Origin of the sequence: Micrococcus luteus (assembly GCF_014138885.1) — a bacterium.
In the GTDB taxonomy this organism is placed as follows: Bacteria; Actinomycetota; Actinomycetes; order Actinomycetales; family Micrococcaceae; genus Micrococcus; species Micrococcus luteus.
Genome location: NZ_JACJIK010000001.1, coordinates 1988624 through 2045268 on the forward strand (window position 1 = coordinate 1988624; position 56645 = coordinate 2045268).

The 56645-nt window shown below is 74.4% G+C and carries 52 protein-coding genes (2 of these 52 running past the window's edge); 31 read left to right on the forward strand and 21 right to left on the reverse strand.

The window, feature by feature from the left end; all coding sequences use genetic code 11:
- The 4 genes in view from HDA34_RS09200 to HDA34_RS09215 are tightly spaced (at most 41 nt apart) and all read right to left on the reverse strand, a layout consistent with a single transcriptional unit that may run on beyond the window.
- Window positions 1-644, reverse strand: partial view of an ABC transporter ATP-binding protein gene (locus HDA34_RS09200; RefSeq protein ID WP_134377250.1) — the beginning only. 1222 nt of this gene lie to the left of the window's left edge; the window shows 644 of its 1866 coding nt (coding positions 1-644); it begins with the start codon at window positions 642-644; its stop codon lies off the left edge, out of view.
- Window positions 641-2479, reverse strand: a complete 1839-nt coding sequence (locus tag HDA34_RS09205) for an ABC transporter ATP-binding protein (RefSeq protein WP_036314269.1) — start codon at window positions 2477-2479, stop codon at window positions 641-643. Before HDA34_RS09205 ends, HDA34_RS09200 begins: the two co-directional genes overlap by 4 nt.
- A 41-nt stretch (window positions 2480-2520) precedes the next feature.
- Entirely contained in the window at window positions 2521-3489 is a 969-nt protein-coding gene (locus HDA34_RS09210; protein WP_044658869.1) for a metallophosphoesterase, read from the reverse strand.
- Window positions 3490-3494: 5 nt separating this feature from the next.
- Complete coding sequence (locus tag HDA34_RS09215) at window positions 3495-5678, reverse strand: transglycosylase domain-containing protein (protein WP_044658870.1); 2184 nt, start codon at window positions 5676-5678, stop codon at window positions 3495-3497.
- A 68-nt stretch (window positions 5679-5746) separates the two neighbouring features.
- Between HDA34_RS09215 and sp36 the strand changes: the two genes are divergently transcribed.
- From sp36 to HDA34_RS09230, 3 genes are read left to right on the forward strand one after another with little or no spacing between them, the layout of a single operon-like run.
- Window positions 5747-5914 (forward strand): Sp36 family protein, encoded by a 168-nt coding sequence (sp36, locus tag HDA34_RS09220; RefSeq protein WP_010080276.1) that lies wholly within the window; start codon window positions 5747-5749, stop codon window positions 5912-5914.
- Complete coding sequence (locus HDA34_RS09225) at window positions 5911-6411, forward strand: RidA family protein (protein ID WP_020628330.1); 501 nt, start codon at window positions 5911-5913, stop codon at window positions 6409-6411. The genes sp36 and HDA34_RS09225 overlap by 4 nt, the downstream gene beginning before the upstream one ends.
- The gene (locus HDA34_RS09230) at window positions 6401-7303 is read left to right on the forward strand and encodes an NUDIX hydrolase (RefSeq protein WP_044658871.1); all 903 of its coding nucleotides are present in this window, start codon (window positions 6401-6403) and stop codon (window positions 7301-7303) included. Before HDA34_RS09225 ends, HDA34_RS09230 begins: the two co-directional genes overlap by 11 nt.
- 35 nt (window positions 7304-7338) lie before the next feature.
- Here HDA34_RS09230 and HDA34_RS09235 read toward each other — a convergent pair whose 3' ends face one another.
- Window positions 7339-8016, reverse strand: a complete 678-nt coding sequence (locus HDA34_RS09235) for a Crp/Fnr family transcriptional regulator (protein ID WP_002854021.1) — start codon at window positions 8014-8016, stop codon at window positions 7339-7341.
- 174 nt (window positions 8017-8190) lie between these two features.
- On the opposite strand from HDA34_RS09235, the gene HDA34_RS09240 reads away from it, so the two are divergent.
- From HDA34_RS09240 to HDA34_RS09255, 4 genes are all read left to right on the forward strand, one after another.
- Entirely contained in the window at window positions 8191-9573 is a 1383-nt protein-coding gene (locus HDA34_RS09240; RefSeq protein ID WP_060973805.1) for a MarP family serine protease, read from the forward strand.
- A gap of 119 nt (window positions 9574-9692) precedes the next feature.
- Window positions 9693-11342 (forward strand): sodium-dependent transporter, encoded by a 1650-nt coding sequence (locus HDA34_RS09245; RefSeq protein WP_060973804.1) that lies wholly within the window; start codon window positions 9693-9695, stop codon window positions 11340-11342.
- Window positions 11343-11345: 3 nt separating this feature from the next.
- A complete protein-coding gene (locus tag HDA34_RS09250) occupies window positions 11346-11531 on the forward strand; it encodes a methionine/alanine import family NSS transporter small subunit (protein WP_002854027.1) in 186 nt (61 codons plus the stop codon).
- A complete protein-coding gene (locus tag HDA34_RS09255; protein ID WP_036334115.1) occupies window positions 11503-11985 on the forward strand; it encodes a GntR family transcriptional regulator in 483 nt (160 codons plus the stop codon). The genes HDA34_RS09250 and HDA34_RS09255 overlap by 29 nt, the downstream gene beginning before the upstream one ends.
- 75 nt (window positions 11986-12060) lie before the next feature.
- Here the strand turns inward: HDA34_RS09255 and acs are convergent, their stop codons facing one another.
- On the reverse strand, window positions 12061-14001 hold the full coding sequence (gene acs, locus HDA34_RS09260; RefSeq protein ID WP_134377251.1) for an acetate--CoA ligase: 1941 nt from the start codon (window positions 13999-14001) through the stop codon (window positions 12061-12063).
- A 234-nt stretch (window positions 14002-14235) separates the two neighbouring features.
- Between acs and nth the strand changes: the two genes are divergently transcribed.
- Window positions 14236-15042, forward strand: a complete 807-nt coding sequence (gene nth / locus HDA34_RS09265) for an endonuclease III (protein ID WP_041103994.1) — start codon at window positions 14236-14238, stop codon at window positions 15040-15042.
- Window positions 15043-15063: 21 nt separating this feature from the next.
- Here the strand turns inward: nth and HDA34_RS09270 are convergent, their stop codons facing one another.
- Window positions 15064-16269 (reverse strand): NAD(P)-binding domain-containing protein, encoded by a 1206-nt coding sequence (locus HDA34_RS09270; RefSeq protein ID WP_041103996.1) that lies wholly within the window; start codon window positions 16267-16269, stop codon window positions 15064-15066.
- A gap of 36 nt (window positions 16270-16305) precedes the next feature.
- On the opposite strand from HDA34_RS09270, the gene HDA34_RS09275 reads away from it, so the two are divergent.
- The 6 genes from HDA34_RS09275 (at window position 16306) to HDA34_RS09300 (ending at window position 21018) form a co-directional block, all read left to right on the forward strand.
- Entirely contained in the window at window positions 16306-17115 is an 810-nt protein-coding gene (locus HDA34_RS09275) for an NUDIX hydrolase (RefSeq protein WP_041103998.1), read from the forward strand.
- Between the two features lie 161 nt (window positions 17116-17276).
- The gene (locus HDA34_RS09280; RefSeq protein WP_134377252.1) at window positions 17277-18602 is read left to right on the forward strand and encodes a TadA family conjugal transfer-associated ATPase; all 1326 of its coding nucleotides are present in this window, start codon (window positions 17277-17279) and stop codon (window positions 18600-18602) included.
- Complete coding sequence (locus tag HDA34_RS09285) at window positions 18599-19726, forward strand: type II secretion system F family protein (protein WP_230956258.1); 1128 nt, start codon at window positions 18599-18601, stop codon at window positions 19724-19726. The genes HDA34_RS09280 and HDA34_RS09285 overlap by 4 nt, the downstream gene beginning before the upstream one ends.
- Before the next feature lie 176 nt (window positions 19727-19902).
- Window positions 19903-20136 (forward strand): DUF4244 domain-containing protein, encoded by a 234-nt coding sequence (locus tag HDA34_RS09290; protein WP_049161531.1) that lies wholly within the window; start codon window positions 19903-19905, stop codon window positions 20134-20136.
- Window positions 20129-20581, forward strand: coding sequence for a TadE family type IV pilus minor pilin (locus HDA34_RS09295; RefSeq protein ID WP_060973650.1), 453 nt, complete (start codon window positions 20129-20131; stop codon window positions 20579-20581). Before HDA34_RS09290 ends, HDA34_RS09295 begins: the two co-directional genes overlap by 8 nt.
- On the forward strand, window positions 20578-21018 hold the full coding sequence (locus HDA34_RS09300; protein ID WP_060973649.1) for an Rv3654c family TadE-like protein: 441 nt from the start codon (window positions 20578-20580) through the stop codon (window positions 21016-21018). Before HDA34_RS09295 ends, HDA34_RS09300 begins: the two co-directional genes overlap by 4 nt.
- Here HDA34_RS09300 and sftH read toward each other — a convergent pair.
- Window positions 20937-23534, reverse strand: coding sequence for a DNA 3'-5' helicase SftH (gene sftH, locus HDA34_RS09305; protein ID WP_060973648.1), 2598 nt, complete (start codon window positions 23532-23534; stop codon window positions 20937-20939). The two genes, HDA34_RS09300 and sftH, sit on opposite strands and share 82 nt — an antisense overlap.
- Entirely contained in the window at window positions 23531-24304 is a 774-nt protein-coding gene (locus HDA34_RS09310) for a GNAT family N-acetyltransferase (RefSeq protein WP_134377253.1), read from the reverse strand. The genes sftH and HDA34_RS09310 overlap by 4 nt, the downstream gene beginning before the upstream one ends.
- A gap of 93 nt (window positions 24305-24397) precedes the next feature.
- Here HDA34_RS09310 and trhO point away from each other — a divergent pair, with 93 nt between their 5' ends.
- The 6 genes from trhO to proC all read left to right on the forward strand — a co-directional run bounded on the left by trhO (window position 24398) and on the right by proC (window position 32717).
- Window positions 24398-25327: an oxygen-dependent tRNA uridine(34) hydroxylase TrhO gene (gene trhO / locus HDA34_RS09315; protein ID WP_061867166.1), complete on the forward strand. Its 930-nt coding sequence runs from the start codon at window positions 24398-24400 to the stop codon at window positions 25325-25327.
- Complete coding sequence (locus HDA34_RS09320) at window positions 25324-27000, forward strand: DUF7059 domain-containing protein (RefSeq protein ID WP_134377254.1); 1677 nt, start codon at window positions 25324-25326, stop codon at window positions 26998-27000. The genes trhO and HDA34_RS09320 overlap by 4 nt, the downstream gene beginning before the upstream one ends.
- A 140-nt stretch (window positions 27001-27140) precedes the next feature.
- Window positions 27141-29975: a type I DNA topoisomerase gene (gene topA, locus HDA34_RS09325; protein ID WP_061867164.1), complete on the forward strand. Its 2835-nt coding sequence runs from the start codon at window positions 27141-27143 to the stop codon at window positions 29973-29975.
- A 5-nt stretch (window positions 29976-29980) separates the two neighbouring features.
- The gene (locus HDA34_RS09330) at window positions 29981-31003 is read left to right on the forward strand and encodes a Ppx/GppA family phosphatase (protein WP_095694895.1); all 1023 of its coding nucleotides are present in this window, start codon (window positions 29981-29983) and stop codon (window positions 31001-31003) included.
- 2 nt (window positions 31004-31005) lie between these two features.
- Entirely contained in the window at window positions 31006-31890 is an 885-nt protein-coding gene (locus HDA34_RS09335) for a sugar phosphate isomerase/epimerase family protein (protein ID WP_134377255.1), read from the forward strand.
- Window positions 31887-32717: a pyrroline-5-carboxylate reductase gene (gene proC / locus HDA34_RS09340; protein ID WP_134377256.1), complete on the forward strand. Its 831-nt coding sequence runs from the start codon at window positions 31887-31889 to the stop codon at window positions 32715-32717. The genes HDA34_RS09335 and proC overlap by 4 nt, the downstream gene beginning before the upstream one ends.
- A 15-nt stretch (window positions 32718-32732) precedes the next feature.
- Here the strand turns inward: proC and HDA34_RS09345 are convergent, their stop codons facing one another.
- A complete protein-coding gene (locus tag HDA34_RS09345; RefSeq protein WP_178329098.1) occupies window positions 32733-33410 on the reverse strand; it encodes a potassium channel family protein in 678 nt (225 codons plus the stop codon).
- The gene (locus tag HDA34_RS09350; protein WP_073116733.1) at window positions 33403-34878 is read right to left on the reverse strand and encodes a TrkH family potassium uptake protein; all 1476 of its coding nucleotides are present in this window, start codon (window positions 34876-34878) and stop codon (window positions 33403-33405) included. The genes HDA34_RS09345 and HDA34_RS09350 overlap by 8 nt, the downstream gene beginning before the upstream one ends.
- A 137-nt stretch (window positions 34879-35015) precedes the next feature.
- On the opposite strand from HDA34_RS09350, the gene HDA34_RS09355 reads away from it, so the two are divergent.
- The 3 genes from HDA34_RS09355 to HDA34_RS09365 all read left to right on the forward strand — a co-directional run bounded on the left by HDA34_RS09355 (window position 35016) and on the right by HDA34_RS09365 (window position 36896).
- Window positions 35016-36269: an acetoin utilization protein AcuC gene (locus tag HDA34_RS09355; protein WP_073116734.1), complete on the forward strand. Its 1254-nt coding sequence runs from the start codon at window positions 35016-35018 to the stop codon at window positions 36267-36269.
- A gap of 163 nt (window positions 36270-36432) precedes the next feature.
- Window positions 36433-36531: a 30S ribosomal protein bS22 gene (locus HDA34_RS09360; RefSeq protein WP_005504750.1), complete on the forward strand. Its 99-nt coding sequence runs from the start codon at window positions 36433-36435 to the stop codon at window positions 36529-36531.
- Window positions 36532-36626: 95 nt separating this feature from the next.
- Window positions 36627-36896: a glutaredoxin family protein gene (locus HDA34_RS09365; protein WP_060775647.1), complete on the forward strand. Its 270-nt coding sequence runs from the start codon at window positions 36627-36629 to the stop codon at window positions 36894-36896.
- A gap of 6 nt (window positions 36897-36902) precedes the next feature.
- Here the strand turns inward: HDA34_RS09365 and HDA34_RS09370 are convergent, their stop codons facing one another.
- Window positions 36903-37643: a Bax inhibitor 1 family protein gene (locus tag HDA34_RS09370; RefSeq protein WP_134377257.1), complete on the reverse strand. Its 741-nt coding sequence runs from the start codon at window positions 37641-37643 to the stop codon at window positions 36903-36905.
- A 125-nt stretch (window positions 37644-37768) separates the two neighbouring features.
- Here HDA34_RS09370 and HDA34_RS09375 point away from each other — a divergent pair, with 125 nt between their 5' ends.
- The 5 genes from HDA34_RS09375 (at window position 37769) to ccsB (ending at window position 42777) form a co-directional block, all read left to right on the forward strand.
- On the forward strand, window positions 37769-38443 hold the full coding sequence (locus HDA34_RS09375) for a histidine phosphatase family protein (RefSeq protein ID WP_002856340.1): 675 nt from the start codon (window positions 37769-37771) through the stop codon (window positions 38441-38443).
- Window positions 38444-38596: 153 nt separating this feature from the next.
- Window positions 38597-39208 carry a TlpA family protein disulfide reductase gene (locus HDA34_RS09380; RefSeq protein WP_060973677.1) on the forward strand — a complete coding sequence of 204 codons (612 nt, stop codon included), beginning with the start codon at window positions 38597-38599 and terminating at the stop codon, window positions 39206-39208.
- Window positions 39209-39224: 16 nt separating this feature from the next.
- On the forward strand, window positions 39225-39980 hold the full coding sequence (locus HDA34_RS09385) for a cytochrome c biogenesis CcdA family protein (RefSeq protein WP_036334702.1): 756 nt from the start codon (window positions 39225-39227) through the stop codon (window positions 39978-39980).
- Window positions 39977-41674 (forward strand): cytochrome c biogenesis protein ResB, encoded by a 1698-nt coding sequence (resB, locus tag HDA34_RS09390; protein ID WP_134377258.1) that lies wholly within the window; start codon window positions 39977-39979, stop codon window positions 41672-41674. Before HDA34_RS09385 ends, resB begins: the two co-directional genes overlap by 4 nt.
- A gap of 2 nt (window positions 41675-41676) precedes the next feature.
- Window positions 41677-42777, forward strand: coding sequence for a c-type cytochrome biogenesis protein CcsB (ccsB, locus tag HDA34_RS09395; protein ID WP_060973988.1), 1101 nt, complete (start codon window positions 41677-41679; stop codon window positions 42775-42777).
- 15 nt (window positions 42778-42792) lie between these two features.
- Here the strand turns inward: ccsB and HDA34_RS09400 are convergent, their stop codons facing one another.
- Window positions 42793-43197: a PLDc N-terminal domain-containing protein gene (locus HDA34_RS09400; RefSeq protein WP_020627263.1), complete on the reverse strand. Its 405-nt coding sequence runs from the start codon at window positions 43195-43197 to the stop codon at window positions 42793-42795.
- A 65-nt stretch (window positions 43198-43262) separates the two neighbouring features.
- Between HDA34_RS09400 and HDA34_RS09405 the strand changes: the two genes are divergently transcribed.
- On the forward strand, window positions 43263-43538 hold the full coding sequence (locus HDA34_RS09405) for a DUF4229 domain-containing protein (RefSeq protein ID WP_010080315.1): 276 nt from the start codon (window positions 43263-43265) through the stop codon (window positions 43536-43538).
- Window positions 43539-43598: 60 nt separating this feature from the next.
- On the opposite strand, the gene HDA34_RS09410 is transcribed toward HDA34_RS09405, so the two are convergent.
- The 7 genes from HDA34_RS09410 to HDA34_RS09440 form a co-directional block, all read right to left on the reverse strand.
- Window positions 43599-44471 carry a 1,4-dihydroxy-2-naphthoate polyprenyltransferase gene (locus HDA34_RS09410; protein WP_020627262.1) on the reverse strand — a complete coding sequence of 291 codons (873 nt, stop codon included), beginning with the start codon at window positions 44469-44471 and terminating at the stop codon, window positions 43599-43601.
- 127 nt (window positions 44472-44598) lie between these two features.
- Window positions 44599-45780: an AMP-binding protein gene (locus tag HDA34_RS09415; RefSeq protein ID WP_020627261.1), complete on the reverse strand. Its 1182-nt coding sequence runs from the start codon at window positions 45778-45780 to the stop codon at window positions 44599-44601.
- 66 nt (window positions 45781-45846) lie between these two features.
- On the reverse strand, window positions 45847-47412 hold the full coding sequence (locus HDA34_RS09420; protein ID WP_060973683.1) for an aspartate:alanine exchanger family transporter: 1566 nt from the start codon (window positions 47410-47412) through the stop codon (window positions 45847-45849).
- A gap of 31 nt (window positions 47413-47443) precedes the next feature.
- Window positions 47444-48421: a 1,4-dihydroxy-2-naphthoyl-CoA synthase gene (locus HDA34_RS09425; protein WP_049159047.1), complete on the reverse strand. Its 978-nt coding sequence runs from the start codon at window positions 48419-48421 to the stop codon at window positions 47444-47446.
- A gap of 409 nt (window positions 48422-48830) precedes the next feature.
- Window positions 48831-49451 (reverse strand): hypothetical protein, encoded by a 621-nt coding sequence (locus tag HDA34_RS09430; protein ID WP_134377259.1) that lies wholly within the window; start codon window positions 49449-49451, stop codon window positions 48831-48833.
- A 255-nt stretch (window positions 49452-49706) separates the two neighbouring features.
- Complete coding sequence (locus HDA34_RS09435) at window positions 49707-51953, reverse strand: S9 family peptidase (RefSeq protein ID WP_101967442.1); 2247 nt, start codon at window positions 51951-51953, stop codon at window positions 49707-49709.
- Between the two features lie 102 nt (window positions 51954-52055).
- Window positions 52056-53546, reverse strand: coding sequence for an NCS2 family permease (locus HDA34_RS09440; RefSeq protein WP_134377260.1), 1491 nt, complete (start codon window positions 53544-53546; stop codon window positions 52056-52058).
- A 65-nt stretch (window positions 53547-53611) separates the two neighbouring features.
- Between HDA34_RS09440 and HDA34_RS09445 the strand changes: the two genes are divergently transcribed.
- Entirely contained in the window at window positions 53612-54910 is a 1299-nt protein-coding gene (locus HDA34_RS09445; RefSeq protein ID WP_052007026.1) for an MFS transporter, read from the forward strand.
- 21 nt (window positions 54911-54931) lie between these two features.
- Here the strand turns inward: HDA34_RS09445 and HDA34_RS09450 are convergent, their stop codons facing one another.
- Window positions 54932-55414, reverse strand: coding sequence for an Lrp/AsnC family transcriptional regulator (locus tag HDA34_RS09450; RefSeq protein WP_134377261.1), 483 nt, complete (start codon window positions 55412-55414; stop codon window positions 54932-54934).
- Between the two features lie 187 nt (window positions 55415-55601).
- On the opposite strand from HDA34_RS09450, the gene HDA34_RS09455 reads away from it, so the two are divergent.
- Window positions 55602-56645, forward strand: partial view of a thiamine pyrophosphate-dependent enzyme gene (locus HDA34_RS09455; protein ID WP_036382945.1) — the 5' portion only. The gene runs 159 nt beyond the window's last position; the window shows 1044 of its 1203 coding nt (coding positions 1-1044); its start codon is at window positions 55602-55604; the stop codon falls past the right edge of the window.

The following is a 56645-nucleotide window of genomic DNA, read 5'->3' on the forward strand; positions in this document are numbered from 1 at the left end:
TGGTACCAGCGCGTCACGATCGCCACCGGCACGGCCGCGCCCAGCAGCACGAGGAACGACGGCGGGTCCAGCAGCAGGATGGACGCCGCGGTGAACGACATGAACATCAGCCCGGACACGAGCGAGGACAGGCCCTGGTCCAGCAGCTCCCGCAGCGCCTCCAGGTCCGAGGTCTGCCGCGAGATCACCCGCCCGGACGTGTACCGCTCGTGGAAGCCGAGGCTCAGCCGCTGCGTGTGCCGGAACACGCGCAGCCGCAGGCTCAGCAGCATGGCCTGGCTCGCCCGCGCGGTGAGCCACGTGTACGCCCCCAGGAGGCCGCCGGAGACGAGGGCCGCCGCCACGTACGCCCCGCCCACGGGGACGAGGATGGGCCAGACGGACTCGCCGGCCCGCACGGCCTCGACGACGCGCGGCAGCTCCGCGTCGATCGCCCAGGCGATGATCAGCGGACCGGCCGCCCGCGCCGCGTTGGACACGAGGACGAAGACCACGGTGAGCAGCAGCGTCCCCCGGACCGGCCGCGCGAGCTCGCCGAGCAGGCGGAAGGATCGGCGCCGGATGTGGCGGCGCTCCGCGCGGGTGTAGTCGAGGTCCTCTTCGGCCCCCACGCCGCGCACGCGGCTCACGTCGGCGGCGCTCATGCCTGCTCCTCCGGTCGGCTCGAGATGATGTGCCGGTACACGGCGCTGCGGGCCAGCAGTTCGGGGTGCGTCCCCACGTCCTCGATCCGCCCGTCCGCCAGCACCGCGACCCGGTCCGCGAGGGCCACGGTGGAGGGACGGTGCGCCACGATCAGGGTGGTCGTCCCGTCGAGGACCTCGCGCAGGCGCGCGGTCACGGCCTCCTCGGTGCGCACGTCGAGGGCGGAGAGGGGGTCGTCCAGCACGAGCACGTCCGGGCGTGCCGCGATCGCGCGGGCGAGGGCGATCCGCTGGCGCTGTCCGCCGGAGAGGCTGAGGCCCTCCTCGCCGATCTCGGTCTCGACGCCGTCCGCCAGGTCCGCCACGAAGCCCGCCTGCGCGGTCTCGAGCGCGAGGTCGAGCAGGGCGTCCGCCGCGGGGGAGTGGAGGCCGTCCGCGAGCACGTCCGCCGGGGCGCCGAGCAGCACGTTCTGCCGGATGGTCGCGGAGAACAGTGTGGCGTCCTCGAACGCCACGGACACCCGCCGGCGCAGCTCCTCGAGCGGCATCCGGCGCACGTCCACCCCGTCCACGCAGACGGAGCCCGCCGTGACGTCGAGCAGCCGGGGGACCAGCTGCAGCAGCGTCGACTTGCCGGCGCCGGTCGCGCCGACCAGGGCCATCGTCTCGCCGGGCACCAGCTCGAGGTCGACGCCGTCGAGCAGGTCGCGCTCCCCGCGCCCCGGGTCCGCGTCCGGCCAGCGGAAGCGCACCCCGCGGAACGCGAGCGCGCCGGTGGCCGGGGGCACGACGGCGGCCTCCCCGGTGGGCGAGGCGATGTCCACGGGCGTGGCGAGGACGTCCACGTGGCGGTCGATCGCCGTGCGGGCCGAGAGCGTCATGCCCATCAGCTGGCCCACCGACTCGACCGGCCCGGCCAGCACGGCCGCGGTGGCGAAGTAGGCGGCGAGCGCGCCCACCGTCAGCTCCCCGGTCGCCACGAGCCACAGGCCCAGGGCGAGGCCCAGGCCCAGCACCGTCTCCGGCAGGGCCACGATGAGCGCGATGAACCGGGCCAGCACCGAGGCCTTGTGCACCTCGGTGCCCTGCAGTGTGCGGGCGCGCCCGCGGAAGCCGTCGAGGGCGTGCGCGCCGCGGCCGAACGCCTTGAGGACGCGGATGCCGTGCACCGACTCCTCGACGGACGTGGCGAGGTCCCCGGCCTGGTCCTGGGAGAGCCGGGACGCGGCGCGGAAGTCGTTGCGGAACCCGAACGACGCCCACATGATCGGCACGGCCGCGGCGAGGTAGAGCAGGGCCAGCTGCCAGGACAGCAGGAACAGCAGGACGAGGCCGACGGCGATGGTCACCACGTCCACCACGAGCATGACCGAGCCGAACGCGATCCACCGCCGCAGCAGCGAGAGGTCGCCCTGGGCCCGGGAGAGCAGCTGCCCCGAGGGCCACGCGTCGTGGAACGCCACCGGCAGGCGCTGGAGCCGTTCGAACAGGGCGATGCGCGCCCGGTTCTCCACCCCGGCGGCCGGCGGGAGGATGAAGTACCGGCGCAGGCCGATGAACGCGGCCTCGGCGAGGCCGAGCACGGTGAGCAGGCCGGCGGCCCGCCACACGTCCGCGCGGGAGTCGGGGGAGGAGGGCCCGGCGAGCACAGTCTGCGTGAACACGGTGTCCACGAGCAGGTGGATGACCTGCGGGATGGCCAGGGCCACGAGGCCCGCCGCCGTGGCCGAGGCGAGCCCGAGCACCCAGCGCGCCCGCACGCCCTCGAGGTACGGTGCGATCCCGCCCAGGGCGTCACGCAGGGACGAGGCGGCGGGAGAGGTGGCGCGGGTCACGGGGCTCCACTGTACCCGCGGCCCCGGACGGGACAGGCGGCTCAGCCCCGCGGGACCAGGTCCAGCACCACGGCCTCGGGCCGGCACGCGAACCGCACGGGCGCGGACGGCGCGGTCCCCAGGCCGGCCGACACCTCGAGGGGGACGGTCCGCCCCGCGGCCATCCACGTCGAGACCCCGGAGGCCTGTCGGCGGGGCAGGTCGCAGTTGGTGACGAGCGCGCCGAGGAACGGCACGCACACCTGCCCGCCGTGGGTGTGGCCCGCGAGCAGCAGGTCGGCGCCGTCGGCGGTCATGGCGTCCAGCACGCGGCGGTACGGGGCGTGGGTGACGCCCAGCCGGAACCGCCCGTCGTCGCCGGGCCGCCCGGCGCCGCCGTCGGGCGCGGAGCCGGGGAAGCCGGCCCAGGCGTCCAGACCGAGGTGCGGGTCGTCGGTGCCGGCGGCGAGGACCTCGAGCGTGGTCCCGGCGCGGGTCGGCACGGCCAGAGCGGCGCCCCGGTTCGTCAGGTCGGCCCAGCCGGCGGCGCGGAACGCGCCGAACAGGACGTCGGAGGGAAGCCGGGGCCGGTCCGCGTCCATGCGCGAGGGGCCCGCGAAGTACCGGAGGGGGTTGGCCGCCTTGGGCGCGTAGTAGTCGTTGGAGCCGGGCACGAACACGCCGGGCCGCGCCAGCAGCGGCCCGAGCGCGTCGAGCACGAGCGGCACCGACGCCGCGGCGGACACGTTGTCACCCGTGTTGACCACGAGGTCCGGCTCGAGTGCATCCAATCCGCGCAGCCACGCCCGCTTGGCCCGGTGCCGGGGCAGCAGGTGGATGTCCGAGAGGTGCAGCACCCGCAGCGGCGCCGACCCGGCCGGCAGCACGGCCAGTCGGTGCGTGCGCACCGTCCGGGCCTCGGCCTCGGCGAGGCCCCAGGCCAGGCCGAGGCCCGCCGTCGCGGCCAGCCCGGCGGCGGCAGGCGCTGCGGCGCAGAACATGCGCCGGGCGGGGGAGGCGGCGGGGCGCATCGCGGTCAGAAGCCCGGGACCGCCTGGGGCTGCGGCCCGCCCCGGTCCAGGTCGTCGATGGTGAACTGGCGTCCGTCCGGGTGCTCGCCGGCCTCGCCCGGGTCCTCCGACTGCGGGCCGTCCCACTCGGGCAGTTCACCCGGCGGGAACTTCTCCTTGGCCAACTGGTTGTACTCGAGCCAGGACGGGCCGTTGATGGAGGTCGAGTAGAACGGGTTGCGGACCTCGCCATTGACGGTCTCGCCCGTCATGGACTTCAGGTTGTTGTAGCGGCCGGTCCACACGGCGGTGGCCAGCTTGCTGGTGAATCCGACGAACCACGTGGAGGACACGTTGTCGTTCGTGCCCGTCTTGCCGCCGAACTCGTAGCCGGCGCCCTCCTCGGCGATGTTGAAGCCGCCGATGTGGCGCAGGACCGGCATCAGCTCCCGGACGTGGTCCGGGTCGATGACCTGGTCGCACTGCGGGTCGGCGACGTCGTACTGGTTGCCGGCGGTGTCCGTGACCTCCAGGATGGCGCGCGGCTCGCAGTACAGGCCGTTCGCGGCGATGGCGGCGTACGCGCCGGCCAGGGAGAGCGGGGCCACCGAGTCCTTGCCGAGCAGGAAGGACGGGTCGTCCGGCTGCAGCGGGGAGCTGTCCAGGGCACGGGTGATGCCCAGCTGGGTGGTGAGGCTCGTGATGTCGCACAGGTCCAGCTGGTACGCGGTGGCGACGGTCGGGGTGTTCACGGACCAGAAGAGGCCCTCGTCCACGCGCACCTGCCGCAGCATGTCGGGGATCACGTTCTTGAACTGCCAGGTGCCGCCGATCGTGGTGTAGCCGCCCGGGCGGCACGAGGCCGCGAAGCGCGTGCCCGTGGGGTAGACGTTCCGGGAGGCGTCCACGGAGTCGACCAGGCGGTTGCCGTTGCGCAGCCAGGTCAGGGCCACGAAGGGCTTGAGCGTGGAGCCGGCCTGGAAGCCCTGGCCGCCGCCCCACTGCTTGTCCACGTTGAAGTTCAGCGAGGTGTGGCCGAGCTCGTCCTGGATGGCGTACTCGGTGTTCTGGGCCATGGTGCGGATGTTGCCGGTGCCGGCCTCCACCGAGGTGAGCGCGTGGCCGGCGCCCAGCGACTCGTTGTTGGGCACGGAGGCGCGCAGGTTCTTCTCGGTCTCCTTCTGGAGCGTCGAGTCGATCGTCGTGCGGATGGTGAGTCCGCCGCGGTCCAGCAGGGCCTGCCGGGACTGGACGTCCGGGCCGAACGTGGGGTCGGCAAGGATCTGCCGCTCCACGTAGTCGCAGAAGTAGGCGCCGAACTTGGCGTAGAGGCAGCCCGAGGGGCGGGACTCCATCACCACCTCCATCGGCTGGGCGACGGCGTGGTCGTACTCCTCCTGGGAGAGGTAGCCGTTGTCCTTCATCGCGTTCAGCACGAGGTTGCGCCGCTCCGTGGCCTCCTCCGGATTGCGGGCCGGGTTGAACCGGGTGGGGGACTGGACCATGCCGGCCAGCGTGGCGGCCTCCCAGCTCTCCAGGTCGGCGGCGGACTTGCCGAACACGTACTGCGAGGCGGCCTCGACCCCGTAGGCGCGGCCGGAGAACAGCACGATGTTGAGGTAGCCCTCGAGGATCTCGTCCTTCGACATCTGCTCCTCGACGGCGACGGCGAGCTTGATCTCCTTGACCTTGTCCGCGATGTTCTTGGAGCCGGAGAGGGTGAGGCGGGAGTCGCCGCGGATCTGCTGCACGTTCACCAGCATGTTGTTCACGAACTGCTGGGTGAGGGTGGAGGCGCCCTGCGTGGAGTCGGAGGTGGCGTTGTTCACGGCAGCGCGGATGAGGCCGCGCGCGTCCACGCCGTCGTGATCGTAGAAGCGCTCGTCCTCGATGGCCACGATCGCGTGCTGCATGTGCTCCGAGATCTCGTCCAGCGGGACCGGGGTGCGGTTCTCCTCGTAGAAGACGGCGATCTCCTCACCGTCCTCCGAGAGGATGCGCGACGGCACGGAGACCGGCTCCGTGGGCAGCTCGTCCGGCAGCTCGTCCAGCATCTCCCGGCCCGACGCGGCGGCGACACCGGCCAGGCCCGCGACGGGCAGCAGGAGGGCCGCCACGAGCAGGCCGGCCACCGCCGAGAGGCCCACGAAGGCGAGGAGGCGGCCGAGGGCGCTCGAGGGCGCGGGGAAGCGGGTCGTGCGGGAGGCCATGGGCGCGAGTGTAGCGCGGGCACCTGGGACCTCTTCCGGGGTCCGCGCCGGTGGCTAGGGTGGGTCCCATGACTCAGCAGACGCAGTGGGAGTACGCCACGATCCCCCTCCTCATCCACGCGACCAAGCAGATCCTCGACCAGTGGGGCGAGGACGGCTGGGAGCTCGTCACGGTGATCCCGGGCCCCGAGGGGAACAACCCCGTGGCCTACCTCAAGCGTCCGAAGGCGGCGTGAACGTGACGGAGCAGTCCTCGGCCCCCACCTGGGGCGACGGCGCCGTCGCGGCCCGCCTCGCGGAGCTCGGCATCGACCGACCCGCCGTCGCGGCGCCGGTCGGCTCCTACGTCCCGGCGCTGCGGGACGGCGACCTCGTGCTGACCTCCGGCCAGCTCCCCTTCGTGGCCGGCGCCCTGCCCGCCACCGGCAAGGTGGGCGCGGAGGTCACCCCCGAACGCGCCCAGGAGCTCGCGCGGGCATGCGCCGTGAACGCGGTGGCCGCGGTGCACGAGCTGGTGGGCGACCTGGACCGGGTCGCCCAGGTCGTCAAGGTCGTCGGCTTCGTGGCCTCCGACCCCGCGTTCACCGGTCAGCCCGGCGTGGTGAACGGCGCCTCGGACGTGCTGGCCGAGATCTTCGGCGAGGCCGGCCGCCACGCGCGCTCCGCCGTCGGCGTGGCCGTGCTGCCCATGGACGCTCCCGTCGAGGTGGAGATCACCGTCCGTGTCCGCTGACCCGGCCGGCCTGCTGCTGCCGGTCCCGGGGCAGGAGGAGGACCTCACCCGCCAGTGGCTGGACCGGCGCTTCCGCCAGGTCCGCCCCGCCCGGCCCGGGTCGTCCGTCGTGCTCGTGCGGGACGGCGACGACGGCCCGGAGGTCTTCCTCCGTCACCGCGCGGGACGCACCCCGCTCGGCCGCGTGGGTCTGCCCGGCGGCGCGCTCATCGAGTCCGACGCCGACTCCTGCCCGTGGTACGGGCCCGAGCCCTCCCAGTGGGCCCGCACGTTCGGGACCACGGACCGGCGGCGTGCGCGGCAGCACGTGGTGGCCGCCGTCCGTGAGCTCCACGACGAGGCCGGAGTGCTCCTCGCCGGTCGCTCCGACACGGACGTCGTGTCCACGGCGCGCATCGAGACCTGGGGCGGGGGCCGCAGCTCCCTCGAGGAGGGCTCGGAGAGTCTGCCCCATCTGCTGGCCGCGCGTGGCCTCGGGGTGCGCGCCGACCTGCTGCGCCCCGTCATGCGCTGGCGATCCGCGCCCCACGTCCACCGACGCTTCGACACGGCCGTGTTCGCCACGATGACCCCACCGCTGCAGTCCGCGCCGGCATCCGAGGAACCCGGTCCCGAACTTCAGGCGTGGGTGCCCGCGCGTCGCGCGCTCGCCGGCCCGCTGCGGCTGCCCGGACCCGCCGGGGCGGAGGGCACGGCACCCTTCGACCAGGTGGCGACCCCGCTGACGCAGGTGATCGTGCGTCGGGTCGCGGCGCACCGGACGGCCGCCGCCTTCCTGCTCTCCGTCACGCCCTGTGTCCGGCGTGGTCCCGTGCCGGAATACCATCTGGTCACCGAGGCCGGCGACGACGGCACCCCCCGGATGCGCGTGGAGCGGGCCACCCGGGACTGACCGGGGTGGCCCGCTCCACGGCAGGGCGGGGGGCGTCAGCGCGAACGCTGACGCAGACGCTGCAGGTCCAGGATGACCACGGCGCGGTTCTCCAGGCGGATCCAGCCGCGCTGGACGAACTCGGCCAGGGCCTTGTTCACGGTCTCGCGGGACGCGCCCACCAGCTGGGCGAGCTCCTCCTGCGTGAGGTCGTGCGCCACCAGCAGGCCGTCCGCGGCCGGCCGGCCGAAGCGGTCCGCGAGGTCCAGGAGCGCCTTGGCCACGCGGCCCGGCACGTCCGAGAACACCAGGTCCGCCAGGGACTCGTTGGTCTTGGACAGGCGCTGGGCCAGGGCCTGGAGCAGCTGGACCGACACATCCGGCGACGAGGCGATGGCGCGGCGCAGGTTCTCATGGCGCAGACCGGCCAGGCGCGTGGCGGACACCGCGGTGGCGGTGGCGTTGCGCGGGGCGGGGTTGAACAGGGCCATCTCGCCGAAGATCTCGCCGGGGCCGAGCACGGCCACGAGGTTCTCGCGGCCGTCCGAAGCGGTGCGGCCGAGCTTGATCTTGCCGGACATGATCACGTACAGCTGATCGCCCTGGTCGCCCTCGTGGAACGCGGACGCGCCGCGGGAGAGCTCCACCTCGGTCAGCTCCGAGGTGAGGATGGCGAACACCTCGTCGTCCAGGTTGGTGAACAGCGGAGCCTTCCGCAGAACCTCGAGATCCATGTGTGCGTGTCCTCTCTGTGGGCAGTTCCTCACACCGCGGCGGAGGAGCCGCCCGGTTCACTGGCGTCCATTGTGCCCCATACCCCCGTGCGGGCCGATACCCTGGATCCTCCACCGGGCGCGCGGGCGGTCCCCGTGCGTGGCCGGTGCCGTCGCATCCGAAGGAGGTCGCCCATGCCGCTGGGTCTGACGTGGCTGGACGTCCTGCTCATCGTCGCGCTCGCGATGCTCCTGGTCCAGGGCCACCGTCGCGGCCTGTGGGTGGTGCTGGGCAACCTCGTCGGCCTGGTCGGCGGTGCCGCGATCGCGTTCTACGCCCTGCCGGAGGTGGCGGAGTTCGTCACCGCGCCGCAGTGGCGGTGGGCCGCGCTGATCGCCACCCTCGTCCTGCTCGTGGCGGCGGGCCAGTACGTGGGCGCCGCCATCGGCGAGGCGATCCGGCTGCGCGTGAACCTGCCGGCCCTGCGACTCGTCGACCGCCTGCTCGGCGCGCTCGCCGCCGGTCTCGCGGGCGCCCTCGTCCTCTGGCTCGTGGCGTTCTCCATCGCGGCCTCCGGCTCCACCGCGGTCACGCGTGAGGTGACCCGCTCGCAGGTGATCACGGCGCTGGACACCGTGATGCCCGACTCGCTCCTGGCCTGGGCCGCCCGCTCGCGCTCCGCCGTCGCCGACCTGGACGTGCTGCCGGAGCTCGAGCTGCCCGCCCCCGTCCCGGAGTCCGACGACGGCGTCCGCGCCGCCCCGGCCGCGACGCCGGGTCTGCCCTCGGCCGCCTCCTCCCCGTCCGACACCGCGACGTCCGCCCCGCCCGCGTCGTCCGCCTCGGCGACCCCCGAGGAGCCCGACGACGCCGCCGCGGCGTCGTCGTCCACGGCCGCCGCGCCGTCGGCCACGACGACCGCCCCCGCCTCGTCGACGTCGACGGCCGCCCCCTCGACTCCCGCCGCCTCCTCGGCGTCGGCCGCCGTCGTCCGGCTGACCGGGACGGCCGCGCAGTGCAGCCAGGTGCAGAGCGGCTCGGGCGTGGCCGTGGCCCCGGACCGCGTGCTCACGAACGCGCACGTGGTCCTCGGCGTGGACGCCCCCACCGTGACGGACCGCGCCCGCGGCGTGCACGCGGCGCGGATCGTCCACCTGGACACGGCGCACGATCTCGCCGTCCTGGCGGTCGACGGCGCGGACCTGCCCGTCATGCCGGTCGGGGCCGAGCTGACGGGCGGCGCGTCGGCCTCCGTCCTGGGGTACCCCGACGGCGGCCCGTTCGCCTCCACCCCCGCGGCCGTGCAGGCCGTCGGCGAGGTGCCGCTCGGCGACGTCCTGACCGGGGCCGCGAGCATGGTGGACGTCTACACCCTCGCGGCGGACATCCGCCACGGCTACTCGGGCGGCCCGGTGGTGGACGCCGCCGGGAACCTGGCCGGTCTGGTGTTCGCCCGGGCCCCGGGCTCGGACGCCGTCGGCTACGCCCTGACGGCGGACACCATCGCCCCTGTCGTCGCCGCGGCCCCGGGGATGACAGCCACGGTCCCCTCGGGGGACTGCGTCCCGGGCGGCTGAGCCGGCGCCGCGCCACGCGCCTGACGCCCGCATTCCGGACCGGACTGTCCGGCAACGGCCCGCGTCGACTATTGTGGCATCCGTCACACTCGAGTTTCCCCGACCCTCGGAGGTCCTGCATGTCCAGCACCGTCTCCGCGCCGGCGCCCGCGCCGGCGCCACAGCGCACCCGGGAGGAGTTCACCGGCCGGTGGGCCTTCATCCTGGCGGCCATCGGCTCCGCCGTGGGCCTCGGCAACATCTGGCGCTTCCCCTACGTCGCCTATGAGAACGGCGGCGGCGCGTTCGTCATCCCCTACCTGATCGCGCTGCTCACCGCGGGCATCCCGCTGCTGTTCTTCGACTACGCGATCGGCCACCGCTTCCGCGGCTCCGCGCCTCTGGCATTCCGACGCCTGTCCCGGTGGACCGAGACCGTCGGCTGGTGGCAGGTGCTCATCTGCGTCGTCATCGGGATCTACTACGCCGCGATCATCGGCTGGGCGATCATGTACACCTGGTTCTCCGTGGACCAGCGGTGGGGCGACGACCCGGAGACCTTCCTCATGGGCGACTACCTGCAGGTCGCCGACGACCCGTCCCCGTCCTTCGACTTCGTCTCGGGCGTCTTCTGGCCCATGCTCGCCGTCTGGGTGATCACGCTGCTCATCATGGGCTTCGGCGTGCGCCGGGGCGTGGCCCTGGCCTCGATGGTCGGCATCCCGCTGCTCGTCGTGATGTTCCTGATCCTCGTCGGCATCGCCCTCACCCTGCCGGGCGCCGCCCAGGGCCTGGACGCGCTGTTCACGCCGAACTGGTCCGCGCTCGCGGACCCGGGCGTCTGGATCGCCGCCTACGGTCAGATCTTCTTCTCGCTGTCCGTCGGCTTCGGCATCATGATCACCTACGCCTCCTACCTCAACCGCCGCACGAACCTCACCGGCTCCGGCCTGGTGGTCGGCTTCTCCAACTCGGGCTTCGAGATCCTGGCCGGCATCGGCGTGTTCTCCGCCCTGGGCTTCATGGCGCAGGCCTCCGGCGTGTCCGTGTCCGAGGTGGCCGGCAGCGGCATCGGCCTGGCGTTCATCGCCTTCCCCACCCTGATCTCGCAGGCCCCGCTCGGCGCCCTGATCGGCGTGCTGTTCTTCGGCTCGCTCGTGGTCGCCGGCTTCACCTCGCTGATCTCGATCCTCGAGGTCGTCATCTCCGCCGTGAAGGACAAGCTCGGCTGGGGCCGCTGGACGGCCACGATCGTGGTGATCGGCCTGTCCGGGGTGGTCTCCCTCGCCCTGTTCTCCACCACCACGGGCCTGCAGATGCTGGACACCATGGACGCGTTCGCCAACAACTTCGGCATCGTGGGCGCGGCGCTCCTGTCGGTGCTCCTGGTCACCGGCGCGCTGGGCTCGGCCCGTCGCATCACGGCGCACCTCAACGCCGTCTCCTCCTTCAAGGTCGGCCGCGGGTACGTGCTGCTGATCGGCGTGCTCATGCCGATCGTGCTCGCCTACATCTGGCTCTCCTGGATCATGAAGGTGATCGCGGAGGGCTATGAGGGCTACCCGGGCGACTTCCTCGGCGTCTTCGGCTGGGGCATCGCGCTCGGCTCCGTCGCCCTGGCCGTCCTGCTCTCCCTGATCCCGTGGTCCCGCAAGTCCAACCTCTACGCGGAGGACCTGGACAGCGAGATCCACGGCGACCTCATCCCGCACAACGCCGTGCCCCAGGGCACCGTCCCCACCGGCGCCCTGCCGGTGATGCCCGCGGCCACCACCCGGAAGGAGCTCTGACCGATGAGCACCGCAGCGATCGTCATGATGTCCCTGGCCATCCTCCTGGTGTGGGGCGGCCTCGCGGTCTCCGCCGTCCACCTGCTCCGCCACCCGGACGACTCCTCGGGCGATCTCGCCATCGGGGGCGAACTGGCCCCCGCCGTGTGGGAGCGCGAGGATGGCCGTCTCGACGCGCAGCACCGGTGAGACGATGAGGGCCCCCGGTCCGTCCGCGGCGACCCCGTCCGCGGCCCCGGTCGCCGGCGGAGCCGCGGGCGTGGTCTCCGCCTCCCTGCCGGTCGTGGCGGTGGACGGGAGCCTGCCGACCCCGCCCTACCGGCAGATCGTGGACGCGGTCCTGGCCGGCGTCGCCTCCGGATCCCTGGCCCGCGGTGACCGACTGCCGCCCGTGCGCGCGCTCGCCGCCGAGCTCGGCGTGGCACCGGGTACCGTGGCCCGGGCCTACAAGGAGCTCGAGGCGCACGGCACCATCCGCACCCGGGGCCGCGCGGGCACGTTCGTGGCCGCCTCGGCGGACGCCCGCGCGGACGCCGCGCACCAGGCCGTGCGCCGCTGTCTCGACACCCTGCTCGAGCGCCTCGGCTACACGCCCGACGAGGCCGTGGAGCTGGTCCGCCGGGACGCGGCCGCCCGCGCCTGAGCCGGGCCCGCCCACCGACGACGCCGCCCCGGACCGCACGCAGCGTGCGGACCGGGGCGGCGTCGTCGTGCCGGCTCAGGCCTTCGGCGCGAGCGTCTCCACGATGCGCTGCATGACCGTGGGGTCGGCCAGCGTGGTGGAGTCGCCCGGGTCGCGGCCCTCGGCCACGTCCTTGAGCAGGCGGCGCATGATCTTGCCGGAGCGCGTCTTGGGCAGCTCGGGGACCACGAGCACGAGCTTGGGCTTGGCGATGGGGCCGATGTCCTTGCCCACGTGCTGCCGCAGCTCCTCCTCGACCTCGGCGACGTCGCGGTCGGCCGCGGCGGCGACCTCGGTGAGCAGGACGAACGCGACGACCGCCTCGCCCGTGGTCTCGTCCTTCGCACCGACCACCGCGGACTCGGCCACGGACGGGTGCGCCACGAGGGAGGACTCGATCTCGGTGGTGGACAGGCGGTGGCCGGAGACGTTCATGACGTCGTCCACGCGGCCCAGCAGCCAGATGTCGCCGTCCTCGTCGTAGCGGGCGCCGTCGCCGGCGAAGTACATGCCGGGGAAGCGGGACCAGTAGGTCTCCTTGAAGCGCTCCCGGTCGCCCCAGATGCCGCGCAGCATGGACGGCCACGGCTCGCGCACCACGAGGAAGCCCGCGCTCGTGTCCGTCATGTGCTCACCGAGCTCGTCCACGACCTCCAGCACGACGCCGGGCACCGGCCTCTGGGCGGAACCGGGCTTGAGGGTGGTCACGCCGGGCAGCGGGGTGAGCATGTGGGCGCCCGTCTCGGTCTGCCACCAGGTGTCCACGATGGGGCAGCGGCCGGCGCCGATGACCTCGTGGTACCAGCGCCAGGCCTCCGGGTTGATGGCCTCGCCCACGGAGCCGAGCACGCGCAGGCTGGAGAGGTCGTACTCGTCCGGGATGTGCCGGCCCCACTTCATGAACGTGCGGATCGCCGTCGGCGCCGTGTAGAGGATGCTCACGCCGTACTTCTGCACGATCTCCCACCAGCGGCCCTGGTGCGGGGAGTCCGGGGTGCCCTCGTAGATCACCTGGGTGGCGCCGTTGACCAGCGGTGCGTAGGCGACGTAGGAGTGCCCGGTGACCCAGCCGACGTCGGCGGTGCACCAGAAGACGTCCGACTCCGGGTGCAGGTCGAAGGTGTCGTGGTGGGTGGCCGCGGCCTGCACGAGGTAGCCGCCGGTGGTGTGCAGGATGCCCTTCGGCTTCCCGGTGGTGCCGGAGGTGTACAGGATGTAGAGCGGGTGCTCGGCGTCGTGCCACACGAGCTCGTGCTCGTCGGACTGGCCGTCCACGACGTCGTGCCACCACAGGTCGCGGCCCTCGGTCATCTCGACCTCGGCCTCGTTGCGGCGGACCACGAGCACGTGCTCGGCGGTGTGGCCCGGCGCGGAGAGGGCCTGGTCCACGGCGGGCTTGAGCATGGAGGGCTTGCCGCGGCGGAAGGAGCCGTCCGCCGTGACGACGAGCTTGGCCTCGGCGTCGTCCACGCGTGAGCGCAGGGCGTCGGAGGAGAAGCCGCCGAACACCACGGAGTGGACCGCGCCGATGCGCGCGCACGCGAGCATCGTGATGACGGCCTCGGGGATCATCGGCAGGTAGACGGCCACGCGGTCGCCCTTGGTCACGCCGAGGGACTCGAACGCGTTGGCGGCGCGCCGGACCTCGGCGGCCAGGTCGGCGTAGGTGTAGGTCCGGGTGTCGCCGGGCTCGCCCTCGAAGTGGATGGCCACGCGGTCGCCGTGGCCGGCCTCGACGTGGCGGTCCAGGGCGTTGTACGCGGCGTTGGTGGTGCCGCCGACGAACCACTTCGCGAAGGGTGCGTCGGACCAGTCCAGGACGTCGGTGAAGTCCTGCTCCCAGTGCAGGACCTCGCGGGCGCGGCGGGCCCAGTAGGCCAGGCGGTCCTCGGCGGCCTCCTCGTACAGGTCGGCTCCGGCCACCGCCTGGGCGGGGAATTCGGCCGGGGGCGGGAACGTGGGGATCTGCTCGTCCATCGACGGGGTCCTTTCGAGGTGGTGCGGTCGGTGCGTGGCGCGGATGTGACGCGTCCCACACTAGTCTCCCGCCTCAGCATGCCGCGCGCGGCGTCGTCGCCACAAATCCTCGGGTCCTGTGTGTCGCATCGCGCCCGGAAGCGGGGGCCGGACGCGGTCCGGACGCCGGCACGCGTTCCGCTCCCTAGGATGGTCGGACCTGAGCGGATCGCACGAGGGCGGGAGGACGCGCGGATGGAGACGGAGTCGACGGGCACGCCGACCGGGGAGACCCGGCTGGCCCTGGTGCGCCGGGCGCGGCGGATCAACCGGATCCTGGCCGAGACGTACCCGTACGCCGTCGCCGAGCTGGACTTCGAGACGCCGTTCGAGCTGCTCGTGGCCACGGTGCTGTCCGCCCAGACCACCGACGTGCGGGTCAACGCGGCCACGCCGGCGCTGTTCGCCCGCTTCCCGGACGCCCATGCGATGGCCGCGGCCACCGAGCCGGAGCTGCAGGAGCTCGTGCGCTCCACGGGGTTCTACCGGAACAAGGCCTCCGCGATCCTGCGGTTGTCCCAGGAGCTCGTGGCCCGGCACGACGGCGAGGTCCCCGCCCGTCTCGAGGACCTCGTGGCGCTGCCCGGGGTGGGGCGCAAGACCGCGTTCGTGGTGCTCGGCAACGCCTTCGGCCAGCCCGGGATCACCGTGGACACGCACGTCGGCCGGCTCGCCCGGCGCCTGGGGTTCACGGACGAGACCGACCCGGTGAAGGTCGAGCACGCCGTGGGTGCCCTGTTCCCGCGCCGGGACTGGACGATGCTCTCCCACCGGCTGATCTTCCACGGCCGCCGCGTGTGCCACGCGCGCCGCCCGGCGTGCGGGGCGTGCCCGATCGCCCGCTGGTGCCCGTCCTACGGCGCGGGGGAGACCGACCCCGAGCGGGCGCGCGCCCTGCTCGCCTACGAGCTCAAGCCCGGCCGGGAGGAGCTGCTCGAGCTCCTGCGCGCGGGGCGGACGCGCCGGGAGCTGCGCGCCCTCGGCCACGGGCTGGAGGCCTGAGCGCTCAGCCTGCCCGCCCGCTCAGCCGGCGGTGAGGCCCGCGAGGATCGCGTCGACGGCCCGGCGCGCGTGCACCCCCACGCCCGCGAGCGTGGCCGAGGCGGCCCCGCACCAGTCGTCGTAGCCGAGCAGGTGCAGCCCCGGCACGTCCACCGAGGCGGTCGGCAGCGCACGCTCCGTCGCCGGCGCCCCGGAGGGGCGGCGGGTCAGCTCGAGGCCCCGCAGATGGCGCAGGTCCGCCCGGAAGCCCGTGCACCAGACGACGTCATCCACCGGGTGCTCGGCCCCGCGCACCCGGGCCGCGGCGCGGCTGGCGGCGGGCCAGCCGTGGCTTGCGCCGGCGTCGTGGCCCCAACGGACGCCCTCCGGCGTGAGCGCCGTGGGCGCGGGGACCGCGTGGAGCCCGGCCTCGTCGCGGGCGCGGATCACCGAGGGCACCATGACGATGTCCCCGAGGTCGCCCACGCGCGCCTCGGAGCGGCCCAGCACGCGCGCCGAGGCCCGGTCGAAGAGCACCCGCCCGTCCACGTCGTCCGGCATGAACCGGGGCGGACGCCGGGTGGCCCACGTGGTGGCGACACCCGCCAGCAGCAGGTCAGCCGCGATCTGGGCGCCCGAGTTGCCGCCGCCCACCACGAGGACGCGCCGCCCGGCGAACGCGTCGGGGGAGCGGTACGCGGCGGAGTGCCGCTGCGTGCCGCCGAAGCGGTCGGCGCCCGGGAGGGCCGGCACGAACGGGCGGGTGAACGAGCCGGTCGCGGAGACCACGGCCCGGGCGCTCAGGGCCGTGCCGTCCTCGAGCCGCAGGGTGAACGGCGGGGACGCGGCGGCGTCGTGCGTCACCTCCGCGACACGCACGCCCCGGCGCACCGGCAGCCCGTAGCGGTCCTCGTAGTCGGCCAGGTAGGCGACGACGTGCCCGGCGTCCGGGGTGCCGGGACCGGGCGACGGCGGCATGGGTCGGCCCGGCAGGGAGGAGTGCTCGGCGGGGGAGAACAGGCGCAGGGAGTCCCAGTGGTGCGGCCACGCGCCGCCGGGCTGGGCGGACGCGTCGAGCAGGACGAACGACGGCGGCGGGCCCGGCCGGCGCCCGCGGTCGACGTCCCGCGCGGCCCGGGCCAGGAAGTAGCCGACCGCCAGTCCGGCCTGTCCGGCGCCGATCACCGCGACGTCCACCGGATCCGGGGACGCGGCGTCCGCCGGGGGCGAGGTCAGGGGAGCCGTCATGCCCCGAGGCTACGACCGGCGGCTAGCGTGGGGGCCATGCCTGAGACCCCCGCGAGCCCCCGCCCGACCTCCCGCGACGCCGCCGGGACGTCCGAGGCGTCGCTGACGGGTGCGCGGGACCAGCTGGCGGACCTCGTGGCCCGGTGGGGCACGGCCCCTGCGGACGCGCCCGGTCACCACGACCCGGCCTCGCTCACCACCATCCCGCCCGAGGCCGTGCCGATGTGGGGCTTCGAGTGGCCCCGGTCCGGCGATCCGCGCCCCTCCGCCGTGCTGATCCTGTTCGGCGCCCTCGACGACGTCCCCGCCCGTCACGACGCCGAGCGCGTGCACCCGCACGTGGACGTGCTGCTGACCCAGCGCGCCGCCACCCTGCGCCAGCACGCCGGGCAGATCGCGTTCCCCGGCGGTCGCGTCGACCCCGAGGACGCCGACGTCGTGGCCACGGCCCTGCGCGAGGCGCAGGAGGAGACCGGCTTGGACCCGGCCGGCGTGGAGGTCCTGGGCGTGCTGCCGGCGGTGCCGGTGGTGGTCTCCGGGCACGTGGTGCACCCGGTGCTCGGGTGGTGGCGGGACCCCAGTCGCGTGGCGGTGGTCGACCAGGCCGAGGCCGCGGCCGTGTTCCGGATGCCGGTCGCGGACCTGGTGGACCCCGCGAACCGGTGCCGCGTGGCCCGGCCCGGCGGCCGCCGCGGCGAGACGCCGGGCTTCCTCGTGGGCGAGCGCCTGGTGTGGGGGTTCACGGCGGCGCTGCTGGACCGTGTGCTGGCGCTGCTGGGCTGGGACGTGCCGTGGGACGACTCCCGCGTGCGCGACGCGCGGACCCACGAGATCCTGCGCGGTTGACGGCTGCGCGGCGCCGTCCGCTCCTGCACAGGCGCCGGGGGGTGGGCACGTGTCCCCAGCCGGACGACCGGGGCAGGCGGGCGCGCGGGCGAGGCGGTGGACTGGACGGGCCGGCGGCCGCGGACCGCGGCGGCCGCCCCCCATCCCGCAGGAGGTCCGCCATGCGCCCGTTCGTCCCCGCCGCCCCGGCCCGCCCGCCCCGGGGCCGACGGTCCCGCCTCGCCCCGCCCGAGGTCGGCCGACGGTTCCCGTGGCCCCGCACTGACCCGGCCGAGCCGGAACGCACGCAGGTCGCCGCGCCGCCGCTGGCCACACCCGCAGCGGGCCCCGGCGGGCTGGACGCCGCCGTCGTGCGCCGGCGCGTGGCCGAGGCCCGTGCGTCGGCCGCCGACGGGGCGGAGCCGCCGCTGGCCCCGCTGATCGCCGAGGCCCTCGATGCGCCGATCGACGACCCGCGCGTGGCGGCGCTGGTCGATGAGCTCGACGGCTTCGGCCCGCTCGCACCCTGGGTGCGCACCCCGGGCGTGACCGACGTGCTCGTGGACGGCGCGGGCGCGGTGTGGACCGACGGGGACGAAGGCCTCGTCCGCCGCCCCGGTCGGCTCGACCCCGAGACCGCCCGGGAGCTCGCGGTGCGGCTGCTGCACCGGGCCGGCCGCCGCCTCGACGCGGCGGTGCCGCTGGCCGACGCCCGCGTGGGCGGCGTGCGCGTCCACGCGGTCCTGCCCCCGGTCAGTGGCGGCGGCACCCTGCTGAGCCTGCGGATCCCGGCCGCGACGACGCCGTCGCTGGCCGCGCTGGCCGACGGCTGGCCGGACGGCGCCCTCTGGGCCGACGCCCTCGAGGCGCTCGTGCGCGACCGTGCCACCGTCCTGGTCAGCGGCGCGACCGGGGCAGGCAAGACCACGCTGCTCTCCGCAGCCCTCGGCCGGGTGCCGGGGGACGAACGGATCGTCGTCGTGGAGGACACGGCCGAGGCCGCGCCCGATCACCCGCACGTGGTCGCACTGCAGTGCCGCGCCGCCAACGCGGAGGGCGCCGGCGAGGTCGGACTGGCCGAGCTCGTCCGCCACGCGCTGCGGATGCGGCCGGACCGGCTCGTGGTCGGCGAGTGCCGCGGCGCCGAGGTGGCCGACGTCCTCACCGCCCTGAACACGGGACACCAGGGCGCGTGGGGCACCCTGCACGCCAACGCCGCCGCCGAGGTGCCCGCCCGGCTGACGGCCATGGCCTCCCTGGCCGGCTGGCGGCCCGAGACGGTGGCCGCGCAGGCCCGCGCCGGCGTGGACGCCGTGCTGCACGTCGCCCGGGACGGCCACGGGCGGCACCCCGTCGAGCTCGCCGTCCCGGACCCGCGCGCCGACGGGTTCGCCCTGCTGCCCGCCCTCACGTGGCGGCCCGGGACGGAGGCGACGGGCGGGCGGACCGTCGAGGGACCCGGCGTGCCCGCGCTCGCGGCGCGGCTGGCGGGGCGGGGCGGCCGGTGAGCCCGACGACGGCCACCGGGCCGGCGCGGCGGTCCCGCGCCGGGCGTGCCGTGGCGCTGCTGCCCTGGCGGGCCGGGCGGGCGAGGCCGGAGGAGGAGACGGAGGTGCTCGTCGGCGTGCTGCGCCGCTGGGCCGCCCTCGTCGCGGCCGGTCTGACCGAGGAGCAGGCCTGGCGGGAGACCGCGTGCACCCTGCCCGCCTGCGGGTCGGGCCCGGGCGAGGCGGGTGCCGCATGCTGCGCCCATCACCACGCCCGACGCCGGGCCGAGGCGCTGGCCTGGGATGTGCCGGCGTCGCCTGCGCCGACCGGGGAGGCGGCGCGCCGCGGTGGGACCCCGCCCTGGCGGACCCCCGCACGGGACCCGGGCTGGGCGTTGGTCGATGCGGCGCTCGCGGCCGGGGCCCGGGCGGGTGCCGCTCCCGCAGCCGTGGCCCGGCGGCTGGCCCACAGCCTCGAGGCGGACGTGGACGCGGCCCGGGCCCGCCGCTCGGCCGCGGCGGGGCCGGGCGCGACGTCCCGACTGCTGCAGTGGCTGCCCCTGGGCGGCCTCGGCCTCGCGTGGCTGCTCGGCACCTCCCCGTGGGACCTGGTCCGCTCGCCCTTCGGTGCCGTGGTCGCCGCGGTGGGGCTGCTGTTCTGGCTGGCCGGGCGGTCCTGGACGCGCCTGCTGCTGCGTGCGGCCGCGCGCGAGCCGGCGGCGGTGGGCGCCGCCGTCGTGCTGGACGTGCTGGCGGCGCTGCTCAGCGCCGGCCGATCCCTGCCCGCCGCGCTGGACGACCTCGGCCGGACCCTGCCGGGCGCCCGCGGCCTGCGGGCCACGGCGGCGCTGCTGCTCTGGGGCCGGGACTGGGACGAGGCGTGGGTGGGCCTCGACACGGACCCGGTGTGGGCCGAGACCGCCGCCCGACTGCGTCCGCTGCACCGGTCCGGGATGGCCGGCGCCCGCACGCTGGCCGAGACCGCCGCCGCCGTCCGTCAGCAGACCCGGCGGACCGATGAACGGGCGGCCGAGGAGCTGGCCGTGCGCCTGGTGATGCCGCTGGGGCTGTGCCTGCTGCCCGCCTTCGTGTGCTGGGGCGTTGTGCCCGTCGTCATGGCCCTGCTCGGGGCGGGACCGGGCTGAGGCGGCGGCGACACCGGGGCGTCCGGTCCTGCACAGGGCCCCGTTCGCCCCGCCCCATCCCCGGATCCGCACCGCCCCCGGCGCGCGGGGCCCGCACCGGGCCAGCCTGGGACCAGCGGCCCGGCCGGGCCGTCACCACCGCCCCGCACCGCGGGGCCCACTCCAGGAGGACCACCATGACCCACCGCTCCCACTCCGCCCAGCCCGCCGTCACTCGCCCGAGCGAGCGCGACCGCCTCGCCCGCGTCGTCGACGCCGCGAGCGAGGAGACCGGCGCGATCACGGCCGAGTACGGCATCCTCACGCTCGCCGCCGTGGGCTTCGCGGGCGTGCTGGCCGTCGTGCTCACCAGCCCGGACGTGCAGTCGCTGCTCGTGGACCTCGTCTCCGGGGCGCTCCAGCGTGACTGAGCACCCGATCTCCGCCCCGCCGTCCGGGCGCCGCACGGGCGCCCGGACGGCGGGGTGGCCCCGGGCGCTCCGGGGCGGCGAGACCGGGGCCGTCACGGCCGAGTACGCGGTGCTGCTGCCCGTGATCGCGTTCGTGCTCGTGTCCGTCCTGCTGGCCGGCGCCGCCGCGGTGCAGCAGGTGCGGGGTCAGGACGCCGCGGCGTCGGCCGCCCGCATCCTCGCCCGGGGCGACGACGAGGCGGCGGCCCGGGACGCGGTGGCGCGCATGGCCGGCGACGACGCCTCGCTCTCGCACACCGTCGAGGGCGGGTGGGTGACCGTCGAGGTCGTCCAGCCCGGCCCCGGGCCGCTCGCCTGGGCCGAGGTGCTCACCCTCACCGCCCACGCCGCCGCCCCCGACCAGCGGCCCGGAACGCCCGCCGCCTCACCGGAGGACCGGTCATGACCCGCGGGAGGGCGCCCGCGCGGGGCGAACGCGGCTCGGGCACCGTGTCCGTCCTGGGCACGGCCGCCCTGGGGGCGGGTCTGCTGCTGGCGGTCGCGGCGCTCGGGCAGGCCTCGGTCACCGGCTCCCGGGCGGCCGGGGCCGCCGACCTGGCGGCGCTCGCCGCCTCCGACGCCCGGCGCGGGCTCTCCGACCACGAGCCGTGCGTGCTGGCCGGGCGGACCGCCGAACGCAACGGGGCCGTCGTCGTGGCGTGCGAGGTGCGCGAGGACGGGACCGTGCGCGTCGCGGTCGAGCTCGCCCGCGCCCCGCTGCCGGCGGCCACGGCCGACGCCGTCGCGGGTCCGCCGCGGTCTCAGGCCCCGGGCGCCGCGTCCGCGGCCCCGCCGGGGGCGCCGCCCGAGCCGTCGGCCGAGGCGTCCGCCGGGACGAGGTGATCGGCGTGGTCCATCAGGAACCGCAGGACGGTCAGCGCGCCGGCCTTGTCCAGGGGGCTGTTGCGGTTGCCGCACTTGGGGGACTGCACGCAGGACGGGCAGCCCTCCGCGCACTCGCAGGCCGCGATGGCCCCCGCCGTCGCCTCGACCCAGCGTCGCGCCTGCTCGAAGCCGCGTTCGGCGAAGCCCGCCCCGCCGGGCCGGCCGTCGTAGACGAACACGGCGGGGGAGCCCGTGTCCGGGTGCAGGACCATCGAGACGCCGCCGATGTCCCAGCGGTCGTTCGAGGCGACGAGCGGCATCATGCCGATCATCGCGTGTTCCGCCGCGTGGAGGGCGCCGGGCAGGCGATCCGTGGTCAGACCCGCGGCGATGAGCTCGTCCGAGGCCGCCTGGAACCACACCGCCGAGGTGAACAGGTCCCGCGCCGGCAGGTCGAGGGGCTCCTCGCCGAGCACCTCCCCGGAGGCCAGGGCCTTGCGCTGGAAGGACACCACCTGGGTGCGGACCTGCACCTCCCCGAGGCACCAGCGCAGGGTGCTCTCGCGCGCGTCCAGGCGACGGTGCACCGCGACGATCTCGATCTCCGTGACGTCCCGGGCCTGCGTGGTGAAGTCCGGCCAGGCCCGCGTGACCACCACGGCGTGCGCGTCCTCGTCCAGCTCCGCCACGAGGTACGTGCGGTCCTGGTGCACGTACACCGCGCCGGGATGCGCCTGGTAGTGGGTCTGGGGCGAGTCCATCGTGCCCAGCAGGGCACCGGACTCGGCGTCGATGATGTCCATGGGCCCGCCGCCGTCGTCCCGCAGGGAGACCATGCCGGCGGCGTGCTCGGGGTGCGTCCAGAACCAGCCGGCCGGCCGACGGCGCAGCAGCCCCTGCTCGACCAGCACGTCCAGCAGGGCGCGCACCCGCCCCGGTTCCCCGAACCAGCCGAACGCCTCGGGCGTGATCGGCAGTTCCGCGGCGGCCGCGCACAGCTGCGGGCCGAGCAGGTGCGGGTTCTCCGGGTCCACCACGGTGTCCTCCACGCCCAGGTCGAACACGGCCTCCGGGTGGTCCACCACGAACGTGTCCAGGGGGTCGTCCGAGGCCACGAAGAACGCGAGCGCATCCTGGCCACCGCGCCCGGCGCGGCCGATCTGCTGGAAGAACGACGCGCGGGTGCCCGGCCAGCCGGCCACCACCACCGCGTCCAGCCCCGCGACGTCGATGCCCATCTCCAGCGCCGGCGTCGAGGCCATGCCCAGCAGCCGACCCGAGCGCAGGTCCGCCTCCAGCTCCCGCCGCTCCTCGGGCAGGTAGCCCGAGCGGTAGGCCGCGATCCGCGTGCCGAGCCCCGGCTCGACCTCCTCGAGCTGCCGCTTGGCCGCGCTGGCGATGGCCTCGGCCCCGCGCCGCGAGCGGATGAACGCCAGCGTGCGCACCTGCTGCAGGGCCAGGTCCGTGACCAGGTCGGCGGCGGCGGCCATCGCCGAGCGGCGGACGGGCGCGCCGTTCTCGCCCCGACGGTCCGTCAGCTCCGGCTCCCAGAACGCCACCGTGACCGCCCCGTGCGGGGACGCGTCCTCGGTGACGGCCGTGGCCGGCGCCCCGATCAGTCGGGCGAAGTGCCCGGCCGGATCCGCCGACGTCGCGGACGCTCCGATGAACACGGTCTCCGGACGGTCCCCGCGGTAGTGGGCGGCGATGCGCCGCAGCCGGCGCAGCAGGATGCCCACCTGCGAGCCGAAGACGCCCCGGTACGTGTGCGACTCGTCCACCACCACGAACGCCAGGTTCCGGAAGAACGCGGCCCACCGCTCGTGGTGCGGCAGGATCCCCACGTGGAGCATGTCCGGGTTGGTCATGAGAACGGTGGCGTGCTCGCGAGCCCAGATCCGGTCCTGCGGTGCGGTGTCGCCGTCGTAGGGGGCCGCGCGCAGCCCCGGGGCGCCGTCCCGCTCGAGGGCGCGCCAAGAGGTCAGCTGGTCCGCCGCGAGGGCCTTGGTGGGGGCGAGGTAGAGCGCGGTGGCCCGGGGGTCGGCGGCCAGCCGGGTGCCGACCGCCAGCTGGTAGCCCAGCGACTTGCCCGACGCCGTGCCCGTGGCGAGCACGGTGTGCGTCCCCGCGCCGGCCAGGGCCGCGGCGCGCACCTGGTGCAGCCACGGCCGCTCGACGCCGCGTGCCGCGAACGCCCTGACCAGGCCCTCCGGCGCGTCCGCGGGCCAGTCCGTGTGCCGGGCCTGCCGGGCGGGCAGCTCGGTGACGTGGCGAATCTGCTCGGGCAGCCCGGTCCGGCCCAGCGCCGCACGGAGTCCGGCCCCCGCCGGCGTGTCCGGGCGCAGGTCGCCGGGTGCCGTGACGGACAGCCCGGCCACGACGTCGGCCACCACCTCACCGACGGGCTGCGGCTCCGGTCCGGAGCAGTCCGGGGCGGCGTCGTCCACGCCCGGCGCGGCGTCCGCCGTGCCGGGCGGCCCCCAGCCGCCCGCGGGATCCGCCCAGGGATCGTGCTCCGGGAGGTGGCCGGTCACGCCCCCATGGTGCCGGTGTGCTCGGCGGTGGGGTTGTCCTCGGCCAGGCCGCGACCCCAGATGGACACGGGGCCGAGGTCGGTCCAGGCCAGGTGGCGGTACAGCTTCTGCCCGTCCGGCGAGGCGACGAGCAGGCCGCGGCTGATCTCACCCTCGCTCATGACCTCGGAGGTGAGGTAGCGCATCACGAGGGAGCCGAGGCCGCGGCGACGGTGGTTCGGGGACGTCCAGATCCGGTCGTAGACGGCGGTGCCGTCCTCCTCGGTGACCCAGCCGAGGGCGGCGAGCTCTTCCTCGCCCTCCGGCGCGGTCGAGGCGCCGACGGCCAGGATGCGCAGGCGACGGCTGCCCTCCATCGGCTGGTCCACGCGGGCCTCATAGCCCTCGGGCAGCAGCGGGGGCTCCACGTCCTGCAGCTCGGGGTCCATGTCCATGGTCATGAAGCGCTCCGGCTCGGCCTGGGCCTTCAGACCCATGGCCTTCGGGTCCTCGCCGGCGTCGCCGAACACGGTGAGCAGAATCTGCTCCTGGTCCCGCAGCGCCTCGCGCAGGTCCTCCAGCTCCGCGCGGGAGGGGTTCACCACCACGTGCTCCCACGTGGCCGGCACGTCCACCGTGGCGCGACCGGAGCCGCCGGGGATCATGCGGGCGGGGCGAGGGGTGCGCAGGGCCGCGCGTCGCCCCGCCTCCTGGCTCGTGCGGTAGCCGCGCGATCGCGACCAGGCCGCGAACCAGATGTCGACCAGTGCCGGATCCAGATGCTCAGTCATGTCTGAAGGGTAAGGCGTGTGGCCGGTGCGGGCCAGGCCCCGCCCGTCCCGCACGGCCGTCACATCCGGGGCCGCGCACTAGCCTGGACCTCGATGAGCACCGCCGCCCTCTCCCGCATCGCGCTGTACTACCGGTTCACCCCGCTCGCCGACCCCGAGGCGGTGCGGCTGTGGCAGCGCGCGCTCGCGGCGTCCCTCGGCCTGACCGGCCGGATCATCGTGTCGCCGCAGGGGATCAACGGGACCGTCGGCGGACCGGTCGACGCGGTCAAGCGCTACGTGCGCGGCACGCGGGAGCATCCGGCGTTCCGGGACCTCGAGGTGAAGTGGTCGGGCGGCTCGGCGGCGGACTTCCCCCGCCTCTCCGTCAAGGTCAAGCCCGAGCTCGTCGCGTTCGGGGCCCCCGAGCGCATCACCGTGGACGCGGACGGCGTCGTCGGCACGGGGGAGCGGCTCACCCCCGCCCAGGTGGACGCGCTCGTCGCCGAGCGGGCCGGCACCGCGAACCCCGTGCGCTTCCTCGACGGCCGCAACACGGTGGAGGCGGCCATCGGCCGCTTCGACGGGGCCGTGGTCCCGGACGCGCACACCACCCGCGACCTGCTCGCCGCCGTCGACTCCGGGGCCCTGGACCACGTCAAGGACGCGCCGCTGATCACCTACTGCACGGGCGGCGTGCGCTGCGAGGTCCTCTCGGCCCTGCTCAAGGACCGCGGCTTCGCCGAGGTCTACCAGCTCGACGGCGGCATCGTCCGCTACGGCGAGGCCCGTGGCGACGCCGGACTGTGGCGGGGCGAGCTGGCCGTGTTCGACCGGCGCCTGTCCACCCGCTTCACCGCCGACGCCGAGACCATCGGCCGGTGCGTCGCGTGCGAGGCACCGACCTCGGCGCTGCGCAACTGCGCCGACCCGGCCTGCACCACGCTCGAGGTCCGCTGTGCGGCCTGCGCCGCCGACGACCCCGAGCACCGCTGTCCTGTCTGCGCCCACCGCCCCCACCCCGCTGAGAGGACCGAGGCATGAGTCCCGTCCCGACACCCCCGTCGCCCCCCGCCCCGCGGCTGACCCCGGCCACGGCCGTGGCCCTCGCCGCGGATCTGGCGGCCCTGCCGTTCACCACCGCCGCCGTCGAGGGGCTGCTCGGACCCGTGGCCACGCTCGCCCTGGACCGCGAGCACGCCGAGGCCGCCCGCCGCGTCGTCGCCGGTCACCTGGCGGGCCCCGGCCGGCCCGACGACGCAGCCGGCCCCGGCGACCGGTATGGCACGCGGGGCCTCGCCGCCGCCGTCGGGGCCTGGCTGCTCGGCGACCCCGTCCCCGCCGCCGACCTCGACGCCGCGCTGCCCCGCCTCGGCCTGGCCGGGGCCGTGGCGGCCGGGCTCGTCGTCGAGGGGCCGGACGGGCGCGTGCGCGGCGCGGTGGACCTCTCGCCGTACGAGGCGGACGAGCCGGGCCGGATGTGGATCGCCTCGGACCTGACGGCCCTGCAGCGGCGCGGCCCGCTGCCTCCCGAGCACGTGCTCGGCGTCGGCCGGGCCTCCCTCACGCTCGCCGGCGCCACGCAGCGCCGTCCCGTGGCCCGCGCCCTCGACGTGGGGGTGGGCTGCGGGATCCAGACCCTGCACCTGCTCGCCCACGCCGACCATGTCACCGCCACGGACCTGTCCGAGCGGGCCCTGGCATTCACCCGGTTCAACCTGCTGCTCAACGCGGACGTGCTCGGCCTCGACCGGGACCGGCTCGAGGACCGGGTCCGGCTGGCGGCCGGCGATCTGCTGGCGCCGGTGACGGGGGAGCGGTTCGACCTCGTGGTCTCGAACCCGCCGTTCGTGATCACCCCGCGCACGGACCCGGACGCGCCCATGCTGACCTACCGCGACGGCGGCCGCGAAGGCGACCGGATCGTCGCGGAGCTGATCGCGGCCCTGCCGGACGTGCTCGCCGAGGGCGGCACCGCGCAGCTGCTCGCCAACTGGGAGATCCCGGCGGGGGACACCGCCGACGCCGACACCGCACCGTGGGACGCGCGCCCGCGCTCGTGGGTGGCGCCGGGGATGCAGGCCTGGTTCCTCCAGCGCGACCGGCAGGACCCCGCGGGCTACGCGGAGACATGGCTGCAGGACTCCTCGCTCGAGCTCGACCCGCCCGCCTATGAGGCCGCCTACCGCGGCTACCTGGACGACTTCGCCGCGCGCGGGGTCGCGGGCGTGGGCTTCGGCCACGTGTGGCTGCGTCGGCCCGCCGCGGACGGCTCCCAGGGCCGGGGGTGGGTGGTCGCCGAGGAGCTGACCCAGCCCGTGGACGAGGCCCTCGGCGCCGCGTGGGCCGCCGCCGTCGCCCGCCGGGACCGGCTCGCCGCGGGCGCCGGGGCGGGGGACGCCGTCGGGGACCCGGCCCTGGCCGCGCTGCGCGGCCTGCACCTGCGCGTGGCCGCGGACGTCACGGAGGAGCGGCACCAGCGGTTCGGGGCGGAGCACCCCGAGGTGATCCTGGCCCGGCAGGGCTCCGGGTTCCGGCGCGTGGCGCGCCTGGACACCGCGACGGCGGGCGTGCTGTCCGCCTCCGACGGCGAGCTGTCCGTGGGGCAGCTGGTGGGCGCGGTCGCCGCGCTGCTGGAGCTGGACGACGTCGGCCGGGCCGGCCTGCTGGCCGCGCTGCGGGAGCTGTACGAGGACGGTTTCCTGGTGGAGGGCTGACGATCGGGTGGTGGCGGGCGCGGGGACGCCGGGCGTTATCGTGGTCAGCGCGCCCTACGATGTGGGGACGTCCGCCCGACGCCGGCGTGCACCGCGCACCGGCCCGGAACCACCGCCTTCCCCGTCCGAGGAGGACCCCCTTGTCCACGTCATCCGCTTCCGTGACCGCTCCCGTGCCCGAGGGCAAGAAGCTGGTCATCGTGGAGTCCCCGGCCAAGAGCAAGTCCATCGCGAAGTACCTCAACGCGGTGGGCTCCGGCTGGGTGGTGGACTCCTCCGTGGGGCACATCCGCGACCTGCCCAAGCCCTCGGACCTGCCGGCGGACATGAAGAAGGGCCCGTTCGGGAAGTTCGCCGTGGACACGGAGCACGGCTTCACCCCGTACTACGTGGTGCACCCGGACAAGAAGAAGAAGGTCGCGGAGCTCAAGCGCGAGCTCAAGGACGCCGAGGCCCTCTACCTCGCCACGGATGCGGACCGGGAGGGCGAGGCCATCGCCTGGCACCTGCTGGACACCCTCAAGCCCACGGTGCCGGTGTACCGGATGACCTTCGGGGAGATCACCCAGGAGGGCGTGCGCCGAGGCCTGGAGAACATCCGCGAGCTGGACACGGCCCTCGTGGACGCCCAGGAGACGCGCCGCATCCTCGACCGCCTGTTCGGCTACGAGCTCTCGCCGGTGCTGTGGCGCAAGGTCTCCCGCGGGCTCTCGGCGGGCCGCGTGCAGTCGGTGGCCACCCGCCTCGTCGTCGAGCGCGAGCGGGAGCGCATGGCCTTCGTCTCCGCCCACTACTGGGGCGTGGAGGGCACCTTCACGGTGGCCGAGGGCGCGCAGGCCGCGGACGCCGTGGGCAGCTCGTTCACGGCCCGCCTCAGCACGGTGGACGGCGAGCGCGTGGCCACGGGCCGCGACTTCGACGACGCCGGGCGGCTCAAGGCCTCCGCCGGCAAGAAGGTGACCCACCTGGACGAGGCCGGCGCCCGCTCGCTGGCCGAGGGTCTGCGCGGGGCGGACTTCACGGTCGACTCGGTGGAGGACAAGCCGTACACCCGCCGCCCGGCCGCCCCCTTCACCACCTCCACGCTGCAACAGGAGGCCGCCCGCAAGCTCCGCATGAGCTCCCGCGTCTCCATGCAGGTGGCCCAGCGCCTGTACGAGAACGGCTACATCACGTACATGCGCACGGACTCGGTGAACCTCTCGCAGGAAGCCGTGCAGGCCGCCCGGCGCCAGGCCACCGAGCTCTACGGGGCGGACGCCGTGCCGGCCCAGCCGCGCGTCTACGCCAAGCGCAACGAGACCGCGCAGGAGGCCCACGAGGCCATCCGGCCCGCGGGGGACTCCTTCCGGACCCCGGCCCAGGTCAAGGCCGAGCTGCGCCCGGACGAGTTCCGCCTGTACGAGCTGATCTGGAAGCGCACCGTGGCCTCGCAGATGGCCGATGCCAAGGGCTACACCGCCACGCTGCGGCTCTCGGCCACCGCGCAGGACGGCCGCCTCGCGCAGTTCAGCGCCTCGGGCACCGTCATCACGTTCAAGGGCTTCCTCGACGCGTACGAGGAGGGCCGGGACGCCGAGGTCGACGGCGAGAACGCGGAGGCCAAGGACCGCCGCCTGCCGCAGGTGGCCCAGGGCGAGCGCCTCACCGGTGACCCGATCGAGGCCACCGGGCACGAGACCTCCCCGCCGGCCCGCTACACCGAGGCGTCGATCGTCGCCGAGCTGGAGCGCCGCGAGATCGGGCGGCCCTCCACGTACGCCCCGACGATCTCCACGATCATGGACCGCGGTTACGTGTCCAAGCGCGGCACCGCGCTCGTCCCGTCGTGGACCGCGTTCGCGGTGATCGGACTGCTCGAGGACTACTTCGCGAAGTACGTGGACTACGACTTCACGGCCCGCATGGAGGACGACCTCGACCGGATCGCCGCGGGCGAGCTCGGCCGCGAGGCCTGGCTGCAGACCTTCTACTTCGGGGCCCCCGCCGCGGAGACGGAGAAGGGCGTCGAGGGCCTCAAGCACGTGGTGGACAACCTCGGCGAGATCGACGCGCGAGCCGTGAACTCGCTGCCGATCACCGAGGACATCACCCTGCGGGTGGGCCAGTACGGCCCGTACCTGGAGCGGTCGCTGCCGGCCGACGCGGAGGCGGGCGCCACCCCGCCGCGCGCCAACGTCCCCGAGGACCTGGCCCCGGACGAGCTCACCCCGGCCAAGGCCGAGGAGCTGTTCGCCACCGCCCAGCCCTCCGAGCGCGAGCTCGGCACGGACCCGGAGACGGGCCGGACCGTCGTCGCCAGGGACGGGCGCTACGGGCCCTACGTCACCGAGGTCATCCCGGAGATGACCGAGGAGGAGCTGCAGGCCTGGCTCGACGCCCAGCCCACCGAGTACTACAAGAACGGCAAGCCCAAGCCGAAGAAGAAGCCGGCCAAGGAGAAGCCCCGCACCGGCTCCCTCTTCACGAGCATGTCCGTGGACACCGTGACCCTCGAGCAGGCGCTGCAGCTGATGTCCCTGCCGCGCGTCGTGGGCGCGGACGCCGAGGGCGAGGTCATCACCGCCCAGAACGGCCGCTTCGGGCCCTACCTGAAGAAGGGCTCGGACTCGCGCTCGCTCGAGTCCGAGGACCAGATCTTCAGCATCACGCAGGAGCAGGCCCTCGAGATCTACGCCCAGCCGAAGCAGCGTGGCCGCGGGGCCGCCAAGCCGCCGCTGGCCGAGTTCGGCGAGGACCCGGTCTCCGGCAAGAAGGTCACCGTGAAGGAGGGCCGCTTCGGCCCGTACGTCACGGACGGGGTCACCAACATCACCGTCCCGCGCGGCCGTCAGCCCGAGGAGCTCACGGCGGAGGAGGCCTACCAGCTGCTCGCGGACAAGCGTGCCAAGGGCCCGGCCACCCGCGGCGGTGCCAAGAAGCCGGCGGCCCGCAAGGCCCCGGCCAAGAAGACCACCGCGCGGAAGAAGGCCTGAGCGCCATGCGCCTCGGCGTCCTGGACATCGGGTCCAACACCGTCCACCTGCTGCTCGTGGACGCCCACCCGGGGGCCCGCCCCGTCGCCTACGCGGAGCACAAGCGCTCCCTTCCGCTGATCCGCTACCAGGACGCCGACGGGGCGATCACGGAGGAGGGACAGCGGGAGCTCGTGGACTTCGTCCGTGAGGCCGCCGCGTTCGCGGAGGAGCATCGGGCGGAGGACATGATCTCGTTCTGCACCTCGGCGATCCGCGAGTCCGCGAACGGCGCCGCCGTGCTGGCCCGCGTGCAGGCCGAGACCGGTGTGCACCTCTCCGAGCTCACGGGGGACCAGGAGTCGGCCATGACGTACTTCGCCGTGCGCCGCTGGCAGGGCTGGGGCGCCGGCTCCATCCTGAACTTCGACATCGGCGGCGGCTCCTTCGAGATCGCCTACGGCCAGGACGAGCTGCCCTCGCACGCCCTGTCCCTGCCGCTGGGCGCCGGCCGCCTCACCCGCGACTGGGTGCTCGAGGACCCGCCCAGCCCCAAGGCGGTGAAGAAGCTCCGCAAGCACGTGGAGAAGCGACTCGAGGAGGCGTATACGGCCTTCCCGCGCATCGAGTCGCCCGTGGTGGTCACCGCCACCTCGAAGACGTTCCGCTCCCTCGCCCGGATCACCGGGGCGGCGCCGTCGGCGGCGGGCCCCTTCGTGAAGCGGCACCTGCGCGCGGACGACCTGCACCTGTGGGTGAACCGCCTCGCGGCGATGACCGTCGCGGAGCGGGCGGAGCTGCCCGGCGTCTCGGACGTGCGCGCGCACCAGGTGTTCGCGGGGGCGATCGTCGCGCTGACGGCCATGCGCACGTTCGGCATCGCCCAGCTCGAGATCTGCCCGTGGGCGCTGCGCGAGGGCCTGATCCTCAACCGCCTCGACGCGCTCATGCTCGAGGGCCACCTCACCCGGGACGGCCTGCCCGGTGTCGGCCACGTGAACCTCAACCCGGACACCCTCCTGCCGGGGCTGAGCCTGGGGGTGCGCTGACCATGGCGGACTCCACCGCGCACCTGGCCCCCGCGGCGCGCTTCGGCGCGGACATCCCCGTGACCCTGTCCTCCTCGTCCGTGTTCCCCCTGGGCACCCAGGACGTGTTCGCCACCGCCGAGGACCTCGGCTACGACGGCGTGGAGGTCATGGTCACGCACAACGCGTGGAGCCAGGACGCGCGGCGGCTGGCGCGGCTGTCCGAGCGGCACGGGATGCCCATCGACTCCATCCACGCGCCCACCCTGCTGTTCACGCAGCAGGTCTGGGGCTCCGCGTGGTCCAAGATCCGCCGCTCCGTGGAGCTGGCGCAGGCCGTGGGCGCGGCCACCGTGGTGGCCCATCCGCCGTTCCGCTGGCAGGGCACGTACGCGGTGCGCTTCGCCGAGGGCATCCACGAGCTCATGGCGGAGACCGGCGTCGTGATCGCCGTGGAGAACATGTACCCGTGGCGGGCCTACGGCCGCGAGGCCAAGATGTACCTGCCGCACTGGAACCCGCTGCCCGAGCCGTACGAGCACATCTGCTGGGACTTCTCCCACGCGGCCATCGCGCGGGCGGACTCCCTGGCGGCCGTCCGCGAGCTCGGCCCGCGGCTGCGGCACGTCCACCTCACCGACGGCAACGACTCCGGCAAGGACGACCACCTGGTCCCCGGCGAGGGCACGCAGCGCGTGGCCGAGACCCTGCGCCACCTGGCGACCGTGGGCCTGGCCGGTGCGGTGTGCGTGGAGGTGGGCACCCGCGGCGTGGAGTACGCGGGACAGCGGGAGGAGAAGCTCGCCGCCTCGCTCGCCTTCGCGCGCGAGCACCTGGCCGCCGGCGAGACCGACCACCACGACGACGGCGCCCTGCGCCCGACCACGAAGGAGACGGACCGACCATGAAGCTGACCATCCTGGGCCTGGGCACCATGACCGGCGCGATCCTCGCCGGAGCCCTCGACGCCGGCGCCGTGCGCGCCGAGGACGTCACCGCCACCACCCGCTCCGCCGCGTCCGCCGAGAAGGCCGCCGCGCAGCACGGCGTCACCGTGACCTCCCAGGAGCGGGACGGACGCGCCAACCATGCCGCGGTCGCCGAGGCGGACATCGTCCTGGTGGGCGTGAAGCCGAAGGACATGGTCGCCACCCTCACGGACCTGGCGCCGTCGCTGCGCCCCGAGACCGTGGTGGTGTCCGTGGCAGCCGGTGTCACCTCCGCCACCATGGCCGCCGTGCTGCCGGCGGGGCAGCCGATCGTGCGGACCATGCCGAACACGCCCCTGACGGTGGGCTCCGGCGTCGTCGGCATGGCCCCCGGGCCGGGCGTCACCGAGGAGCAGACCGCCGCCGTGCGCGCCCTCTTCGAGGGCTCCGGCCTGGTGGTGCCGGTGGCCGAGGAGCAGCTCTCCGCCGTGGTGGCCACCGCCGGCTCCGCCCCGGCCTACGTGTTCCTGCTGGCCGAGCTGATCGCCGCCCACGGCGCCGAGATGGGACTGGACGCCGCCTCCGCCGAGGCCATGGCCGCGGCCACCGTCAAGGGCGCCGGCATCATGCTCCAGCAGGAGGGGGCCAGGGCCGAGGCTCTGCGCAAGGCCGTGATGAGCCCGAACGGCACCACCGAGAAGGCCGTGGAGGCGTTCCTGGACGGCGGCATGGGCGACCTCGTGAACCGTGCCATGGACGCGGCCGCGCAGCGCGACACGGAGATGGCCGAGGAGTTCGGGGCCTGACGGTTCCGGCGTGCCTCAGGGCCGGGCCGCGAACCGGTCGATGAGGTCCGTGTGACCCGAGACGATGAGGGTGTCGCGCGGGCCCACCCGGGTGTCCGGCTGGGCGTAGGTGAAGTCCTCGCCCGGAGTCTTCACGCCCACCACGGTCACGCCGTACTTGGAGCGCACGTGGGACTCGCCGAGCGTGAAGCCCACGCACTCGGCCGGCGGGTACATCTTCACGATCGCGAAGTCGTCGTCGAACTCGATGAAGTCGAGCATGCGCCCGTTCACGAGGTGGGCGGCCCGCACGCCGGCGTCGTGCTCGGGGAAGATCACGTGGTTCGCCCCGATCCGCTTGAGGATCGTGCCGTGCGCCTCGCTGATCGCCTTCACCCAGATGTGGGGGATCTCCAGGTCCACGAGGTTCACGGTGATCAGCACCGATGCCTCGATGGAGGTGCCCACGCCGACCACCGCCGTCGAGAAGTCCTGCGCGCCGAGCTGGCGCAGGGCCTCGGGGTCGGTGGCGTCCGCCTCCACCACGTGGGTGAGCGAGGGGGCGAAGCGCTGCACGAGGACGGGGTCCCGCTCGACGGCGAGCACCTCGCGGCCCTGTGCGACGAGCTCCTCGGCCGTGGCGGCGCCGAAGCGGCCCAGCCCCACGACGAGCACGGGGGCGTTGGGATCGGTGCGCTGCGGGGTGTCAGCCAATGACCGGCCTCTCGACGGGGTAGCGGTAGAGCACGCGCCGCTGGCGCAGGGCCAGGGCGGCGGCGAACGTGATCGTACCAACGCGGCCCGCGAACATCATGGCCGTCAGGACGTACTTGCCGGCCGGTGGGCTCTCCGCGGAGACGCCCACGGAGAGCCCGCACGTGCCGAACGCGGAGATCACCTCGAACAGGGGCCGCTGGAGGGACTCGTCGGTGATGTGCACCAGCGCCAGAGTGGCCACGAGCACGAGGGTGGCCCCGAGTGCGAGCACCGCGATGGCCACGCGCAGGGACTCGGGGGCGATCGTGCGGCCGTGCGCCGTCACCTCGCGGTCGCCGCGCGCCTCCGCCACGATCGCGAGGAACATGATCGCCAGCGTGGTCACCTTGATGCCGCCCGCGGTGGAGGCGGACCCACCGCCCACGAACATCAGCGCGTCCATGAGCAGCAGGGACTCGGGCTGGTGCGCGTTCGTGTCGTCGATCGCGAAGCCTCCGGAGCGGGTCATCATGGAGCCGAACAGGGAGTGCCCGACCCGCTGCCAGAAGCCCATGCCGGCCTGGGTCGCCGGGTTGCCCGCCTCGAAGAAGAAGAGGGCGACGGCGCCGAGCACCAGCAGGGCCAGCGTCACCTCGACCGTGAGCTTGGTGTGCAGGTTCCACTCCCGGAATCGCCACCCCTTCTCCAGCAGCACCATGACCACGGGGAAGCCGAGCGCACCCAGGAACACGCCGACGCCGAGCACCGTGATGATCACCGGGTCGTGCATGATCTCCGGCAGGCCGTCCACGTGGAGGGTGAACCCGGCGTTGTTGAAGGCGCTGACCGAGTAGAAGACCCCGTGCCACAGGCCGGTGAGCCACGAGCCGGAGATGGCCGCGAACCGCGGCACGAGGAAGAACGCCAGCGCGGCCTCGGCGGTCAGCACCGTCACGACGACGACGCGCAGCAGCCGGCCGACCTCGCCGAGATTCCCGGAGGTCATGCCCGCCTGCTGCGTCGCCAGCTTCGACCTCAGACCCAGATGCCGGGAGACGGCCAGCGTGAGCAGCGAGGCCATCGAGAGGATGCCCAGGCCGCCGATCTGGATGGCCACGAGGATGATCACCTGGCCCGCGGGGGACCAGTGCACGGCCGTGTTGACGGTGGTCAGACCGGTCACGGAGAAGGCGGAGACCGCGGTGAACATGGCGTCGTGCAGGGGGGTGGCGTGGCCGTCCGCCGCGGCCCACGGCAGGGCGAGGAGCCCGGTGAACACCAGGGCCATGAGGGCGAAGGCGGAGAGGGCGGCGCGGGCCGGGGAGCCGCCCACCACCGAGCTGACGGCGCGGCCCGAGCGCCGCAGCACCGTGCGCAGGTCGGTCGAGGACTCCAGCGTGGAGGCCTGGCCGGGCCGGGGGAGGCCGCCGGGCCGGCGCACGCCGCCGTGGCGGCGGGCGCGCGGAGTCGGACGGAGACCTGCCACGGGGCACCTCCTGCGCGGGGGGACGGGGAACGGACCGGCTCCCAGTATCGCGCGCCCCGTGGCCCGCGCGTCACGCGGGCAGGACATCCGAGGCGATCGTCGCCACCGTGTCGCCCGGAGCCCTAGGCTGGACCGTGATGAGCACCACGTCCACCCCTCCCGCTCCCACCCCCGCCGCTGTGGTGTGGGACTCCAGCCTGCTCCGCTACCGGTTCAGCGCGGAGCACCCGATGGCGCCCCTGCGGCTGGACCTCACGCACCGGCTCGTGGAGGCGTTCGGCCTGCTGGACGCCCCCCACGTGCGGATCATGGAGCCGCCCGTGGCCACGGACGAGCAGCTCGCCCTCGTCCACGACCCCGAGTATGTCGCCGCCGTGCGCCGGGCCGCGGCGACGTCGTCGGCCGAGGACGGCCGCTTCGGCCTGGGCACCGAGGACTGTCCCGTGTTCCCGGACCTGCACGAGTCCGCCGCCCGGATCGCGGGCGGCTCCCTCGTCGCCGCGGAGGCGATCTGGTCCGGCGAGGTGGACCGCGCCGTGAACTTCGCCGGTGGCATGCACCACGCCGCCCGGTCCTCGGCGTCCGGGTTCTGCATCTACAACGACTGCGCCGTGGCCATCCAGCGCCTGCTGGACCTCGGCGCGGAGCGCGTGGCCTACGTCGACGTGGACGCGCACCACGGCGACGGCACGCAGTCGATCTTCTACGACGACCCCCGCGTGCTCACCATCTCCCTGCACGAGACGGGCATCAGCCTGTTCCCGGGCACGGGCTTCGCCAACGAGATCGGCGGCTCGGCCGCCCAGGGCACGGCGGTGAACGTCGCGCTGCCCCCGCGCACCGGCGACGCCGGCTTCCTGCGCGCCGCCCACGCCGTGGTCCCGCCCCTGCTGGAGGCGTTCGCCCCGGACGTGCTGGTCAGCCAGCACGGCTGCGACGGTCACCGCACGGACCCGCTCGCCGACCTGCGGCTGAGCGTGGACGGCCAGCGCCAGCTCGCGTTCGACGTCGGCGACTGGGCCGACCGGTTCGCGCACGGCCGGTGGCTGGCCACCGGGGGCGGCGGCTACAACCCGCTGCGGGTGGTGCCGCGCGCGTGGGCCCACCTGACCGCCGCCGTCCTGCAGACCCCGATCCCCGTGAGGAGCGAGATCCCCGCCGCCTGGATCGAGCACGTCCGGGCCCTCACCGCGGACGAGCTGACCGGGGACATGTCCGTGCACGAGGGGGACGACGCCGAGCGGATCCCCACCGTGATGGGCGAGGACGCGGACGTGTGGTGGCGCTCGTGGGAGGTGGGCTACGACCCGGCCGACCCGGTGGACCAGTCGATCATGGCCACGCGCCGCGAGGTGTTCCCGCTGCACGGGCTCGACCCCTGGTTCGACTGAGCCGGTCCCCGTCCCGGTTCGACCGGGGCCCGTGCGGCCGGTATTGTGGCCGAGAACGTTTCCAGGCGTTCCACATCCGGTGGAATGCGGGTCGGCGTGTCCGGCGCCCCGGATGCCTGCGGTCCCACGACCGCCGACCCTCGCCCCGATTCAAGGAGTCCCCATGGGATCTGTGATCAAGAAGCGCCGCAAGCGCATGTCGAAGAAGAAGCACCGCAAGCTGCTTCGCAAGACCCGTCACCAGCGTCGCAACAAGAAGTGATGCCCGCGCCCTCCGGGCGCTGACGAGACGAAGCCGCCGTCCCCTTCCGGGGGGACGGCGGCTTCGTCGTGGACGGCGATCCGTAGAGTGGGGCCATGACCGCCGACCTGCCTGCCGCCACCGCCCGCGTCCAGCTGCTCGTGAAGCCCGGCTGTCACCTGTGCGCCGAGGCCGAGGCCACGGTGGTGCAGGTGTGCGACGCGCGGGGCGAGGCCTGGGAGGCCGTCGACGGCGCCGCGCACCCGGCCCTGCTCGAGCGGTTCGCGGACGAGGTGCCCGTGCTGTTCGTCGACGGCGTCCAGCGCGACTTCTGGCGTGTGGACCCGGCCCGTCTGGGCCGGCTCCTGGACGCCCCGCGGGCCTGAGCGGGCTCAGCGGCGCGCGAAGCGCTGCCAGGCCTTCAGCCGCATGTACTCCGTGGCGTCCGGGCGGTAGGCGAGCACGATGCCGGCGACGCCGAGGCCCACCCACACGAGGTCCAGCGGGCTGAACGCCCCCATCACGGCGTTGGAGACCAGCACCAGCACGGACAGGGACGCCAGCACCGTTCCGACGATGCGCGCGGCGCGCGAGCCGCCGCGGATCGCGAACGCCACCCACAGGTAGACGAGGAACGCGAGCACGCCGAACACGGCCGCCGTCGTGGCGAGGGCCGGGAGCATCCCGTCCATCATGGTGCGCATCTGCTCCGCCTGGTCGGCGGGCAGATTCATCTGTTCGACGGACCGGTCCAGCTCCTGCTGGATCGCGGCCTGGCCCTCCGGCTGGGTGATGGCGAAGGCCGCCAGCAGGGTCGTCGCCAGCAGCAGGAGGCCGCCCGAGGCGATCAGCCAGAACGCGGCCGTCAGGGAGCGCGGCCGCGGGGGCAGCTCGACCGGGCCGGGAGACTGCCAGCCGGCGGGGCCGTGGGGAGAGGGGGCCTGGGGCATCCCCGCCTGGCCCGGGGCGCCGTACGGAGCCGCCGGCGGTGCGCCGTAGGGGTCCTGGCCGTACGGGCTCGCGCCCGCCGGGTCGGAGGAGCCCGGGGTCGGCCCCTGCGGGGCGGCGCCGTAGGGGTCGGTGCCGTACGGGTTCTGGCTGCCGTGGGGATCGGTGGGCGAGGTGCCGGACATGGGGCCTCCTAGCGACGCCGACGCTCGCGGCGTCTCGGTGCGGACGGGGGTGGCGGCGCGGTCGCGCCGAGCTGTGCCCCACGCTACCGCCGGGGCCACCGGTCCGCCTCTGCCAGACTGGCCCCATGCAGACGCTCGCCACCGTCCACCTGGTCCGCCACGGAGAAGTCCACAACCCCGATCGTGTCCTCTACGGCCGCCTGCCGGAGTTCGGGCTCTCGGAGCTCGGCCACGAGATGGCCCGGGGCGTGGCCGCGTGGTTCGAGGAGCGCGCCGCGCAGACCGGCCGGGCGCCCGCCGTCGTCGCCGCCTCCCCGCTGACCCGCGCGCAGCAGACCGCCGCGCCCATCGCGGCCGCGTTCGACCTGCCGCTGGTCACCGAGCCGGACCTGATCGAGGCGGAGAACGCCTTCGAGGGCATGTCCCAGGTGGCGGCGTCGCTGAAGCGGAACCCGCGGCTGTGGCCCCGGCTGCGCAATCCCCTGCGCCCGTCCTGGGGCGAGCCGTACCGCGCGCAGGCCGCCCGGATGCTGGCCGTCGTCGACCGGCTCCGCGGCGAGACCGTGGCCGCCGACGGGCCCGGCGCCGAGTCCGTGCTCGTCTCGCACCAGCTGCCGATCTGGGTGACGCGCCTGGCCGTCGAGGGCCGTCCGCTGTGGCACGACCCGCGCCGGCGTGAGTGCTCGCTGACCTCCGTGACCTCGCTCGTGTACGAGGAAGGGCGCAGGGTGCCGCGCGTCGAGTACCGCGAGCCGAACCAGGCCCTGCTGAAGGACGCCTCCTCCCTGCCGGGCGCCTGAGGCCCCGACGGCGGCCGGCGTCGACGACGCCGTCCGTGGCCTCCCACGGGGTGGGGGTGTGACGTCCAGGGTTCAGTCAGAATGCGGGGCGGACAGTAGACTCCCCAGGTCCCCGGAATCCAGCCCCGCGCGTCCCCTGGAAGGCAGCCCGCCATGCAGACCCCCCGTCCGTCCCGTCGCACCGTGCTGACCGGCCTCTCGCTGCTCGGCCTCGCGCCCGTCCTCGCGGCGTGCTCGGGGGACGACTCGCTGACGCAGCAGGCCGGCAACGCGGACGGCAAGAACTACATCGCCGGCGACGGCTCCGTCCTGGAGATCGCCCCCGCCGAGCGCGGCGCCCCCGTGGAGTTCGCCGCCGAGCTCTTCGACGGCACCCCCGTGACCGGCGCGAGCCTGCGCGGCGCCCCGGCCCTGCTGAACTTCTGGTACGCCGCATGCGCCCCGTGCCGCGTGGAGGCCCCCCACCTCGTGGCCCTGCACGAGCAGTTCGCCCCGCAGGGGGTGCGGTTCCTCGGCGTGAACGTCCGGGACACCGTCACCACCGCGCAGGCCTTCGAGCGCACCTTCGAGATCCCCTACCCGTCCATCGAGGACGCCCGCGGGGACGTGCTCCTGAACATGACCGACTACGTGCCCCCGCAGGCCGTGCCCTCCACCCTCGTCCTGGACGTCGAGGGCCGCGTGGCCGCCCGCGTGCTCGGCGCCGTGGAGGAGTCCACCCTGCGCGCCCTGCTCACCACAGTGGTGGACGAGGCCGCGGCCTGACCCGGCCGCCGTGTCCATGCAGAGCAACCCCTTCGCCGAGATCGCCCTCGACGGCTCCCTGCTGCTGGCCGCGCCGATCGCCGTGCTGGCCGGCCTGATCTCCTTCCTCTCCCCGTGCGTGCTGCCGCTCGTGCCCGGCTACCTCGGGTACGTCACCGGCCTCGGCGGGGACGTGCTCACCAGCCGCCGCCGCGGGCGCCTCGTGCTCGGCTCCGTGCTGTTCGTGCTCGGGTTCGCCGTGGTGTTCGTGGGCATCACCGTGGTGTTCACCCAGGCCATGGTCTGGCTGCGGCGCGACGGCGCCTGGGTCACCCCCGTGCTCGGCGTGCTCGTGATGCTCATGGGCCTCGTGTTCCTCGGCGGCGGCGGCCGGCTTCAGCAGGAGCGCCGCGTCCACTTCAAGCCCGCCGCCGGCCTGGTCGGCGCGCCCCTGCTGGGCATGACCTTCGGCCTGGGCTGGGCGCCGTGCATCGGCCCCACCATGGCCGCCGTCCTGGCCATGTCCACGGCCAGCTCCGGCTCCGTGGGCCGCGGCGCCCTGCTCGCCTTCCTCTACTGCCTCGGCCTGGGCCTGCCGTTCGTGCTCATGGCCCTCGGCATGGAGCGCGGCATGCGGGCGGTCGGGTTCTTCACGCGGCACCGCGTGCTGATCATGCGCCTCGGCGGCGCCCTGCTGATCGCGCTGGGCCTGCTCATGGTCACCGGCGTCTGGACCGCCTGGACCACGCAGCTGCAGCTGTGGTTCGCCAACGAATGGGAGATGCCCCTGTGAGCTCCAAGGCCGCCCGGACGCGCTCCGAGCCCGTCACCCTGCCGCGCCTCGGCCTGGCGGGCACCCTGCGCTGGATCTGGACCCAGCTGACCAGCATGAGCACCGCGCTCATGCTGCTGCTCCTGCTCGCCGTCGCCGCCGTGCCCGGCTCCCTCGTGCCCCAGCGCCGTGCCGGCCCCGAGATCGTGGACCAGTGGATCGAGGACAACCCCGTGTGGGGCCCCGTCCTGGACGCCCTGCAGTTCTTCGACGTCTACAACTCCGTCTGGTTCTCGGCCATCTACCTGCTGCTGTTCGTCTCCCTCGTGGGCTGCGTGTGGCCGCGCGCCATCCAGCACGCCAAGGCCCTGCGCCAGCCCCCGGCCCGCACCCCCCGCAACCTGACGCGCCTGCCGGCCTCCGGCGTCGTCGTCCTCGAGGAGGGCGGCCCGAGCCCCGAGGAGGCCGTGGCCAGAGCCCAGGCGTGGCTGCGCAAGCGCCGCTACCGCGTGGAGCACCGCCCCGAGGCCGGCGGCGCGTCCGTGGGCGCCGAGCGCGGATACCTGCGCGAGATCGGCAACATCCTGTTCCACGTCTCGCTGATCGGCGTGCTCGTGTTCATGGCCTACGGCGGCATGACCAAGTACGGCGGGCAGAAGATCATCGTGGAGGGCGAGGGCTTCGCCAACAACCTCGTGGCCTACGACTCCTTCACCCCCGGCACCTACTTCAGCGCGGACGACCTCCAGCCGTTCTCCCTCACCCTCGACTCCTTCGACGCCGTGTTCGACCGCGAGTCCGAGACCCACTACGGCCAGCCGCTGGACTACACCGCCGTGATGGAGGTCCGCGAGGGCAGCGAGGCCGAGCTCCAGCGCCAGATCCTCAAGGTCAACCAGCCGCTGGACATCGACGGCGTGCGCGTCTACCTCGTGGGCAACGGCTACGCGCCCGTGGTGACCATCCGCGACGGCGCCGGGGACGTGGCCTTCCAGGGCCCCGTGGTCACCCGCGTGTTCGACCAGAACTACGGCTCGCAGGCCACCATCAAGGTCCCCGACGCGCGGCCGGACCAGCTGGGCTTCGTCGGCTTCTTCCTGCCCACGGCGGTGGAGGACGAGAAGGGCGCCGCCTTCTCGGCCGACCCCGAGCTGCTCAACCCGGAGCTGCAGCTGAACTCGTACTACGGGGACCTCGGCCTGGACACCGGCCGCCCGCAGAACGTGTACGTGCTGGACACCGCATCCCTCACCGAGCTCAACAGCCGCACCAACGAGAACGGCGGCATCGTGCTCAGCCCGGGCCAGACGTATGAGCTGCCCGAGGGCAAGGGCTCCATCAGCTTCGACGGCGTCCGCCGCTACGTCGGCCTGGACATCCACTACGACCCGGGCAAGTGGGGCGTCGGCGTGTTCGCCGGCACCGCCCTGCTCGGCCTGGCGATCAGTCTGTTCGTCCGCCGTCGCCGCGTGTGGGTGCGTGCCCGCACCGACGACGACGGCCGCACCCGCGTGGAGTACGCGCTGCTCGCCCGCGGCGAGGAGTTCGGTCTCCACGAGGAGCACGTGGCCCTGCGCGCCGCCATGGAGAAGTGGTGGCCCATCGTCGCCGCCACCGAGACGGCCGACGACGCCGCGGCCGGTGCCGCCCCCCAGTCCACCCCCACCGCCCCCGAGACCCCCGCCGGCCCCGCCGACGCCCGATCAGGAGACTGACAGTGTTCAACCCCACGGCCCCCGTGAACGAGCAGCTGGCGCTGTACAGCGACCTCTTCATGCTCATCGCCGCGCTCGTGTACGCGGCGGCGTTCATCCTGTTCACCATCGACATGGCCACCGCCTCGGCCACCATCCGCCGCCTCGAGGCCGACCTCGCGGCCCAGCGCGGGCAGGTGCGCACCGCTCCGGCCCGCGAGACCGTGGGGGTCGCCGTCGGCGGGTCCACGGCGGTCGGCGCGAGCGCCTCCGACGCGGCCCGTCCGACCGGCGCCGCCGAGCGCGGCGTCGACGCGGACGGCGCCCTCGTGGACGAGGACATGGACTACACGGGCGGCGGCCGCCGCCCGGTCGCCAACGTGGCGGTGGCCGTGCTGGCCGTCGGCTGGGCGCTGCACGCGTTCGCCGTCGTCGCCCGCGGCCTCGCCGCCTCCCGCGTGCCGTGGGGCAACCTGTACGAGTTCATGACCACGGGCGCGCTCGTGATCACGACCGTCTACCTGCTGTTCCTCTTGCGCAAGGATCTGCGCTTCGTGGGCACGTTCGTCACCGGCATCGTCGTGGCGATGATGTGCGCGGCCACCATGGGCTTCCCGACGCCGGTGGGCCACCTCCAGCCGCCGCTGCAGACGCCGTGGCTCGTCATCCACGTATCCATCGCCGTGCTTGCCAGCTCGCTGTTCGCGCTGACCGCCGCGATGTCCGTGCTGCAGCTGCTGCAGGACCGCGCGGAGAAGCGCGCTGCGGCGGGCGAGCGCTCGTGGGCGTTCCTGCGCCTCGTGCCGGCCGCGCAGGGGCTCGAGAACTGGTCCTACCGCCTCAACGCGATCGCCTTCGTGATGTGGACGTTCACCGTGATCGCCGGCGCCATCTGGGCCGAGGCCGCGTGGGGCCGCTACTGGAACTGGGACACCAAGGAGGTCTGGTCCTTCGTGATCTGGGTGGTCTACGCGGCGTACCTGCACGCCCGGGCCACCCGCGGCTGGACCGGTGCCCGCGCGGCCTGGCTGAGCATCGTGGGCTTCCTGTGCATCGTGTTCAACTACACGATCGTCAACACGTACTTCCCGGGCCTGCACTCGTACGCGGGTCTGCCCGGCTGAGTCCGGCGGGGCCCCTCAGGCGCGCGGCCCGTCGCCCTCCGGGTCGGCGTCGTCGTCGCCCTGCTCCCGACGACGGCGCAGCTCCTCCTCGCGGGCGCGCAGCTCGGCCTCGCGGCGGTCCAGGTCCTGCTCACGGGCGTCCTGGCGGCGCTGCACGCGCAGGCTGCGCAGGAACGCCTCGTCGTCGTCCGGGGCTCCGGAGGGCCGGGGTGCGGCCCGTCCGCCCGCGCCGGCCGGGCGGGCGCGCCCGAGCAGCAGCCACAGCAGCGGCCCCACGAGCGGCACGAGCACGATGACCGCCACCCACGCCGTCTTCGGCAGGCTGCGCACCTCGCGGGCGGGGGTCAGCAGCGCCTCGAACAGCGCGTAGAGGGTCAGTCCGGCGAGGATGATCGCGGCGGGGATGATGAAGCGGCCCATCCCGCCAGTCTAGGCGCGGGCTGTGGGGTCGGCGGACGGGCCGTCCGTCCTCGTAGGATGGACCGGTGCGCATCTTCTTCTACGGTCTGGTCCGCGTGGTCGTCTTCGTCGCCCTGTGGGCGCTGTTCTACTACGTGATGGACCTCGGGATGATCTTCGGGGTGATCGCGGCCACGATCCTGACGTTCGCGGTCAGCTACCTCTTCCTCGGTCGCCTGCGCACGGGGGCCACCGAGGACCTGTCCGCCGCGTGGGAGGGCCGCCCGGGCCGCCGGGGCCGCACCGAGACCGCCGATGCGGACGCCGAGGACGCCTACACCGAGGGCCGGTTCCGCGAGTGAGCCCCGCGGGGCGACGGGGCGGATGCCGCCGCCGCCGACGCCGCCGTCATCCCGTGCGGCTCAGAGCAGCGCGCCGAGGGTGAACGTGATCGCGTAGACGATCCCGATCACGCCGGTCGCGCGCAGCACCGGGATCAGCGCCCGGCGGTCGTCGGCGCGCAGCACCGTGCGGATCGGCCGGATCGCGAGCAGGCCGCCGATCGGCACGAGCAGCAGCCCCGGGTGCGCCGCCACCCAGAACAGCGGCAGCAGCAGGGCGACGGCCAGCATGACGCCGTAGGACGCCCGCGCCGGCCCGTCGCCCAGGCGGGCGGCCAGCGTCATCTTCCCGACCTCGCGGTCCGTGGGGATGTCCCGGATGTTGTTGACCATGAGCAGGGCCGTGGAGATCAGCCCGCAGCCGATCGCGCCGGCCCAGGCCAGGCCGCTCACGGTGTCGGCCTGGGTGTACGTGGTGCCGAGGACGGCCACGAGCCCGAAGAACACGAACACGAACACCTCACCGAGGCCGAGGTACCCGTACGGCCGCTTCCCGCCGGTGTAGAACCACGCGGCCAGCACGCAGGCGACGCCGACCAGCAGGAACCACCAGTGCCCCGAGAGCAGGATGAGCCCCAGGCCGGCCAGCCCGGCGAGGCCGAAGAACGCGAAGGCCGCCTGCTTCACCTGGGCCGCGGGCACGAGCCCGGAGACGGTGAGCCGGAAGGGGCCGACGCGGTCGTCGTCGGTGCCGCGGATCCCGTCCGAGTAGTCGTTGGCGTAGTTCACGCCGATCTGCAGGGCGAGCGACACCACGAGGGCCAGCAGCGCCGCGCCGAGGTGGAAGGAGCCGAGCTCCGCGGCGGCGGCCGAACCGACGATCACGGGGGCGATCGCCATGGGCAGCGTGCGTAGGCGCGCGGCGGCGACCCACTGGGAGAGCGTGGCGGCCATGGGCGGGGGTTCCTCCTGGGGAGCGGGGTGGGGATCGGCGCGCGGCGGGCCGGGTCGACGGCGGAGCGCGGCCGGGGCCCGACGTCGGCCGGGCCCGGGTCATTCTCCCACGCGGGCGGGGTGACGCTCAGCCGGCGGTGAACCGGGCGGCCAGGGCCTGCCGGTCGGTCTTGCCGGTGGAGAGCAACGGCAGGGCGTCGAGGGCGAGCCACGTCTTGGGCACCGCGGCCGCACCCAGCGCCTCGCGCACGTGGGCGCGCAGGACGGCCTCGTCGGGGGCCGCGGCCGGGTGGGCGGGCACGACGGCGGCGCACAGCCGGGCGCCCCACTCGGGATCCGGCACGCCGGCCACGTGGGCCGCCGCGACGCCCGGGTGCGCCTCGAGCACCGCGGTCACCGCCGCCGCGGACACCTTCACCCCGCCCGTGATGACGACGTCGTCCAGGCGGCCGGTCACGGCCAGCCGCACGCCGCCGTCGTCGGTGGGGGAGAGCATGCCCGTGTCCTCGGTCAGGAAGGCGCGGGCGCCGTCCGCGGCGGGGACGAAGTGGGCGGCGGTGCGGGCGGGGTCGTCGAGGTAGCCGGCCGCCACCATGGGCCCGGCCAGGCGCACGTGCGGCGGGGCGTCGGGGTCGTCCGGGGCCACCGCGACGGCGACGCCGGGCAGCGGCACGCCGTCGTAGACGCAGCCGCCGCACGTCTCGGCCATGCCGTAGGTGGCGGTGAGACGCACCCCCGCCGCCTCGGCCGCGGCCCGCAGCGCGGGATCGAGCCGGGCGCCGCCCACGAGCACGCGGTCGAAGGAGCGCAGGGCCGCCCGTCCGGCCGGGTCGGCGTCGGCCGCGAGGAGGCGGGCGAGCTGGGTGGGGACGAGCGAGACGAGTCGGGGGCCGGCGTCGTCGGGCAGGGCGGCCGCCCCGGTGGCGAACGCCGCGGGGGTGAAGGGGCCCGGTGGCAGGGCCACGGGTGCGGTCCCGGCCGCGATCGAGCGGGAGAGCACGGCGAGCCCGGCCACGTAGTGCACGCCGAGGGCCAGCAGCCACGCCCCCTCGCCGCCGAGCCGCCGGGCCGTGGCCGCGGCCGAGGCGCGCAGGGCCGTGCCGGTCAGGACGATCTGCTTCGGCGTGCCCGTGGACCCGGAGGTGCGCACCACGGCGACGGCGTCCGGGTCCCCGCAGCGGCGCGGGTCGCGGGCCTCGGGCCGGGGGCGCGCGGCGCCGTCGGCGGTCAGCTCGACGGGGGCGCCGCCGTCGAAGGCCGCGGCGAGGGCGTCCGTGGCGCGGGCGAGGGCGTCGGCGGTGGCGGGCATGGCCCCGAGTGTAGGAGGCCCGGCGGTCGGACGGACCCGCCCGGTGGGCCTGATCCGCCCGGCCGGTCAGAGCAGGAACGGCACGGTGGCGATCTTGACCACCATGATCAGCGCGAACAGCTGGGCGTACCCCTCGGTCACGCGGGCGTCGGTGGACCGGGAGAGCGCGTAGTCCAGGATCGCCGGCTGGCCCGTGATGCCCGCCAGCGCCCCGAACGTGCGATCCACGGACTGCCCCAGCAGCCGTGCCGCGGCGATGAGCAGGGCGGCGGTCAGCGCGGTGAGCACGGCGGACATCAGGATGGCCAGCCCGCCGACCCGGGTGAACACCGTCTCGATGAACGCCGGGCCGGCGGCCAGGCCCACCACGCCCAGGAAGAGCATGAGGCCGAACTGCCGCAGCGTCAGCGCGATCTCCGTGGACGGCTCCCACACCGTGGGTCCCGTTCGGCCGATCGCACCGAGGGCGAGGCCGACGAGGATGCACCCGGCCGCCGGGCCGAGGGAGAAGGAGGCCCCGCCCGGAAGCGGGATCGTCACCATGCCCAGCAGGTAGCCCAGCGCCATGCCCGTGCCCAGGGAGATCCAGTCCAGGTTCGAGAGCCCCCGGGTCGAGTTGCCGAAGAAGTCGCGCACCGCCTCCATCCGCGGCGCGGTGGTCACGATGAGCACCCGGTCGCCGACCTTGAGCTCGGTCTGCGGGGTGGCCAGCGACTCGACGTCGTCGCGCCGCAGCCGGGCGACGTCGGTGCCGAAGCGCTCGCGCAGGGACAGCGTGCCCAGGCGGCGATCGGCCAGGGGGCGGGCCGTGACGATGACCATGGAGGTCTGCAGCGGGTTCATCACCTGCGCCGGGTCGGCGTCGGTGCGGCGGCCGAAGGCCTGCACGGCCGCGTCGATGTTCTTCTCCGTGCCGTCCAGGACGACCTCGTCCCCGGGTTCGATCCGGTCGGCGGAGCCGGCGATCCGGGCCACGCCGCCGTGGCGCAGCGCCACCACGCGCACCAGCCCGTCGGAGATCCCGGGGATCTCCCGCACGGCGAGGGCGGAGGTGGCGGCCGCGGCGGTGAAGCGCAGCTTGCCGTCGGTCACCGGCGCCGGATCGCGCGGGGAGCTGTTCCACGGGCGGGCGGCGAGCAGGGTGATCGCGATGATGGTGCCGACCACGCCCACCAGGTAGGACAGCCCGTAGCCCACGGCCGGGGCCTGCCCGCCGGTGAGCTGGTTCGCCAGCGCCATCGCCGGCGTCGCGGTGAGCGAGCCCGTCCACACGCCGATCGCCGTCGGCAGGTCCATGTGCAGCAGCGCGGCCAGGGGGTGCACCGTGAAGGCGGTGAGGATCACCACGACGACGGCGGCCAGCATCAGGGGCAGGTTGCGGCGCAGGTCCCGGAAGAACACCTTGCCGGCGCCGAGCCCGATCAGGTAGGCGAACAGGGCCAGGCCGAAGCTCTGGAACAGGGCCAGCCGGTCGCCGACGTCGGGCAGCACCGCCCCGACGAGCAGGCCCACGAACAGTGCTCCCGAAGCGCCGAGGCGGATCTTGCCCAGGGGGATGGTGCCGACGGCGGCGCCCAGGGCGACCGTGGCCATGAGGACGAGGATGGGCTGGTCGTTGAGCAGTGCGAGCATGGGCGGGTCTCCGTCCTGCCGTGGTGGTCGGTCAGAAGTGGTACGGGAAGGCGGACCAGTCCGGGTCGCGCTTCTGCAGGAACGCGTCCCGGCCCTCCACGGCCTCGTCCGTCATGTAGGCCATGCGCGTGGCCTCGCCGGCGAAGACCTGCTGGCCGGCCATGCCGTCGTCGGGAAGGTTGAACGCGAACTTGAGCATGCGCAGGGCCTGCGGGGACTGACGGTTGATGTCCGCGGCGTACTCGAGGGCGACCTCCTCGAGGCGCTCGTGGTCCACGGCCTCGTTCACCGCGCCCATGGCCACCATCTCCTCGGCCGAGTACTCGCGCGCCGTGAAGAAGATCTCCCGGGCGCGCTTCTGGCCCACCTGCCGGGCGAGCAGGGCCGAGCCGTAGCCGGCGTCGAAGGAGCCCACGGTGGCGTCCGTCTGCTTGAACTTCCCGTGCTCGCGGGAGGCCAGGGTCAGGTCCGCGACCACGTGGAGCGAGTGGCCGCCGCCTGCCGCCCAGCCGTTCACGACGGCGATGATCGCCTTGGGCGAGGTGCGCATCAGGCGCTGGACCTCGAGGATGTGGAGGCGTCCAGCGCGGGCCGGGTCGATGGTCTCGGCCGTCTCCCCCTCGGCGTAGCGGTAGCCGTCGCGGCCGCGGATGCGCTGGTCCCCGCCGGAGCAGAACGCGTGGCCGCCGTCCTTGGGGGAGGGGCCGTTGCCGGTGAGCAGCACCGTGCCGACGTCCGGGGTCATGCGGGCGTGGTCGAGGGCGCGGTAGAGCTCGTCCACGGTGCCGGGGCGGAACGCGTTGCGGACCTCGGGGCGGTCGAAGGCGATGCGCACCGTGGGCAGGTCGCGCACCCAGCGGCCGTCGGCGTCGCGCTCCACCTGGCGGTGGTAGGTCAGGTCCTCGAAGTCGAAGCCCTCGACCACGCGCCAGCGCGTGGGGTCGAAGATGTCGGAGACCTTGTCCGGAAGCCGGTCGCGGTCCGGGTGCTCGGGGCTGTGCGGGGTCATGGCATCGAGTCTAGGTGTCCCCCCGGACCCCCACCGCTCGAGGTGATGTGTGTCACCGTGGGGGACGGGGGCCGGCGACGGTGCCCGGACGCGGGCGGGCGCCGCCGTGGGCTCCTCGCTCAAAACGTCTGGGCGAACTCAGGAGAGAAACGCAGCATGCTTTTCCAGATTATTCCATCAAATCCTGTCGCATCCACCACTTCAACCTGCCCTTTAAAGCACCCGTTTCCCGAATGAAAGTGTTCTGGGAAATTCCCAGTTCCCAAATAGAATCGGGGCTCGAGGGGAAATTGACTAAGCGCCCGGGTGCGCGAAGCCGGCCAAGTGCTCGTGTGGCAACAGGCAATCGGCCAGCTTGTGTACCAGAGGCGCGAGGGCGGCTGGGGTCTCCTCCCTGAATCGGACGACCTCAGCAGGCAAAAAAGGTCAGGCCGGTGAGGAAGATCTGCTGGGCCGTCGTTCCATCGGTGGACGCGAAGTACAGAGTGAAGGAGTTGATCGGGCCGGCGTAGGTGACCACGGACCGGTTCGCCTCGGTGTCGGACCTGACCTCACCGGCTGACACGGCCCTCACGGGCGATCCGGTCGTCCCGTTGCCCTGCAGGGGGGGGCCGTTGGTCACGCTGGTGGGTTCGGGGTCGAGCACGATGGCGTCACGGTACCCCTTGTCCAGCCAGTCGACGTCGGCAATCGTGAACTGGAGGTTGGTCACGGGGCGGCTGAACGTGATCGTGAGTCTCTGCCCGCCAGAGCCGGACTGCTGGAGCAGCAGACCGTCCGCCCTCAGGTCTCCGAGTCCGTTGTAGCCCTGGTTGATGCCGCCGGCCGAGGTGAGGTTGTTGGGCGTCAGAGACTTGCCGCTGTCGGCGACGGTGTTCAGGGACAGGGTGATGGGAGTGCGGCCTGCGGCTGACCACGTGTAGGTGGACGGGGGCGTCCCATAAACGTTGGCCTGGGTGAACCTGCCCGTGAACGCGGCCGGGTTCGCGCATGAGACGGCGAAAGCCGGGGCTGCGGCGGCGGCTGCCACGGCCGGAACAGTCCAGGCCAGTCCGTGGGCCACGGTACGGCGGGACAGGGAAGGGGGCGAGGCGGGTGACTGAGGGTCCGTGAAGGACATGGGTTTCTCCGATGGTAGGGGAGCCGCCCGGCGGGCAGGTTGCCCAGCGTCAGCGCAGCGTTCGATTCACGGTGCTTCAAAGCATAGGGGTATCGCTGGCATCCTCGATAATCGGTGAGGGTTGCAGCTCCCCGGAGAGAGGGGCCGGATCGCCGGGCGGGCCGGTCAGTCCACCCGCTCCGTGGCCCCCAGTGCCGTCAGCAGGAACGCGTACTCCCACGCGGTGTCCTCCCAGCCCTGGTACCGGCCGGACGCGCCGCCGTGGCCGCCGTCCATCTCGGTGCGCAGCAGGATCGGGGCGCCGCCCTCGGCCAGGGGCGTGGTCTGGTCGCTCGTCACCGTCCGCCGCAGCTGGGCCACCCACTTCGCCGGCTCGACGTAGTGCACGCGGGTGTCGTTCAGTGAGGTCACCGCGGCGATGGCCGGGTAGTCCACCGCCCGCACGTTCTCATACGGGGTGTAGGCACGAATGGCCTCGTACACGGCCGCGTCCTCGATCGGGTTGCCCCACTCCTCCCACTCGAGCGCGGACAGCGGCAGCTCCGGGTCGAGGATGGTGGTGAGCGCGTCCACGAACGGCACCACCGCCAGGCACGCCCGGTACAGCTCCGGCGCGAGGTTCAGCACCGCGCCCATGAGCAGGCCGCCGGCCGAGCCGCCCATGCAGGCCACGCGCGCCGGGTCCGCCCAGCCGAGGTCCACGAGGTGCCGGGTGGCGTCCACGAAGTCCGTGAAGGAATGCCGCTTGGCCAGCTTCTTGCCGTCCTCGTACCAGCGCCGGCCCAGTTCGCCGCCGCCGCGCACGTGCGCGACCGCGAACACCACGCCCCGGTCCAGCAGGGACAGCCGGGCCACACCCAGCACGGGGTCCATGGACATCTCGTAGGAGCCGTAGCCGTACACCACGCACGGGGCCGTCCCGTCCGCGGCCACGTCGCGGCGCCGGATCACGGTGACGGGGATCCGCACGTCCTCCCCGGTCACCGACGACGGCTCGGACGCCGGCGCCCACACGCGCTCGGCCACGTAGTCGGCCGGGTCGTAGCCGGGCACCTCGGTCTCGCGGCGCAGGTGCACCTCGCCGGTCGCCGCCGAGACGTCCAGCACGCGCGCGGGCGTGATCCAGGACGTGTAGGCCAGCCGCAGGAACGGGGACTCGGCCGCCGTCGCGGACAGATGGCACGCGTAGAGCTCCTCGTCGAACGCGGGCTCGCGCCAGTGCGCGGCCCGCCCGGCCAGCACCGCGTCCAGCTCGGCGACGACGACGCGCGGGGTCGTCTCCCGGCGCACGGCCAGGGCGGCGTGGGTCAGGGTGACCATGACGCCGTCGACCTTCACGTCCTCGCGGTGCGGGACGACCGTGCGCCAGGCGCCGCGGTCGGCGACGTCCGCCTCGGCGACCACCGAGAGCATCCCGTTGGGCGCGGCGACGGGGGCGCCGTCGTCGTCCAGGGCGCGGTCGTGGACCACGAGCAGCCGGCGGACGCCGTCGGCGTCCGTGACGGGCTCGACGTCGGCGAGCATCCGCCACGCGCGGGGGATCAGCACGCGCGGGGCCGGCAGGGGCGCGGCGGGGTCCTCCGGCAGGTCGACCACGAGGGTCTCGGAGACCTCCGAGTTGCCGACGCCGATCAGCAGCTGGGTGCGGTCGGCCACGCCCTCGAAGCCGGTCCACATGCCCGGGTCGGCCTCCTCGTGCAGGAGCACGTCCTCGGCCGGGTCGGTGCCGAGCACGTGGGCCCTGACCTGGTACGGCCGCCACGAGTCGTCCCAGACGGTGTAGAACACGCGGGTGCCCGAGCGGTCGAAGCGGACGCCGTGGGCCACGTTCTCGACCGCGTCCGGCAGGTCCTCGCCCGTGGCGATCTCGCGCACGCGCAGGGTGAAGCGCTCGTCGCCGGTGTGGTCCACGGCGTAGGCCACCCGGGTGGCGTCCGGGCTGATGTGCAGGCCGCCGAGCGCGAAGAACGGGTGGCCCTCGGCCTCGGCGTTGCCGTCCAGGATCACCTGCTCGCCCGGCAGGGCGGCGTCCGGGGTGATGACGGGCGGGGTCCAGTCGGCCTCGAGGTCGCCGGTGTCGCGTGCGGGCACGCGGCAGTGGATCGGGTACTCGGCGCCCTCGCGGGTGCGCACGAAGTACCACCAGCCGTCCCGGCGGGCGGGCACGGAGCGGTCCGTCTCCACCGTGCGGGCCTTGATCTCGCCGACGATCGCCTCGCGCAGCGGCGCCTGGTCCGCGGTCACGGCCTCGGTGTACGCGTTCTCGGCGGCCAGGTGCTCGAGCACGCGGGGCTCCGCCTTGCCGCGCAGCCACTCGAAGTCGTCCTGGAACGTGTGGCCGTGGTGGCGGCGGGTCACGGGCTCGGCGGCAACGGACGGCGGGACGGGGGCGTGCGTAGTGGTCTGGGGCATGCGGCCCATCCCATCACGCCGCGCGGGGCGGGGCCGACACCCCGCGCCGCACACGACGACGGCGGCGCACCGGCCCGGTGCGCCGCCGTCGGGGGTGGCGGGTCAGTTCAGGCCGAGCGCCGCCCGGACCACGCCGAGCCCGAAGTACGCGACGAACGCGAGCGCCACGAACCACAGCAGCGGGTGCACCTCGCGGCCGCGGCCCTGGCCCGTGCGGATCACCGCGTAGGCCACCACGCCGGCGCCGATGCCGTTGACGATCGAGTAGGTGAACGGCATGAGGATGAACGTGAGGAACGCCGGGAAGGCCGCGCCCGGGTCGGACCAGTCGATCTGCACCACGTGCTGGCACATCATGAACCCGACCACCACGAGCGCGGGGGCCACGGCCTCGAACGGCACCAGGTGGATGAGCGGGGAGAGGAACACGGCCGCGAGGAAGAACAGGCCGGTGAACACGGAGGCCAGGCCGGTCCGGGCGCCCTCGCCGATGCCGGTGCCGGACTCCACGAAGATCTGGTGGGCCGAGCCGGAGGCGCCGCCGCCCACGGCGACCGCGAGCGCGTCCGCGGCGAGCACCCGGTTCAGGTCGGGGATGGAGCCGTCCGGGTTCACGGTGCCGGCCTCGCGGGCCAGGCCCACGGAGACGCCCATCGCGTCGAAGAACACGGAGAGCAGGATCGCGAACACGAGCAGGGAGGCCATCAGCCCGCCCACGGAGGTGAAGGCGCCGAACAGGTCCACGCTGCCGAGCAGGTGCAGGTCCGGGGCGGTCCACTCGGGCAGGGAGGGGGCGATCAGGGACCAGCCGGTGGGCACGGCGTTCCCGTCGGCGTCCACGGAGGGGCCGATGTGGAACACGGCCTCCAGCACGTTGGCGAGGATCGTCGCCGCGACGATGCCGATCAGGATGGCGCCGCGCACCTTGCGGATCACGAGGACCGCGGTCAGCAGCAGCCCGACGACGAAGACCAGCACGGGCCAGCCCTCGAGCTCGCCGCCCGTGCCCAGGCCCACCGGGACCGTGGTGTCGGCGGCGTCCGGCAGCCGCCGCACGAACCCGGCGTTGACGAGGCCGATCAGTGCGATGAACAGGCCGATGCCCACCACGATGCCGGACTTCAGCGCCTCCGGGACCGCGTCGAACACGGCGCGGCGGAAGCCGGTCACCACGAGCACCAGCATCACGAGACCGGCGAGGGTGACGAGGCCCATCAGCTGGGGCCAGGTGAGTCCCGGCGTCGTGGCGATGGTGATGGAGACGAACGCGGAGACGCCCAGGCCCGCGGCCACCGCGAACGGGTGCCGCGCCCACACGCCCATGACGATGGTCATGACGCCCGCCACGAGCGCAGTCACGGCGGCCACGGCGGGGATGCCCAGGGTGTTCCCGGCCGAGTCGGGCCCGGACAGGATCAGCGGGTTCAGCACCACGATGTAGCTCATCGCCAGGAACGTGGCGAGGCCGCCGCGGAACTCCTGGCCCACCGACGAGCCGCGCTCGGTGATGCGGAAATACCGGTCCAGGGCGCCGCGGGGAGCGGCGGGCGACGGGGCGGGCGAGGGCGGTGGAGAGGCGGTGCGGGAGGCCATGGCACCAGCGTAGTGACCCGGTCCCACGACGATCGCGCGCGTGCCGTCCCGCTACGCTCGCGGGCATGCGTCCCCGCTCCGCCTCCGCCGCCCGCACCCGGGAGGCGCTGCGCGACGCCGTGCAGATCTACGCCCCCTCCACCGTCTACGCCGTCGGCCTGGGCGCCATGACACCCGCGCTCGCGGTGGCGGCGCTGGCCCTCGGCCTGGACGCGGCGCGGGCGGCTGCCGTCGTGCTGCTGGTGGGGCTCGGCTCGCTCGTGGCCAACGGGCCGGCCTCGGCGCTCGCGGCCCGGGCGGGGGAGCGGGTCACCATGGTCGTCTCCGCCGGGCTCGGCACGGTCGGCGCGGGTCTGGCCTGGGCGACGACGGCCGGGGTGTCCTCCGGGCCGTCGGCGGCGGGGGTGGCCGAACCGGGGCGGTTGGCGCTGTTCCTGGCCGCGGTGCTCGCCGTGGGCATGGCCGGGGCCGGGTTCAACCTGGCCCGCCAGGCGTACCTGGCGGTGGCGGTGCCGGCCACGCACCGGGCCCGCGCGATGTCCACGCTCGGCGGGACCGTGCGGATCGGGACGTTCCTGGGCCCGTTCCTGGGTGCCGCCGCGCAGGCCCCGCTCGGGCTGGACGGCGCGTTCGCCGCGGCCGCCGCGGCCATGGCCGTCGGCGCCCTGCTGTGCCTGCGGATCCGGGATCTGCCGGTGCCGGCGTCCGATCCGGCGGCGGGGGAGGAGCCCGGCCCGGCCGGTCGACCCCGGCTGCTGGACGTGGCGCGCGCCCGGCGCGGGGCGTTGCTCACGGCCGGCTTCGGTGTCGTGGCCGTCTCCGCCGCCCGCGCGGCGCGCAACGCCGTCATCCCGCTGTGGGCCACGCACCTGGGCCTGGACGCGGCGACGGCGTCGCTCGTCTTCGGCCTGGCCGGCGCGGCGGACCTGCTGCTCTTCTACCCCTCGGGTCGGCTCATGGACCGCTTCGGCCGGCGCGCTGTGGCGGTGCCGTGCCTGACCCTGCTGGGGGCGGGGTTCCTGGCGATCAGCCTCACCCGGGAGCCGACGGCGTTCGCGGCGGCGGCGGTGCTGCTGGGCATCGGCAACGGCTTCGGCGCGGGGATCGTGATGACCCTCGGGGCGGACCACTCGCCGCCGAACGCGCGCGCCCCGTTCCTCGGCCTGTGGCGCTCGATGTCCGACGCGGGGATGCTGGCCGGGCCGCTGCTGCTCTCCGGGGCGACCGCCGCGGCCGGGCTGGCCGTCGGCGTCGGCTCCCTCGCGGTCGTCTGCGGTGTCGGAGCGGTCGTGTTCGCCGCGGTGCTGCCGCGCGGGCCGGGGGCCGTGGCGGACCCGCCGCCCGTCGTCGTGCGCCCCCGCTGACCGGGGCGCCGGACCGTCGGCTCAGTCGGCGGTCTCGTCCGGGGGGATGGTCTGCCCGGAGGCCTGGTCGTCGAAGACCATGTACGTCTGCGTGTCGACGACGCTCGGCAGGGTCTGCAGTTCGTCGAAGATCACACGGCGCAGGTCGGCGGTGTCCCGCGCGCGGACCAGCAGGATCACGTCCATGTTCCCGCCCACGAGGGAGACGTGGGAGACCTCGGGGATGGCCAGGAGCGTGGCGCGCAGCTCTCGCCAGTCGTGCTGACGCAGCTTCATGGTCACGTGGGCGGAGGCCCCGAAGCCGACCTTGACGGGGTCGACCCGCACGGTGAAGCCTGTGATCACGCCCGCGTCCTGCAGGCGGTTCAGGCGCGAGTAGCAGTGCGCGCGGGAGATGTGCACGCGCTCGGCCAGGGCCGCGACGGACATCCGCCCGTCCTGCGTCAGTTCGCGGACGATCGCGCGGTCCACGCGGTCCACGCGGTCCAGCGGCTCGGCGGCCATGGCTCCTCCTGGGGCGGGCGGACGGGTCGGCCACGCGGCGGCGGACCGTCTACGTGGCACGAGTCACCATAGCAGTTCGTCTGATGGAGTGCCTGGTTTGCATTCGATTGTCTCGTGATCCCGGGCGGGCGAGCGACACATTGACCCTCTTGGGCACACTGAAGGCCACAGATCGAGAGGACCCGCCATGAGTGACCCCACCCCCGCCGTGCCCGGGGCCGCCCGGACCGACGAGGCCGAGACCCGCCCGAACGCCGGCGCCGCCTTCGGCATCTCCCTCGAGGAGTACCTGCTCCCCGCCGCCCGCCGCATCCAGCTGATCGGCGAGGACGGCACGCTGCTGGCCCCGGAGGAGCAGGGCACCGAGCCCGGCCACGAGTATCCCCTGCCCTCCGACGAGGAGCTGCTGGCCGCCTACCGCCACCTCGTCATCGGCCGCCGCGTCAACGACCAGGCCTACGCCCTGGTGCGCCAGGGCCGCATGGCCGTCTATCCGTCCTCGCACGGCCAGGAGGCCTCCGAGGTCGCCGCCGCCGTCTGCCTGGGCGAGCACGACTGGCTGTTCCCGACCTACCGCGACACCGTGGCCGTGATCGCCCGCGGCGTCCCGCCGCTCGAGGTGATGGTGGCCTACCAGGGCACCTGGCATCAGGGCTACGACCCCCAGAAGCACCACGTCTCCATCCAGTCCACGCCCCTGACCACCCAGATGCTGCACGCCGTCGGGATGGCCAAGGCCGCCCGCCTGCGCGGCGAGGAGGTCGTGTGCCTGGCCATGGTCGGCGACGGCGGCACCTCCGAGGGCGACTTCCACGAGGCGCTGAACTTCGCGGCCGTGTTCAAGCTGCCGGTGATCTTCTTCGTGCAGAACAACAAGTTCGCCATCTCCGTGCCGTTCGCCAAGCAGTCGGCCGCCCCGTCCCTGGCCCACAAGGCCGTGGGCTACGGCCTGGCCGGCGAGCGCGTGGACGGCAACGACCTCGGCGCCCTGCTGGCCGTGCTGGGCCGCGCCGTGGAGCTGTGCCGGCAGGGACAGGGCCCCTTCCTCGTGGAGGCGGACACCTACCGCATGCAGGCGCACACCAACACGGACGACCCCTCGCGCTACCGCGACGACGCCGAGGTGAAGGAGTGGGAGGCGCGCGACCCGCTGCGCCGCATGACCGCCTACCTCGAGTCCACCGGCGCCCTCACCGAGGAGGTCTCGGCCCAGATCGCCCGCGACGCGGAG

Coding starts and splice junctions, on each gene's coding strand:
- HDA34_RS09235 (WP_002854021.1), bottom strand. CDS start 8,016: ATGGATCTCGAGGTTCTGCGGAAGGCTCCGCTGTTCACCAACCTGGAC.
- HDA34_RS09450 (WP_134377261.1), bottom strand. CDS start 55,414: ATGGCCGCCGAGCCGCTGGACCGCGTGGACCGCGTGGACCGCGCGATC.
- HDA34_RS09290 (WP_049161531.1), top strand. CDS start 19,903: ATGACCCACCGCTCCCACTCCGCCCAGCCCGCCGTCACTCGCCCGAGC.
- HDA34_RS09360 (WP_005504750.1), top strand. CDS start 36,433: ATGGGATCTGTGATCAAGAAGCGCCGCAAGCGCATGTCGAAGAAGAAG.
- HDA34_RS09255 (WP_036334115.1), top strand. CDS start 11,503: ATGGCCGTCTCGACGCGCAGCACCGGTGAGACGATGAGGGCCCCCGGT.
- HDA34_RS09310 (WP_134377253.1), bottom strand. CDS start 24,304: ATGACTGAGCATCTGGATCCGGCACTGGTCGACATCTGGTTCGCGGCC.
- HDA34_RS09245 (WP_060973804.1), top strand. CDS start 9,693: ATGTCCAGCACCGTCTCCGCGCCGGCGCCCGCGCCGGCGCCACAGCGC.
- sp36 (WP_010080276.1), top strand. CDS start 5,747: ATGACTCAGCAGACGCAGTGGGAGTACGCCACGATCCCCCTCCTCATC.
- HDA34_RS09380 (WP_060973677.1), top strand. CDS start 38,597: ATGCAGACCCCCCGTCCGTCCCGTCGCACCGTGCTGACCGGCCTCTCG.
- HDA34_RS09420 (WP_060973683.1), bottom strand. CDS start 47,412: ATGCTCGCACTGCTCAACGACCAGCCCATCCTCGTCCTCATGGCCACG.
- proC (WP_134377256.1), top strand. CDS start 31,887: ATGAAGCTGACCATCCTGGGCCTGGGCACCATGACCGGCGCGATCCTC.
- HDA34_RS09320 (WP_134377254.1), top strand. CDS start 25,324: ATGAGTCCCGTCCCGACACCCCCGTCGCCCCCCGCCCCGCGGCTGACC.
- HDA34_RS09435 (WP_101967442.1), bottom strand. CDS start 51,953: ATGCCCCAGACCACTACGCACGCCCCCGTCCCGCCGTCCGTTGCCGCC.
- HDA34_RS09275 (WP_041103998.1), top strand. CDS start 16,306: ATGCCTGAGACCCCCGCGAGCCCCCGCCCGACCTCCCGCGACGCCGCC.
- HDA34_RS09400 (WP_020627263.1), bottom strand. CDS start 43,197: ATGGGCCGCTTCATCATCCCCGCCGCGATCATCCTCGCCGGACTGACC.
- HDA34_RS09445 (WP_052007026.1), top strand. CDS start 53,612: ATGCGTCCCCGCTCCGCCTCCGCCGCCCGCACCCGGGAGGCGCTGCGC.
- HDA34_RS09375 (WP_002856340.1), top strand. CDS start 37,769: ATGCAGACGCTCGCCACCGTCCACCTGGTCCGCCACGGAGAAGTCCAC.
- HDA34_RS09335 (WP_134377255.1), top strand. CDS start 31,006: ATGGCGGACTCCACCGCGCACCTGGCCCCCGCGGCGCGCTTCGGCGCG.
- trhO (WP_061867166.1), top strand. CDS start 24,398: ATGAGCACCGCCGCCCTCTCCCGCATCGCGCTGTACTACCGGTTCACC.
- HDA34_RS09270 (WP_041103996.1), bottom strand. CDS start 16,269: ATGACGGCTCCCCTGACCTCGCCCCCGGCGGACGCCGCGTCCCCGGAT.
- HDA34_RS09385 (WP_036334702.1), top strand. CDS start 39,225: ATGCAGAGCAACCCCTTCGCCGAGATCGCCCTCGACGGCTCCCTGCTG.
- HDA34_RS09410 (WP_020627262.1), bottom strand. CDS start 44,471: ATGGCCGCCACGCTCTCCCAGTGGGTCGCCGCCGCGCGCCTACGCACG.
- HDA34_RS09365 (WP_060775647.1), top strand. CDS start 36,627: ATGACCGCCGACCTGCCTGCCGCCACCGCCCGCGTCCAGCTGCTCGTG.
- HDA34_RS09370 (WP_134377257.1), bottom strand. CDS start 37,643: ATGTCCGGCACCTCGCCCACCGATCCCCACGGCAGCCAGAACCCGTAC.
- HDA34_RS09415 (WP_020627261.1), bottom strand. CDS start 45,780: ATGCCCGCCACCGCCGACGCCCTCGCCCGCGCCACGGACGCCCTCGCC.
- HDA34_RS09250 (WP_002854027.1), top strand. CDS start 11,346: ATGAGCACCGCAGCGATCGTCATGATGTCCCTGGCCATCCTCCTGGTG.
- HDA34_RS09240 (WP_060973805.1), top strand. CDS start 8,191: ATGCCGCTGGGTCTGACGTGGCTGGACGTCCTGCTCATCGTCGCGCTC.
- HDA34_RS09440 (WP_134377260.1), bottom strand. CDS start 53,546: ATGGCCTCCCGCACCGCCTCTCCACCGCCCTCGCCCGCCCCGTCGCCC.
- HDA34_RS09330 (WP_095694895.1), top strand. CDS start 29,981: ATGCGCCTCGGCGTCCTGGACATCGGGTCCAACACCGTCCACCTGCTG.
- nth (WP_041103994.1), top strand. CDS start 14,236: ATGGAGACGGAGTCGACGGGCACGCCGACCGGGGAGACCCGGCTGGCC.
- acs (WP_134377251.1), bottom strand. CDS start 14,001: ATGGACGAGCAGATCCCCACGTTCCCGCCCCCGGCCGAATTCCCCGCC.
- HDA34_RS09280 (WP_134377252.1), top strand. CDS start 17,277: ATGCGCCCGTTCGTCCCCGCCGCCCCGGCCCGCCCGCCCCGGGGCCGA.
- HDA34_RS09355 (WP_073116734.1), top strand. CDS start 35,016: ATGAGCACCACGTCCACCCCTCCCGCTCCCACCCCCGCCGCTGTGGTG.
- HDA34_RS09300 (WP_060973649.1), top strand. CDS start 20,578: ATGACCCGCGGGAGGGCGCCCGCGCGGGGCGAACGCGGCTCGGGCACC.
- HDA34_RS09215 (WP_044658870.1), bottom strand. CDS start 5,678: ATGGCCTCCCGCACGACCCGCTTCCCCGCGCCCTCGAGCGCCCTCGGC.
- HDA34_RS09425 (WP_049159047.1), bottom strand. CDS start 48,421: ATGACCCCGCACAGCCCCGAGCACCCGGACCGCGACCGGCTTCCGGAC.
- HDA34_RS09210 (WP_044658869.1), bottom strand. CDS start 3,489: ATGCGCCCCGCCGCCTCCCCCGCCCGGCGCATGTTCTGCGCCGCAGCG.